Below are 56,713 nucleotides of genomic sequence, written 5' to 3'. Positions count from 1 at the left end.
TCGCCTGCACCGAGGTGATCGAGCCCTTGGTGGTCGAGGTGATGCGTTCCTGCAGGTTGCCCATGTCGGTCGACAGGGTCGGCTGGTAGCCCACCGCCGAAGGAATACGGCCGAGCAGCGCCGACACTTCCGAACCGGCTTGCGTGAAGCGGAAGATGTTGTCGACGAAGAACAGCACGTCCTGGCCTTCCTGATCGCGGAAATATTCCGCCATGGTCAGGCCCGACAGCGCGACGCGGGCACGTGCGCCCGGCGGCTCGTTCATCTGGCCGTAGACCAGCGCCACTTTCGAACCTTCAGAGGTGGCAACGCCGTTCTCGTCCTTGGCGATAACGCCGGCGTCGAGGAACTCGTGGTAGAGGTCGTTGCCCTCGCGGGTGCGTTCACCGACGCCCGCGAACACCGAGACGCCGCCGTGGCCCTTGGCGATGTTGTTGATCAGCTCCTGAATGAGCACAGTCTTGCCCACGCCGGCACCGCCGAACAGGCCGATCTTGCCGCCCTTGGCGTAAGGCGCGAGCAGGTCGATGACCTTGATGCCGGTGACCAGAATGGCCGCTTCGGTCGACTGTTCGAGGAAGGGCGGGGCTTCGGCGTGGATCGGGGCGGTCTGCTCGGCACCGATGGGTCCGAGTTCGTCGATCGGCTCGCCGACGACGTTCATGATGCGGCCGAGCGTCTTGGGTCCGACCGGCACCGAGATCTGCTTGCCGGTCGAGATCACTTCCTGACCACGGGTGAGGCCGTCGGTGCCGTCCATCGCGATGGTGCGCACGGTGTTCTCGCCGAGGTGCTGGGCGACTTCGAGGACGAGCGTGGTGTCGCCGTTCTTCGTCTCCAGCGCGGAGAGGATTGCGGGCAGCTCGCCGGGGAAGGTCACGTCGACGACAGCGCCGATGACCTGGCTGATCGAGCCATTGGTGGTCTGATTGAGGACGGGTGCGGTAGCCATTGTTTACCTCGGGTTCTTAGAGCGCTTCCGCGCCGGCAATGATTTCAACGAGTTCGGTGGTAATCGCGGCCTGACGGCTGCGGTTGTACTGGACGGTCAGCTTGTCGATCAGCTCGCCCGCGTTGCGGGTGGCGTTGTCCATCGCGGTCATCGAGGCGCCTTGCTCCGATGCCTCGCGTTCGAGCAGCGCGCCGAACAGCTGGGTCTTGATGTAGCGCGGCAGCAGCTCTTCGAGGATTTCCTCTTCGCTCGGCTCGTACTCGACGACGGCACCAGTGTCGGTGACCGTCTCGGGTACGGGGACGGGCAGGATCTGCACGGTGGTGGGGTCTTGCGCCAGCGCGCTCTTGAACACCGGGTAGACGAGGTGAGCGACATCGAACTCGCCCTTCTCGAACCGGGCGACGAGATCGTCGGCAATCGCTTCGGCCTCGGGGAAGCCCACGTTGCGCACTTCGCTGGTGTCGAAGCCGTCGCCGATCTGGCTGGCATAGTCGCGCTTGAGCGGCGCGCGGCCCTTCTTGCCGACGAGGTAGAAGGTGACCTTTTTGCCCGCCGCTTCCAGCGCCTTGGCCTGCCGCTTGGCTTCCTTGACGATGTTGGCGTTAAGACCGCCGCACAGGCCCTTGTCGGTGTTGACCACCACCAGCAGGTGCCGGTCGGTCTTGCCGGTGCCCGAGAGCAGCAGCGGCGCATCCGAGCCGCTCACCTTGCTGGCAAGCGAGCCCATGACGCCAGCGAGACGCTCGGCATAGGGACGCGCGGCCTCGGCTGCGGCCTGAGCCTTGCGCAGCTTCGCCGCGGCGACCATCTGCTTCGCCTTGGTGATCTTCTGCGTCGACTTGACCGACTTGATGCGGTCCTTGAGTTCCTTGAGACTTGCCATGTTCTAGTCCCCTGATCCGTTCGCCCTGAGCTTGTCGAAGGGCTGCACTTACTTGGTCACGGTGCGCTTGAAGAAGAACGGCGCTTCGACAGGCTCAGCACGAGCGGAATGAGGGGTTAGCTCCTCTATCTCTTAGGCGAACTGCTTGGCGAAGGCGTCGAGGCCTGCGACCACGGCATCCTTGTCCGCGCCTTCGAACTTGCCGCTCGAACGGATCGAGGACAGCGTGTCGGCGTGGTGCTGGCGCATGTAGCTGAGCATCGCGGCTTCGTATTCGTTCACGCGGTTCACCGGAATGCTGTCGAGATAGCCGTTGGTGCCCGCGAAGATCGACACCACCTGCTCTTCCACCGGCATCGGCGAGAACTGGGCCTGCTTCAGCAGCTCGGTCAGGCGCGCGCCGCGGTTGAGCAGCTTCTGCGTCGCCGGGTCGAGGTCCGAACCGAACTGCGCGAAGGCCGCCATTTCGCGGTACTGCGCCAGCTCCAGCTTGATCGAACCGGCGACCTTCTTCATCGCCTTGGTCTGCGCCGAACCGCCCACGCGGCTCACCGACAGACCCACGTTGATGGCCGGACGGATACCCTGATAGAACAGGTCGGTTTCGAGGAAGATCTGGCCGTCGGTGATCGAGATCACGTTGGTCGGGATGTAGGCCGACACGTCGCCAGCCTGGGTCTCGATGATCGGCAGCGCGGTGAGCGAGCCGCCGCCGTTTTCGTCGTTCATCTTGGCCGCACGCTCGAGCAGGCGGCTGTGGAGATAGAACACGTCGCCCGGATAGGCTTCGCGGCCCGGCGGGCGGCGCAGCAGCAGCGACATCTGACGGTAGGCGACAGCCTGCTTCGACAGATCGTCATAAACGATCAGGCCGTGCATGCCGTTGTCGCGGAAGAATTCGCCCATCGCAGCGCCGGTGTAGGGCGCGAGGTACTGCAGCGGAGCCGGCTCCGAAGCGGTGGCGGCCACGACGATGGAATATTCCATCGCGCCGTTCTCTTCGAGCTGCTTGACGATCTGCGCCACGGTCGAGCGCTTCTGGCCCACGGCGACGTAGATGCAGTAAAGCTTCTTGCTGTCGTCGTCGCCGTTGTTCCAGCCCTTCTGGTTAATGAAGGTGTCGATGGCGACGGCGGACTTGCCGGTCTGACGGTCACCGATGATCAGCTCGCGCTGGCCGCGGCCGACGGGAACGAGCGCGTCGATCGCCTTGAGGCCGGTCTGCACGGGTTCGTGCACCGACTTGCGCGGGATGATGCCGGGGGCCTTCTTCTCGACGCGCTCGCGGGTCACGTCGGTGAGCGGGCCCTTGCCGTCGATCGGGTTGCCGAGCGCGTCGACCACGCGGCCGAGCAGGCCCTTGCCGACGGGAACGTCCACAATCGTGCCGGTGCGCTTGACGCTGTCGCCTTCCTTGATCTCGGCGTCCGAGCCGAAGATCACGACGCCGACGTTGTCCGCTTCGAGGTTCAGGGCCATGCCCTGGATGCCGTTGGCGAAGGCGACCATTTCGCCTGCCTGCACATTGTCGAGCCCGTGGATGCGGGCGATGCCGTCACCAACCGACAGCACGGTACCGACTTCGCTGACTTCGGCTTCGGTGCCGAAGTTGGCGATCTGGTCCTTGATGACCTTGGAGATTTCTGCGGCGCGGATTTCCATCATTGAGCCTTTCGGTAATCGGCGTTTCAGGCGCTCTTCATGGCCTGGGCAAGCGAGTTGAGACGGGTGCGGATCGAGCTATCGATGCGCTTGGAACCAATGGTGACGACGAGCCCGCCGAGAAGGTCGGGGTCGACGCGGGATTTCAGCTTCACCGTGCGGCCTTCGCGGGCACGCAGGCGGCTTTCCAGCTCACCCAGCTGGCTGTCGCTGAGCGGGTGCGCCGAGGCGACTTCGGCCTGCACTTCGCCGCGCTGGGCCGCCGCGATGGCGGCGAAGGCGCGAATCATGCCGGGCAGATCGGCCACGCGGCGGTTGCTCGCCAGCACGCCGAGGAAATTCTTGGTGAGGGGCGAGAGCGCAAGGTGATCGGCGATGCCCGCCATCACGTTTGCGATCTGCGACCGTTTGATCTCAGGATTGCGGATCAGGGCACGCAGCTCACCCGATTCGCGCAGTGCGGCATCGAGTTTGTCGAGGTCGGATTCGACCGACGACACGGTGCCCGCCTCGCTGGCGAGATCGAACAGGGCCGAGGCGTAACGCCCTGCCAGGCTGGCCTGAATACCGGCGGAAAGCTCCACGCGCGAAATATCCTTCAAACTGTCCGAGTAGACGATGTGTGTTTCGCCGGAGAATTAGGGCACTTAGAGCGCCCCCCGGCAAACTCGGCGCGCGCCTAGCATCGGGTGGATTTGGATGCAAGGCCGGGGGGCAAGGCTTTGGGGCGGAAAGTGTGTCCGCCGTCAGTCCGCACCGGCTTTGGCCAGCGTGCAGGTGTAGACGAGCCGCTCGTTCGGGCGGTCGGGCAGGGCCGAAACCACGGTGCTCTGATCGATTCCCAGCTGCGTTGCGGCCTGATCGCCAGCGCCGCACTGCGGGGCCTCGTATTTGCCGCGCCGTTCGCGCGCTTCGCTCATCGCATCACGGTCGAGCAGATAGCGCTCGACCACATATTCCCGCGCTTCGGGATCGAACCGGTTGACCGACACGGCGGCCTCGGACGACGGGACGAGCACGCGGGTCCAGTCGCCGGCGTTGAGGCCATACTGGGTGCGCCCGTTGACGCAGCCCTGCGCGGTCCAGCCGATTTCGACGTCCTGCTCGGGCGCGCTGGTCACGCGGCTGCGCTGCTGGTCGAGCACGCAGGAATAGGTTGCCTGCGAGAGAATCGCGCCGCTCGGCTTGTCGCCGGGATCGGCGCCGGCCTCACCGTCGGCCTGTTCGGCATTGAGAGCGGCCTCCAGCTCGTTCTCGATATCGGCGAAGGCGGGGCGGGTGAGCCAGGCGACGAGTGCTGCGACCAGGGCCACAATCGCCACGCTGCCGGAAATGGCGCGCATCCGCATATCGGCGCGCAGATGCATAAGGTAGGCAGTGCCGCCCGCCGCCAGCGCGATGATGAACAGCAGCAGCGCGAGCGCCATCTGGTTCGTGCGGGCATCGATGGTGCGATAGGTGATGTCGCGGCGCAGCTCGTCGCGGCGCATGGCGAGCGCAGCCTCGGCGGCGGCGGTGCGACGCTGCTCGGCGGCGAGGGTCTGCTGGCGGCGTGCCTCGTCCTCGGCGTCGAGCTCGGCGAGCGAGCGGCAGGGCAGGGCGTTGAGCTGCGGCTGAATATCGTTGGCGCGCAGGAACGGCAGCAGTTCGCGCGTGCTCACCGCGAAGAAAAATTCGGCCTCGGTGCCTTCGCTTTCGGCGCCGAACGAGTTGACCCCGATCACGCGCCCGCAGTTATCCACCAGCGGACCGCCCGAGTTGCCGCGCGCGATGGGCGCGGTGTGCAGCAGGGTGTCCATCTCGCGGCTCGGGCGGCGGCCCGAAAGGAAGCCGGTGCTGAGCACGGGCGGGGTGGCGCGGAACAGGTCGTTCTGGTCGAGCCCCTGCGCGCGGTCGACGTTCATGGGGTAGCCGATGGCGGTGACGGCGCTCTGCCCGCTGGCCGGATTGCCCGCGATGGTGAGCACCGGCAGGTTCATCGGCTTGGTGGTGGCGAGAATCGCCAGATCGTTGCGCGGGCTGACCGAAATGGGGCGGGCATAGACCGCGTCGCCACCCTCTGGCGGGACGATCCCGATGGCGAGGCGCTTGTCCTCGATGGCGGGATTGATGACATGGGCATTGGTCACGATCCGCTCGCCTGCGACCACGAAGCCGGTGCCGTGGGCGATGGGGAAGATCTCGTCGCCATCGCGTCCGATGATGACCACGCGCACCACGCCGCGCGCGGCGGCGGCGATATCGGCCTCGTCGGCCTGGGCCGGTGCGGAGGGAACCATGGCGGCGAACAGGAGGCTCAGCGCCAGCGCGAGGATGCGGGTGGTGTGCAGGATCATGGCGCTCCTTTCGCCTCTTCACGCTTCGAGCGCAAGATTCGGGAAGCATAGCTCCCAATCTCTGCTTAGATAGCGGGCATGGATCTTTCGCATACCCAGATGGCCGAAGCCTTCGCCCGGCGCGACCGCGCTTTCGACGGGCGCTTCGTGGTGGGTGTGGTGTCGACCGGGATCTATTGCCGCCCCTCGTGCCCGGCGCGCCGTCCGCGTCCTGAGAACTGCCGCTTCTTCACACGGGCCGACGAGGCGGAGGGCGAGGGCTTTCGGGCCTGCAAACGTTGCTGCCCCGGCGATGTCGCGCGCGATGAGGCGGCGGTGAACAGGGCGCTGGCGATGCTGCGAGAACAGGCGCGGCCCGTCGCGCTGGCCGAACTGGCCAAGGCTTGCGGCTATTCGCCCACCCATTTGCAGCGTGTGTTCGCCCGTGCGACCGGGCTGTCACCGGCCGCCTATGGCCGGGCCTTGCGGCAGGAGGCCGCGCGCGCCAGCCTGAGCGAAGAGGGCAAGGTCACCGAGGCGATCTATGCGGCAGGCTTCGAAGGGCCGAGCACGTTCTATGCGGATATGGAAGGAACACTGGGCATGACACCATCGGCATGGGCGCGCGGCGGCGCGGGTGTGGCGATCAGCTGGGCGGTGGTGGAGACGAGCCTCGGCCCGATGCTGCTGGCCGCGAGCGACAAGGGCGTGTGCCGGCTCTCGTTCAACGAGGGCGAGGAGGATCTGCGCGCCCGCTTCCCGCGCGCCGAGCTGATCGCGGGCGGAGCGGATTTTGCCGCGCTGGTGCAGCAGGTCGTGGCGGCGGTCGAGACGCCGGGGACGGGGCCGGACATTCCGCTCGACGTTGTCGGCACGGCCTTCCAGCAGCGCGTGTGGGACCAGCTGCGGGCGATTCCCCCGGGCGAGACGCGCAGCTATGGCGAGATTGCCGCCGCGCTCGGCCAGCCGGGGGCGAGCCGCGCGGTGGGCAGCGCCAATGGGGCGAACCCGGTGGCGGTGCTGGTGCCGTGCCACCGTGTGGTGCAGGCCGGCGGGGCGCTGGGCGGCTATGCCTATGGCGAGGCGATCAAGCGCGAATTGCTGCGGCGCGAGCGCAAGGCCTAGGCCAGCCGCCGGAGCGCCGCGCTTACGCGTCCGCCTGCTGCGAACCCAGAGCGCTCAGCGGAATGGTGATCGTGACCGTGGTGCCATCGCCGCCGGTCTCGACAGCGAATGTGCCGCTGATCCGGGTGGTCAGGTCGCGCACGATCCGCGCGCCGAGGTTGCCGGTGTTGGGCCAGTCGATGTCCTCGGGGATTCCGCGCCCGTTGTCGGCGACCTGCAGGCAGGCATGGTCGCCGCTGTCGTCGCGCCACAGGCGCACGGCCACTTCGCCCGCCTCATCCTGGGCAAAGCCGTGCTGGAGCGCATTGGTGAGCAGTTCCGACACCAGCAGCCCCACCTGCGAAGCGCTGTTGAGCGTGGCGCGCACCTCGTCGGTTTCGAGGTTCATGCGCACCTCGCGGTGGCCGTCGATCATGTTGAGCGCGCTGCACACGCGGCTGACATAGGCGCCCAGCGCAATCGAGCCCTTGCCCTCGCTGCCCGAGCGGCTGAACTCGTCATAGAGCATGTTGAGCGCCTCGACCCGGTTGGCGAGCACGCCGAGCGAATCCTTGGTGTCGGTGGTGCGGCGCGATTCGAGCCGGATCAGCGAGAGCAGCAGCGAGAGGTGATTTTTCACCCGGTGCTGAACTTCGCGCAACTGCTCGTCGAGCCGGGCGGCGCGTTCGGCAAAGGCGCTGTCGGTGGGATGCTCCGACTGGATGCCGAGGAAATGGGTGACGGTATCGCCATCGCGCAGGGGCGAGATCAGCAGCCGGTTTACGAACGGCTCGCCATCGGCGCGATAGTTGAGGATATCGACCGTAATCTCGCGTCCGCTTTCAAGCGCCTCGCGGATCAGTTGGCGGTCGGCGGGGTTGGTGTCGTTGCCCTGCAGGAAGCGGCAGTTCTTTCCGATCACGAACTCGCGGTTGAAGCCCGTGATGCGCTCGAACGCACGATTGACATAGACCAGCGGCAGATCGGGCAACTGCGCATCGGCGATCACCAGCGCGAAGGGGAGGAAGTCCATCGTATCGCGCGAAATGCCCTCGGGAACGGGGGGCGCATTGGTATGGTCGAAGCCGTTGGTGCTGTTTTTGCCCTGCGGAGCGTCGTCCATCTCGTTCAATTTCCGGTCGTTTGAAAAGCCTGAAATTAGCTTTCTAGGGTCATAATTGCCTAGCGCCTAGAGGGCTTTGCATGAGCGTGCACTAAACAAAGTTATAAGGGTCGATATCAATGCCAACGCGCACGCCGGGCGGATGTTGCACCTCGGAGAGCCATTTGCGGATGGTCTGTTGCAGCTGCGCGCTGCGCCGCGCGTTGACCAGCAGACGGAAGCGATAGCGGCCGCGCAGCAGGGCGAGCGGGGCTGGCGCAGGGCCGTAGATTTGCAGGTCGGGCAGGCGCGGGCGGGTGTCGCCGATGCGGTTGGCGGCCATGCGCGCTTCGGCCTCGTCCTCGGAGGAGACGATGATCGCCGCCCAGCGTCCGAACGGCGGGGCATGGGCATGGCGGCGCGCCTCGGTTTCGGCTGCGTAGAAGGCGTCGCGGTCGCCTGCGGCCAGCGCGGCGATGACGGGGGCATCGGGGTGGCGGGTCTGGATCAGCACCTCGCCCGGCTTGGCGCCGCGTCCGGCCCGGCCCGCCACCTGCGCGATCTGCTGATAGGTCCGTTCGGCGGCGCGCAGATCGCCGCCTTCGAGGCCGAGGTCGGCATCGATCACGCCGACGAGGGTGAGTTCGGGAAAGTGAAAGCCCTTGGTGACCAGCTGGGTGCCGACGATCACGTCGATCGCGCCGTGCTCGGCCTCGGCCACGAACTGGGCGGCGCGTTCGGGCGAGTTGAGCGTGTCGGATGTCGCCACGGTCACCCGCGCATCGGGCAGGATCTTGGCGACTTCATCGGCAATCCGCTCGACGCCGGGGCCGCAGGGGACAAGGCTGTCCGCCGCGCCGCATTCAGGGCACGCCTTGGGCGGCGGCATCTCGTGGCCACAATGGTGACAGGCGAGCCGCGCGGAAAAGCGGTGCTCGACCATCCACGCGCTGCAATTTGGGCACTGCAAGCGGTGTCCGCAATCGCGGCACAGCGTAAGCGGGGCATAGCCGCGCCGGTTGAGGAACAGGAGCGACTGCTCGCCCTTTTCGAGCCGCTGGAACAGCGCGCGGCGCAGCGGCGGGGCGATCCACTCGCCGCGCTCGGGCGGTTCCTCGGTGAGGTCGACCAGCTGGATATCGGGCAGCTGCGCCCCGCCGAAACGGCTCGGCAGCACCAGCCGCTCGTAAACCCCGCTGTCGGCCATGGCGAGACTTTCGAGCGCCGGGGTGGCCGAGGCGAGCACCACCGGAATACGCTCGAAGCGGGCGCGCATCACCGCCACGTCGCGCGCATTGTAGCGCACGCCATCGTCCTGCTTGAAGCTGATCTCGTGCGCCTCGTCGACCACGATCAGGCCGAGCCGCGCATAGGGCAGGAACAAGGCCGAGCGCGCGCCGACCACCACCTGCGCTGTGCCAGCGGCAATGGCGCGCCAGGCGCGGCGGCGCTCGGTCGCCTTGAGCGATGAGTGCCACTGCACGGGCGCGGCGCCGAACCGCTCCTCGAACCGGCGCAGGAAGGCCTCGGTCAGCGCGATTTCCGGGAGCAGCACCAGCACCTGCTTTCCGTGTTCCAAGGCGCTGGCGATGGCTTCGCAATAGGTCTCGGTCTTGCCCGAGCCGGTCACGCCGTCGAGCAGGAACGGGGCGAACCCGCCGCCCGAGGTCGCCGCGACCAGCCGCGCGGCGACCTCGGCCTGCTGTGGGCTGAGTTCGGGCACGGCATAGTCGGCGCGGGCCTGCGGGTAGGGCCGGTCGCAGTCGACCGCGACCGGCTCCAATGCGCCCTGGTTGACGAGCCCGCGCAGCACCGCCTCGCTTACGTCCGCCATGCCCGCAAGTTCGCGCAGCGAGGCCTGCTCGCCCTCCAGCGCGGCGAGCGCCTGTTCGCGCTTGGCGGTCATGCGTTCGGGCATTCCGCCGGTGAGTCGGTATTCGGTCATGGTCGCCGCCCCGCGCAGCGCCGCCGAGCTGGCGATCACCATCCGCGCCACCGAGGCCATCGGGGCGCAATAATAGTCGGCGCACCATTCGATCAGCCGCCGCAGTTCGGCCTTGATCGGCGGTACGTCGCAGACCCCGATCAGCGGGCGCAGGCGCGAATCGTCGATCCGTTCGGCGGGGAGGCGGTCTTCCTCCCACACGATCCCGAGCACCTGCCGCGGCCCCAGTGGAACCACCACTACCGCACCTGCGTTCACCTCCACGCCATCGGGCACCCGGTAATCCAGTGGACCCAATGCGGCGTTCATCATCAGCAGGCGGACACGTTTTGCAGGCACGCAGGCAATATGGGAGCAGCCCCACGAGGCGGGCAAGGGCGAGGAGTGCGACTATGACCGATAATGTTCTTTCCACCGGCGGGCCGGTGCTTGGCAGGCGGCTGTTTCTGGGCACTGCCGTGGGCGGCGCGGTGCTGATGCTGCCGGGCTGTGCGAGCATGGGCGAGTTCAGCCTCGAAGATGCGGTGCGTAGGCTGCTGTTCCTCTCGTCGGAACGCGCCTTTGCGCGGCTGACCGACGATGGCGGCTACTGGGACAACGCCGTCGACACCATCGGGCTGGAGCGGCTGCTGGGCACGCGCGGCAATGTGCTCGCCTCGATCCTCACCTCCAGCATCTTCAAGCAGCGGCTCAACGACAGCTTTGCCGATATCGCCATCGATGCGGCTGCCCGCGCGGCGCCGCTCGTCACCGATGCGGTGCGCACCATCGGGGTCGGCAACGCGCTGGCGCTCGTGCGCGGCGGGCCGACGGCGGCCACCTCCTATCTGCGCGGGCAGATGGGCAATGCCCTGATCGAGGCCATGGTGCCCGAACTGGGCGAGGCGATGCGTTATGCGCAGGATCCGCTGGTGGGCGAATTGCTCGCCGGGCTGACCGGGATCGACGTGCCGGGCGTGGCGCGCAATTTCTCCGCCAGCATCAACGATGCGATCTGGGGCGAGATCGGCGGCGAGGAAAGCGCGATCCGGGCCAATCCGCGCGAGACCAACGATCCGGTGCTGATCAGCGTGTTCGGCGTCGGCGCGCAGCTCTGACCGGTTCGGTCAGGGTTTCCAGGCGAGCGTGAGAATGGCCACGTTGTTGAGCGTATCCTCGCGGTTTTCCTTCACGGTGTAGATGCCGCGATAGGCGACGCTGACCGTGAATTCGTCGTCGAGATGGTGGCGTAGGCCGATCTCGCCGCGCCACTGATCGCCGCGCTGGGTGGTGTTGTCATCGTGGTTCTGCAGGATGAAAAGCGCTTCGGCGCCGACCCACAGGTCGGTGTCCGGCACGATCGGCTGCGAATACTGGACGTTCTGGCGCAGGCGAAATTCCACACGGTCGGCACCATCGAAGAAGCGTTCCTCGAAGCGGGTGCGGGCCGAGAAATGGCCCGATGACAAGACCATCTGCTGATGCGGGCGGATTTCGTGTCCTCCGGCAAAGTTAATCACTGCGCCGCCGCCGCCCAGCTTGATGCCCTTGGCCACCCGCGTTTCGAACGTGGTGCGGACCTGAAAGATGTTGGAACTCTCACGCCAGCGCGGGGAGATCTCGGTCGTGTTGCTGACCCCGTTGGCAACCGGAAAGGTGCCGGTGAGATAGAGCCAGTACTGCGTATCCTGATCCTGGGCAGAGGCAGGCGCGCTGCAAGCGGCGACCGCGCCAAGGGCGGCACTCGCGGACAGGACGACAGATCGGAACATGCGCAGGGTAACTCCTCGTAACGGCACTGATATCGAACCACGTTTGTGACGTTTTCGTGGCGCATCTGGGTCTTCGTTATGACACAGATGTGACAGCCTGTGGCCTGCGCGAAAAAAGTTCACGCTCCTGGCTCTTTTCATGGCAGGCCACGGCCTCTGCCCCGCTGTTGCACCCGGACGGGCTTGGCACTTTTGCTTCGCTGCTCATATAGGCTGGAGCAATGGCAGACGAATCCCCCCTCGATCGCTTCAAGCTCGCGCTGACGGGCGCCGCCCGCGCTATTGCGCGTGACCCGGAAACCGAGGTGAACTGGACCGCCGACGCGCCTTTCGCTGCCGGCAAGATGATGCGCGTGCCCTCGCCGGGGCGCGAAGTCCCGGCCGCGCAGGCGCGTGAGGTGCGCGGCTTTGCCGACAGCTTTGCGCTCAAGATGCGGCACCACAATGCGCGCCTGCACAAGGCGCATATGCCCGAGGATCTGGAAGCGCGCGCCTGTTACGATGCGATCGAGCGCGCCCGTTACGAGGCTTTGGGCGAGCGCGACTATGTGGGAATGCGCGCGAACCTCGCCGCCATGACCGAGCAGCGCCTGTCCAGCGACGCAATCACCCGCGCCGAGGAAGCAGGCGAAGTGCCGATGCAGACCGCGCTCGGCCTGATGCTGCGCGAACAGCTGACCGGGCAGCCCATTCCGCTTGCTGCCCGCGCTGGGGTGGAACTGGTGCGCGAACATATCGAAAGCCGCATCGGCGACGATTTCGAACGCCTCACCGACGCGCTGGAGGATCAGGCCGCGTTCCAGTCGCTGGCGCTCGACATGCTGCGCCATCTCGACATGGTGCCGGTCGAGCAGGAACCCGACGACAGCGGCGAGGAAGAGGACAACCCCGACGAATCGGGCGACCAGCAGGACGAAACCGACGAGCAGGACGGCGCCGACCCGTCCGACCAGCCCGAGGTCGCCGCCGAAGGCGCCGAGGGTGAGGAAGGCGAGGGCGAAGGGCAGGAGCAGGATTCCGGCGAACAGGAGATCGGCGAGGGCGATCCCGGCGACGACGGCGAGGAGATGATGGTCCCCCAGCGCCGCAACGCGCCGTGGCAGGACCTGCCCGAGGGCTTCGACTACAAGGCCTTCACCACCTCGTTCGACGAAGTGGTCGAGGCGACCGAACTGTGCGACTTCGACGAGCTCGACCGGCTGCGCGCCTATCTCGACAGCCAGCTGGCGGGCCTTGCGGGCGTGGTGACGCGACTGGCCAACCGGCTTCAGCGCCGCCTGATGGCGCAGCAGAACCGCAGCTGGGACTTCGATCAGGAAGAAGGCCTGCTCGATGCCGCGCGGCTCGCCCGCGTGGTGATCTCGCCGGGGCAGTCGCTCAGCTACAAGGTCGAGCAGGAGCAGGAGTTCAAGGACACCGTCGTCACGCTGCTGATCGACAATTCGGGTTCGATGCGGGGCCGTCCGATCTCCATCGCCGCGATCAGCGCCGATATCATGGCGCGCACGCTGGAGCGGTGCGGGGTGAAGGTCGAGATTCTCGGCTTCACCACCCGCGCGTGGAAGGGCGGGCAAAGCCGCGAGAAGTGGCTCGCCGATGGCAAGCCCACCACTCCGGGCCGCCTTAACGACCTCAGGCACATCATCTACAAGAAGGCCGACGAGCCGATGCGCCGCGCGCGCCGCTCGCTGGGTCTGATGATGCGCGAGGGACTGCTGAAGGAGAACATCGACGGCGAGGCGCTGCTGTGGGCGCACGAGCGCTTGCTCGCCCGCCCCGAAGACCGCCGCATCCTGATGGTGATCTCCGACGGCGCACCGGTCGACGATTCGACCCTGAGCGTGAACAGCGCGGGCTATCTCGAACAGCACCTGCGCAAGGTGATCGACTGGATCGAGAAAAGCTCGCCCGTGCAGCTGGCCGCCATCGGGATCGGCCACGATGTCACGCGCTATTACAAGAAGTCGGTGACGATCATGGATGTCGAGCAACTCGGCGGCACGATCATCGAGCAGCTGGCCGATCTGTTCGAGGTCGACTAGCGGCTCAGCCCTGCGAAAGGCAGACTTACGATGCGCAAGATTGTCCTGTTCGTGGCCTTGCTGGTGCTGGCCTTTCCCGCCTGGTATTTCGTCTCCCCATGGCTGGCGATGAAGAACGTCGCCGATGCGGCAGAGGCCCGCAACACCGCCGAGCTGGAGGCGGCGATCGACTTTCCCGCACTGCGCGAGAACACGCGCGCGCAGCTCGATCGCTCGATCCGCCCCACCGGCAACGGGCTGGTCGATGGCATCGGCGGGGCGATCCTCGGCGCGGTGGGCGATACGGCGCTGGAGGCGATGATCACGCCCGAGGGCATGGTCGCCATCATCACCACCGGCGCGGTGGCCAGCCCCTTGCTGCCGCCCGAAATGCGCGGCCGCGAGCTGAGCTGGAGCGTCGAGCATGAGGGCCTGACCCGCTTTCGCGGCGTGAGCACCTACGCTGACAGCGGCACGCCCGGCCCGGTGCTGGTGTTCGAACGGCGCGGGCTCGGCTGGCAGGTGGTGGCGATGGAGCTTTAAGGGCGAAAGCCGCGAAAGAGCCCCGCCACCCGAAAGCGGCGGGGCCAAGGCGAGAAACTGGCGCATTGGGAGCCAGCCCCTCAGGGTCGCATCGGGTTAACTCCTGATCGCGCGAAAAGGCTCCCGGCCAAAGTGAAGAAATCTGACGAGGGGGGCTGACAGGCCAGTGGCAAGCCAGCCATTGATTAGTCGCCACGCTTCGCGCATCAGGCGCGGCATATGACGCAGCTGGTCCTGTTCAATTCGCTCACCCGGCAACTCGAGCCGTTTTCTCCCGTCCACGAGGGCGAGGCGCGGGTCTATACCTGCGGCCCGACCGTCTATAACTACCCGCACATCGGCAACATGCGCGCCTATGTCTTCGCCGACATTCTGGGCCGCACCCTGAGCGCGCGCGGGCTCAAGCTCACGCACGTAATCAACATCACCGATGTGGGCCACCTCACCGACGATGCCGATGCGGGCGAGGACAAGATGGAGAAGATGGCGGCGCAACGGGCGCAGTCGATCTGGGATATCGCGCGGCACTATACTGAGGCCTATTGGGCCGATGTGAAGGCGCTCAACATCCGCGCGCCAGCGCACTGGTCGGTGGCGACCGATTACATCGACGACATGCTCGACTTCGCCAAGAGCATCGCCGCTGACCATTGCTACGAGCTGGACAGCGGGCTCTATTTCGACGTTTCGACCGTGGCCGACTATGGCCGCCTTGCCCGCGCTGTCACCGAAGAGGGCGAGGGCCGGATCGAGGCGGTGCAAGGCAAGCGCAACGCCGCCGACTTCGCGATCTGGCGCAAGACCCCGCCGGGCGAGACGCGCCAGATGGAGTGGGATTCGCCGTGGGGCCGGGGCGCTCCGGGCTGGCATCTCGAATGCTCGGTGATGAGCGGCAAGCTATTGGGCTTCCCGTTCGACATTCACACCGGCGGCATCGACCACCGCGAGATCCACCATCCCAACGAGATCGCGCAGAATCAGGCCTTCTGCGGCTGCGGCTCGCTGGCCGAGCCCGCCAACAGCGGCGCGCGCGTGTGGATGCACAACAACTTCCTCGTCGAGCGCAGCGGCAAGATGAGCAAGTCCTCGGGCGAGTTCCTGCGGCTGCAACTGCTGATCGACAAGGGTTTTCACCCGCTCGCCTACCGGATGATGTGCCTGCAGGCGCACTACCGCAGCGAGCTGGAGTTCTCGTGGGAGGGGCTGGAGGCTGCGCTCACCCGTCTGAAGCGGATGCTGATCGCGGTCGAGGTGCTGAAGGCCAAGCTCGATGCACTGCCCGAGGCTCCGCAAGGCGGCTGGACCTTTGCCGAAGCGCGCGGCGCAGTGGGCGGAACCTTCGTCCCGTTCCTCGGCCGGTTCGAAAGCGCGGTGGAGGACGATCTCAACACCCCGCAGGCGCTGACCGTGCTCGAAGAGGTGCTGGCGCAAAAGAAGCTCGATCCGGTGCACAAGGCGCAGGTGATCGCGGCGATGGATGCGGTGCTGGGGCTCGACCTGCTGACCCTCACCCGCGCCGAGCTGCGTATCAGACCGCAGGTAGCCACGATCACGGCGGCGGACATCGAAGACATGCTCGCCCGCCGCAAGGCTGCGCGCGCGGACAAGGACTTTGCCACCTCGGACGCGCTGCGCGACGAACTGATCGCGCAAGGGGTCGAGGTGATGGACGGCGATCCGCTGGGCTGGGAGTGGAAGCTTGGCTCTTAGCTCGTCATTGCGAGGAGCCAAAGGCGACGTGGCAATCCATCGCGGAGATTGTCGACCAAGCTAGTCATCGGAAGTTGGATTGCTTCCCCCGGCTCAGGGCCGGTGTTGCAATGACGGAAATTGGAGAGGGGAAAAATGACAATCGCAGTTCTTCCAGAGGTTTACCGCAAGCTGATCGCGCCGCATCTGCCGGACTGGATCGAGCCGCGCTTCTGGGAGAACGGCGAGGAACTGATCGCCCTCGCGTCCGAGGCCGAGATCGGCTGGTTCGACATGTTCGACAAGACCGATGCACTGGTGGCGCTGGAGCGGGCCGAAAAGCTCAAATGGCTGAACAGCCAGTTCGCCGGGGTCGACTGGATGCCGCTTGATGCATTGGCGGCGCGCGGGGTGCGGCTCACCAATGGCTCGGGCCTCAATGCCAATGCCGTGGCCGAATTCGCGGTGATGACGATGCTCGCCGAGGCGCGCGGCTATGCCGACCTGATCCGCGCGCACGATCGCAAGGAGTGGGCCGCCTGGCCCAGCGCCATGCGCGAGCTGAAGGGCAGCCGTGCGCTGATCATGGGCTACGGCGAAATCGGCAGCACCATCGGGCGCATTCTCGAAGGCTTGCAGGTCGAAGTCACGCCGATGCGGCGCTCGGCGCGCGATGGTGCGCTGGGGCCGGACGAATGGCGCGACCGCCTCGGCGACTTCGACTGGGTGGTGCTCGCCATGCCGGGCACGCCCGAGACCGCCGGAATGATCGGCGCTGCCGAACTCGCCGCGATGAAGCGCGAGGCAGTGCTGGTGAACTATGCCCGCGCCGACATTATCGACCAGCGCGCGCTGGCCGAGGCGCTGCATGGCGGGCGTTTGGGCGGGGCGATCCTCGACCTCACCGATCCCGAGCCACTGCCCTCCGACCATTTTCTGTGGGATTGCCCGAACATCCGCATCACCATGCACAAGGCGGGCTTGCCCACGCCGCAGATCCGCGAAGCGACCGCGCAGCGCTTCCTCGCCAATTGCCGTGCCTGGAAGGATGGCGCGCCGCTCACCGCCGAGGTCGACCTCGCGCTCGGATACTAGCGGTCCCCCCTGCGTTGGCATAGCGTGACCCGGCAAGTGACCGGAAGCCATGCAACTGCGGGGATGACCGAATGCAGCTCAAAGATACCTATCCGCTTTACCTCAACAACAAGGCCGCCCAGCCCAACACCGACCTTGCCGTAACCGACAAGTTCACCGGCGAGCTTGCCTTCCGCACCGCGCTCGCCACGCCCGATATCATCGAGCAGGCGATTGCCGGGGCGGCCAGGGCGGCTCCGGCCATGGCGAAGCTGGCGAGCTTCGAGAAGCAGGGCGTGCTCGAACACTGCGTCAGCCGTTTCCGCGAGCGGTTCGACGAGCTGGCCTATGCGCTGTGCGTGGAGGCGGGCAAGCCGATCAAGGATGCCGAGGGCGAGGTCACCCGGCTGATCGACACCTTCAAGATCGCGGCGGAGGAGGCCACCCGCAACTATGGCGAGGTCCAGCCGCTCGACATTTCGGCGCGGGCCAAGGGCTATATGGGGATATGGAAGCGGGTGCCGATCGGGCCGTGCTCGTTCATCAGCCCGTTCAACTTCCCGCTCAACCTCGCCGCGCACAAGATCGCGCCCGCCATCGCGGTCGGTTGTCCCTTTGTGATGAAGCCCGCTTCGATGACCCCGCTCGGCGCGATCATCATGGGCGAGGTTCTGGCCGAATGCGACATTCTGCCCGAGGGCGCCTTCTCGATCCTGCCCGCCAGCCGCGACGGGGCCGACCTCTTCACCACCGACGAGCGGCTCAAGTTCCTCTCGTTCACCGGCTCGCCCGAGGTGGGCTGGGCGCTGAAGGCGAAGGCGGGCAAGAAGCCGGTGGTGCTCGAACTGGGCGGCAATGCAGCGGTGGTGGTCGACAAGGACGCCGACCTCGATCACGCGCTTGAACGCATCATTTTCGGCGCCTTCTACCAGAGCGGGCAGAGCTGCATCGGCGTGCAGCGGATCATCATCCACGAAGACATCTACGATACGTTCAAGGCAATGCTGGTCGAGAAGACCCGGTCGCTGGTGGCGGGTGACCCGAAAGACCGCGATACCTTCATCGGCCCGATGATCTCGGACAAGGAGGCCCAGCGCCTCAAGGGCTGGATCGACGATGCGGTGAAGGCCGGGGCCAAGCTGCTGTGCGGCGGCGGGCTCTCGAACGGTAACATGCTGGAGGCGACCCTGCTCGAAGGCGTGCCGCATGACTGCGATGCGAGCAAGGAAGAGGCGTTCGGCCCGCTCGCCAACCTCTCGAAGTTCACCGACTTCTACGAGGCGCTCGATCAGGTGAACGACAGCCGGTTCGGCTTGCAGGCGGGCATCTTTACCAACAACTTCCAGCAGGTGCTCGATGCCTGGGACATCCTTGAGGTCGGCGGCGTGGTGGTGAACGATGTGTCCAGCTACCGGGTCGACAACATGCCCTATGGCGGGGTGAAGGATTCAGGGCTGGGCCGTGAAGGTATCCGCTTCGCGATGGAAGATATGACCGAAATCAGGAACCTCGTGATCCGGCGCGTCTAGAGAAAGCGGGGGCAGTGGGGCTGCGGACGGAGGCCTTGTCCGCAGCCGCGCTGCCCCCTTGCGCTGGGGAAGGTCAGCTTTCTTCCAACAGCAGCAATTCGCAGGTGACGGTCAGCACCGCCGGGTCGAGGCAATGGTCGACTTCGACCACCGCCGCGTCGGCCACGAGCTGGCCGGGGATGGCGAACTCGTGCTCGGGCAGGAACGCGATGAAGCACTCGCCTGCCTCGATGGCCTCGTCGCCGCGGAATTCGAGCGTCACCCGGTGGCGGGTGCCGGCAAAGGTGATGCTGGCCCAGCTGGCCTCCTGATGATGCGTAACGCGGGCCTTGCTACAGGCGAGGTCTGCGAGCGCCGCAAGCAATTTGCCCGAGGTGCCGGTGCGGCGGGAGCGGGCAGGGCGGTGCGCGACGGCGGCATCATGCATGACAAAACACTCCCGGCGCAGCTGGTACGTACATGTTCATGAAATGTTCCACGCGCCCTTCGGTTTCGGCGCGAGGGCGGCGTCCGTTGCGCAGGTCGAGCACGAAGCGCGGGTCTTGCGCTGCGAGGCGGCCAAAGGTGGTGGGCGCCATGCGATAGCGGCGCAGGAAGATCTCGATCTTGCGGATGAGCACAGCCTGATTCCCTTTTCAGTTCTTGTTTTGTTCCAGCATTGACCCGATCGCGATTCGGTGCCGCCAACGATACGGAAAATTCGGCTCTTGTCTAGGAAAAATACTTCGTGTAGGAAGGATTTTCGAATGATCGCAGGAAAACGATAATGGAAGCCAGAAGACGACTTGCCGAAGTTGCCCGAGAGCGGGGATCGAGTCTGGCTGCGCTCTCGCGCATGTTAGGGCGTAATCCCACTTATCTCCAGCAATACATTACAAAGGGCTCGCCGCGAAAGCTCGAAGAGGAAGACCGGCGCAAGCTGGCCCAGTTCCTCGGCATAGCCGAATCCGAACTTGGCGCTCCATCGGAGCTGGTATCGCAGCGGGTGGGGGACTGGGTCGAGCTTTCGCGTCTCAATATCGATGCTTCTGCAGGCCCCGGGGCTCTCCACCACACCGAGGAGTCGTTCGATGCGTTTCACTTCAGCCGCCGTTGGCTGGCCGAAAACGGACTGGAGGGGGCAAAGCTGTCTGCGATCCGGGTCATCGGCGATTCGATGGAGCCGCTGCTGCGTGAGGGTGACGAGGTGCTGGTCGACATGCGCGATCAGCCGTTCCGCGACGGCATTTATGTGGTGCGTCTCGACGATACGCTGCTGGTGAAGCGCGTGGCGAGCCAGGGCGGGGGGCGGTTCTCGCTGTTGTCGCAGAACCTCGCCTATCCGCCGATCTCGGTCGATGCCGAGGACTTCGCGATCATTGGCCGCGTGGTGTGGAAGAGCGGGCGCGTCTAGCGCGGGGCTTGCCTATGGCCCGCCGAGGCCGCACATCGGGGGCATGACCAAGGAAGCCCCGCTACGCGCCGCCATCGTTCCCGTTACCCCGTTCGAGCAGAACTGTTCGCTGGTCTGGTGTTCGCAGACCATGAAGGGCGCGCTGATCGATCCCGGCGGCGATCTCGACAAGCTGAAGGACGCGGTTGCCCGCGCCGGCGTCACGCTGGAAAAAATCCTGATTACCCATGGCCATGCCGATCATTGCGGTCAGGCCGGAATGCTGGCCGAGGAACTGGGCCTGCCCATCGAAGGCCCGCACGAGGCCGACCGGTTCTGGATTGCGCGGCTCGACGAGGATGGCCCGCGCTTCGGCATGGAAACCCGTGTGTTCGAGCCGACCCGCTGGTTGAAGGATGGTGACACGGTCAGCGTGGGCGAGATCACCTTCGAGGTGATTCACTGCCCCGGCCACACTCCCGGCCATGTAGTGTTTTTCCACCGCGACACCAGCTTCGCCTTTGTCGGTGATGTGCTGTTTGCGGGCTCGATCGGGCGCACCGATTTTCCGATGGGCAACCATCAGGACCTGCTCGATGCGATTACCGGCAAGCTGTGGCCCTTGGGCGACAATGTCACCTTCGTGCCCGGCCACGGCCCGCACTCGACCTTCGGGGCCGAACGCCAGAGCAACCCTTATGTGGGCGACGCGGCGATCAGATAAGCCCGAAGGCGGCCAGCAGCGCAGCGATCGCCAGTCCCAGCAGCGGCAGGAAGGTCAGCGCCATTCCTGCCTGGCGCAAGGGGTTGGCGACCTCCGAATCCATTCCCAGCGCGTGACTTATCCGCGCCAGCAGGAAGACGGCGGCGGCAAGGGCAAGAGGCCATCCGCCATGGCCTGAAAGCTCAAGTCCAAGCACGAGGAGCAGTGCAAGTGGCGTATATTCCACGAAATTCGCCTGCGCGCGCATCCGCCTCATCAGCAGGGGATTGCCGCCATCGCCGTGAAGGACCGCATCTGAGAGACGCAGCCGGATGCAGCGCGACGCGAGCCACATGTTGATAAGGACGGCCAGACCGATTGCAGCGAGCGAGACGTGCAGTTGTGCCATTCTTGTGAATCCCCCGAGGTGAGCTGGCAATAATCCGCGCAAGCCGTGCTTGCAACATCGCCAGAAACCGGTATAGCGCGCGCCTTCGCCGCACTGCCAGGCATCTTCATTTCTCTCACGCTTGCGTGGGATGAATGCTTGGCCTAGTGCGCTGGCAACATTATTGATGATTTAAGGAACAGGTGCCGCCATGGCTGTCCCTAAGAGAAAAGTTTCGCCGCATCGCCGTGGCAATCGGCGCGCTCATGATTCGCTGAAGGTCGAGGCCTTCCACGAGTGCAACAACTGTGGCGAGCTCAAGCGCCCGCACAACCTTTGCCCGCACTGCGGCTTCTACAACGGTCGCGAGATCGTTTCGGTCGGGCTGTAAAGCCACCCACGAGTAACAGGGGTTTTCGGCATGAGTCTTCCGCGTATCGCGATTGATGCGATGGGCGGGGACGAGGGCGTGCGCGTGATGGTCTCAGGCGCGGCGCTTGCGCGTCGCCGTCATGAGCAGTTCAAGTTCTTGCTGGTCGGCGATGAAGCCCGCATCAGCAAGGCTCTTGAGGCGCACCCCAACATGCGGGAAGCGTCCGAAATCCTCCATTGCGAGGATGTCGTCGCTGGCGATGAAAAGCCCAGCCGTGCGCTCCGCCGGGCCAAGACCACGTCGATGGGGCTGGCGATTCAGGCGGTGAAGGACGGCAAGTGCGGCGCAGCTGTCAGCGGCGGGAACACCGGCGCGCTGATGGCGATGAGCAAGCTTGCCCTGCGCACCATGCCCGGCATCGACCGGCCGGCACTCGCGGCCCTCATGCCTACGCTTGAAGAGCACGACGTGATCATGCTCGACCTCGGTGCCAACACCGAGTGCGATGCGCGCAATCTCGTCCAGTTCGCGGTGATGGGTGCCGCCTATTCCCGCATTGTCTGTGCCAACGATGCGCCGCGCGTGCGGTTGCTGAACATCGGCACCGAAGACACCAAGGGCACCGAAAAGCTGCAGGATGCCAGTCACTTCCTGCGTGAAGCTACGGGCCTTGCCATGCGCTTCGAAGGCTATGTCGAGGCCGACAAGATCAACCGCGGCGATGTCGATGTGGTGGTGACCGACGGTTTCTCGGGCAACATCGCCCTGAAGGCGATCGAGGGCTCGGCCCGCTTCGTGACCGATCTGCTGAAGACGGCGTTCCGCTCGTCGATTCGCTCGAAGATCGGCTTCCTGATCTCGCGCCCGGCCACCGAGCTGCTGCGCCACCATCTCGATCCCAACAACCACAATGGCGGCGTCTTCCTCGGGCTTAACGGCGTGATCGTGAAATCGCACGGCAGCGCGAACGCGCAGGGCGTGGCCAATGCCGTAGCCGTGGCTGCGCGTCTGCTGGAAGACGATCTCACCACACGCATCGCGGCCGATCTCGCCGCGCTGGATGACGGCGCGTTGAAGGCCAATGGCACCACAACAGCGCAGGGGCAGCAATGATCCGTTCGGTTCTGATTGGCACCGGTTCGGCTTTGCCGGAACGGTGTGTCACCAACGACGAGCTGGCCGCCAGGGTCGATACCAGCGACGAGTGGATTCGCGAGCGTACCGGTATCCGGCAGCGCTATCTGGCGGGTGAGGGGGAAACCACCGCGAGTCTCGCTACTGCCGCCGCGCGTGCCGCAATGGCCGATGCAGGCGTTGAGATCGACGGCATCGACCTCATCGTGCTGGCCACCTGCACGCCCGATCAGACCTTTCCTGCCACTGCCACCAAGGTTCAGCATGCGCTGGGCGGAGCGGGCTTTCCCGCTTTCGACGTCGCGGCGGTCTGCTCCGGCTTCCTCTATGCGATGAGCACCGCCGATGCGATGCTGCGCGCCGGCATGGCCCGCCGCGCGCTGGTGATCGGCGCGGAAACCATGAGTCGTGTGCTCGACTGGGAAGATCGCACCACCTGCGTTCTGTTCGGCGATGGCGCGGGCGCTTTCGTGCTGGAAGCGCGCGAGGTGGCCGAAGACGGTCCCGGCATACTCGCCAGCCGTCTCCATGCCGACGGCGCGCATAACGAATTGCTCTATGTCGATGGTGGACCTTCGACCAGCACCATGGTCGGCCATCTGCGGATGAAGGGGCGCGAGGTGTTTCGCCACGCGGTGAAGAACCTGGCGGACGTGCTCGAAGAGGTGATGGCGGAGGCCAGGATCGACGCTACTGCGCTCGATTGGGTGGTGCCGCATCAGGCCAACCTGCGCATCCTCGATGCCACTGCGCGCAAGCTCGGGCTGCCGATGGAGCAGGTGGTGGTGACCGTGGATCGCCATGCGAACACCTCGGCGGCGTCGGTTCCGCTGGCTTTCGACGTGGCCCGTCGCGATGGCCGGATCAAGCCCGGACAGCTCGTCATGGTGGAAGCGATGGGCGGCGGCTTCACCTGGGGGGCATCCCTGCTGCGGGTGTGACGGAAAAAGCGGGGGAAATTTCCTGCGCTTTTCCTTGCTATCGGTTTGCCTTTGCCCCAAGAGGCGCTCGGGGTAGTCAACTGTAGCGATAGGATTGGGCGCATGGTAAATATGCGATCCGTCGGCACCCTCACCAGGGCCGATCTGGCAGAAACGATCAACCACAAGATGGGCTTCTCGCGGGCGGAGAGCCTCGCGCTGGTTGAGGAAATCCTCGCCAAGATGTGCGATGCGATGGCTGCCGGGCAGAATGTGAAGATCTCCGGTTTCGGCAGCTTCGTGCTGCGCGACAAGAAGGAGCGCATCGGCCGCAACCCGAAAACCGGTGTCGAAGTGCCGATCACTCCTCGGCGGGTGCTGACCTTCCGGGCCAGTCAGAAGCTGAAGGACAGGATCGCCTCGAGCTGATGAACGATATGCACGGACAGGTCTTTTTCAGCGATGGCAAGGCTCCGGGCGCGATGCGAACCATCGGCGAAGTCTGCGAAGCACTGGGCCTCAAGCCGCATGTGCTGCGATATTGGGAACAGCAGTTCCCGATGCTCAACCCGCTGAAGAGAAGTGGCGGGCGCAGGCTTTACCGCGCCGCGGATATTGCGCTGGTCCGTCGTATCGACAAGCTGGTCAATGAAGAAGGCTATACCCTCAAGGGCGCGCGCAGCGTGCTTGAGGGCAAGCAGCCCGATGCAGATGACACGGGTTCACGGCGGCGCACGTCCACGCGGAAAGCTCCGGCTGGTGACGATCTTCTGGGCGAATTGCAGGCGGTTCGCGCCAAGCTCGCCCGCAGCCTCGACAACTAGGCCAGTCGCCCTCAGCCTACGCCAAGCGGCCCCAGTTCGGGGTCGAGATCACGTGGCCGCGCGAAATGCACGATGCGCCCGCAGCCCGGCGCGCAGTCGGCCCAGCTGTCGATGGCGAGATCGAGCACGGCAAAGCCTGCCGTAGGAAATTTCGCCAGCACTTCGCCAAACAGCGCATTCTCGTTATTTTCTCCGACCAGATCGAGCGCGAGTTCCTGCAGGCCCGGGTTGTGCCCGGCCAGCATCACCGCTGCCGGATCGCCTTCGATCGCGGCAAGCAGGCTCATCAGGGTGGTGCTGTCAGCGAGATAGGCGGCGTCGATGAAATCGACCGGAATCTCCAGCGCGCTCGATTCGAGCGTCAGCCGGATGCGCTTGGCGGGGCTCGCCAGCATCCGATCCCATTTCGCGCCGTATTCGGAGATATGGCGGCCCATCAGCGCGGCCCCGCGCCGGCCACGCGCATTGAGCCCGCGGTCGAAATCGCGCAGGCTCATGTCGTCCCAGTCGGACTTGGCATGGCGGAACAGACCCAGCCGCTTCACCCTGGCCACTCTCCTTGCTCTGCCGCTGGCTGCGGCATGGTTGCATCGGGCGACAAAAGACCCTCTCCGAGCCGTTGTAAAGCGTCCTCAAGCGTCAGGCGTGTGACCGGGACGCCCGGCGGGAAGGCGGTCAGCAGGCGCGAGGGGAAAGCGGGCGAGAGCATCACGAAGTGGCCGAAGTCGTCGCGGCTGCGGATCAGCCGTCCGAAGGCCTGCGCGAGGCGGGCGCGGATCACGCGGTCGTCGTAGGCGCTGCCGCCGCCTGCCGCGCGGCGGGCGCGGTGCAGGATGCTTGGCTTGGGCCAGGGCACCTGCTCCATCACCACGCAGCGCAAGGACTGACCCGGCACGTCGACCCCGTCGCGCAGGGCATCGGTGCCGAGCAAGGAGGCGTGCGGATCGTCGCGAAAGATATCGACCAGCGTCCCGGTGTCGATCGGGTCGACATGCTGGGCATAGAGCGGCAGGCCTGCCCGCGCGAGCCGGTCGGCGATGCGGCCGTGGACGCTGCGCAGACGGCGGATCGCGGTGAACAGGCCGAGCACGCCGCCGCCGGTGGTCTCGATGATCCGCGCATAGGCTCCGGCGAGCGCGGCAAGGTCGCCCTTGGGCACGTCGGTGACGATGAGGATTTCGGCCCGCGCCGCATAGTCGAACGGGCTGGTGGCAGCGATCCGCTCGGGCGCGAGGCCGAGATGGGTGGCGCCCGAGCGCGCCACGGCCTCGTCCCAGTCCGGCCCCTCGGCACCGCGGTCGCACAGGGTGGCGCTGGTGAGCATCACTCCGTGTGCGCCTTCGAGCACAGTGTGGGCGAAGGGCTGCATCGGGTCGAGGAAGTGGCGGTAAAGCCCGACATCGTATTCGCGCGCATCGCCGCGCGCCACCGCCAGCCAGTCGACGAATTGCGGGTCGGTCGGGCCGCCCAATCGCTCGAGCATGGCCTGCCACGAGGCCAGCGTGTCGATCCGCCAGACCAGCGAATGGCGCGCACCCTCGATCCGTGCGCGGCCTTGCCCGTCGAGCCAGTCGGGGCCTTCCTCCAGCAGCGCCTCCAGCCTGAGGCCGAGCTTGATCAGCGGCTGGCGAATTGCGGCCAGCGCCGCCGCGCCCTCCTGCGCCAGCTCCACCAGCGGGCCGTCGAGCTGGGCGGCCTCGGTCTCGATGCCGTAGCCCGCTTCCTGCCCGCCGCTTTCGTCGCGGGCATAGGTGACCGCGCGGATCGCGCCGAGCAGCGTCTCGATCGGGCCGGAGGGGGCATTCTCGGCCAGCCGTTCGAGCCAGCCGGACCCGGGCAGGGCCTCGGCGGCATGGCGCGCTGCCTCCACCGCGTCTCCGGCCTCGTCGTCGTAGCTGGCGACATCGGCGAGCCTTGCGGACAGCCCGCGCCGCCTGCCCTTGGAGCCGCGCTCGGGGCCGATGATCCAGCGTCGCAGCTCTATCGCCTCCATCCCGCTGAGCGCGGCGGAGAAGGTGCTGTCAGCGGCGTCGAACACGTGGTGCCCTTCGTCGAACACGATGCGCGTGGGGCGCTGGGCGGTGTCTCTTCCGCGCGCGGCGTTGATCATCACCAGCGCGTGGTTGGCGATCACCAGATCGGCTTGGGCGCTGGCCCGCGAGGCGCGCTCGATAAAGCACTTTCGGAAGTGCGGGCACCCGGCATAGATGCACTCGCCGCGCTGGTCGGTGAGCGAGCGGATCGCGCGCTGGCGGAACAATGTGCCGAGCCAGCCGGGCAAATCGCCCCCGATCATGTCACCGTCCTGACTATAGGCGGCCCAGCGCGCCACCAGTTGCGCGAGGATTGCCGGACGGCCCGAGAATCCGCCTTGCAAGGCGTCTTCGAGATTGAGCAGGCACAGGTAGTTCTCGCGGCCCTTGCGCACGACCACCGGCTGACTGCCGTCGGGGCGTCGCTCGGGCCAGGCGCGGCGGCTTTCCTCGCGCAGCTGACGCTGAAGGTTCTTGGTGTAGGTCGAGACCCAGACCGTGCCGTGGGCGCTCTCCGCCCACAGCGAGGCGGGGGCGAGATAGCCCAGCGTCTTGCCAATGCCGGTGCCCGCCTGCGCGAGCAGCAGGTGCGGCTGGCCGCGCGCGGGGCGGGGCGCGAAGACATGCGCGGCCCCTCGCGCATAGAGCCGCTGGCCCTCGCGCCGCTCGGCCTGATTTCCCGTCAGTTCCTCAAGCCGCGCTTCGACCGCGTCCTCGGCCAGCGTGACCTGCGCGGGTTGCGGACGTTCGGGGGCTTCCTCCCATTCGGGCAGGCGCGCGAACAGCCAGCGTTCGGCGCGTTCGGGCCGGGCCACGTGGGGGCCAAGCACCGGAGCCCAGGTCCAGCGCAGCCGCGCCAGCGATTGCAGCACGCTCCACGCCCCCTCGCGCTCCGCCCAGTCGGGCGCTTCGCAGCGGGCGAGCAAGGCACCTGCGGCGCGCTGGAGAAAGGCGGGGACCTCGGCATCGCTGTCCGGTTCGTCCAGTTCCAGCGCATGGGCGAGCCCGCGCGGGGTCGGCACGCAGAAGCGCGCCGGGTGGACGAAGGCGAACAGTTCGAGCAGGTCCAGCCCCGAGAGGTCCGGGTAGCCCAGCCGCGTTGCCACCAGCGGCGCGTTGAGCACGAGGTTGGGCGTGTCGGCCGCCGCCATCACCGCCTGCCCGCGCCCGATCTGCGCGGTGTCGCCATGGGCGCCGCGCTGCCAGCAGCCCGAATGGCTCGCGTGCAGCGCGGGGAGGGGAAGCGGCTCGGCCATCAGGCAGACCCTAGCGGCAATCGGAACGAATGGTAAACGCCGGTTGCGCCTTTTTCGTCAGCTCTTGCGCTGTTCGCAGGTCCAGTTGACCGGATTGTTGGTATCGCCTTCGCCCTTGTAATGCGCGACCTTGGGCCAGGCACAATGCGGGCGGGTCATCGAGCCGTCGTCCCTCGTTCCGATCAGCCGGTCGGGCGCAGTGCCGCTGCTGGCCCATTCGTCCATGGCCCCAAGATAGTCGACCACGTCCGCGCCGGGTCCGCCGCGGCAGTGCGCCACGCCGGGGAGCAGGAAGTAGCGGAACTGGCTTTTCGCCTGCGTGTTCGCGCCGATCACCTGCAAGGCATAGTCGTTCGAGCCGACCGGGCTGGGGCCGGGATCGCTCTCGCCATGCCACAGCATCAGCTTGCCGCCGCGCCCGAAGAAGGCCGAAAGATCGGGGTTCTTCGCCTCATACATCTCGGCAAAGGGGCTGGCGCGCATGGCGAGATAGCTGCTGTTGTCGAAGCTCGCGAGGGTGGGGTGTTCGCCGTGTTCGAAGAACAGCGGGAACAGATTGCCAAGCCCGCCGCCGCCGGTGGCATCCTTGCCCGAGCCATCGGTGGCCATGAACAGCGACCAGCCGGCTTCGCCGCCCCGGCTCATCGGGAACATCGACCAGCTTTCGTCGGACGCGCGCTGGCCGGCATAGGCCTGCTTGAGCGCCGCGACCTGCTCGCCGCTGAGGCAGCTTTCGTCCTTGTCGCCGGTGCATTGCAGCCTGGCGGGATCGAACGTGCAGGCGCGCGGATCGTTGATCAGGCCGTCTTCCAGCCCGTCGTCGCCATCACAGGCAGCGAGCGCGGCGGTTTGCACCAGTTGCAGATCGGCGGGGCTGAACCCGGCGGCGCCGTTGTCGGTGGCGAAGGTCTGGTTGCGGAACACCGCGCTGGTCTGCACCTGCAAGGTATAGACCGGGGCTCCGGCGATAATCGCGTCGTAGTCCTCGGGGTAGCGCTGCGCCTCCATCAGCGCCATGCGCCCACCGGTGGAGCAGCCGTTGAAGTAGGCGCTCCGGTGTTCGGTGCCATAGAGGCTGGCGGCGACCCGTTTGCCCGCCACCGTCATCTCGTGGACCGCACGGTGGCTGAAATCCTCCGCCGCGACCGGGTTCTTGGCCACCCAGCCGTTGGCCCAGACATCGGTTCCGGCATGGCCGCCATCGGTCTGCATGGTGGCGAAGTGCCTGGCGAGGCCATCGCGTGCGGCCTCGATGGTGACGTTGCCCGCCCAGCCGCCGCCACCGATGCCCAGCAGCTTGCCGTTCCATTCCGCAGGCAGGCGGTAAACCACGCCGATCGACGAGCCTTCCACCGGCGCAAGCGTGGCGCTGATTTCGCAATGGGCGGGAATGCCCTCTGCCGCTTCGACCCAGCTGGCCTTGCCCTTGCCGGTGCCGAGCGTGGCCACATCGAAATTCTCGCAGGCGTCGGCGCTGGTAGCGATCATGCCCGACCCTTGCCCATCGGGATCACCCTGCGAGCAGGCCGACAGGGCCAGGGCGGCAAGGCTGATCGATGCGGCGAGTTTCTTCATGCGGTGCTGGTCCCAATCGCTGGCTCCCCCGCCGAGGCGAGGCGCTCATCCCGTTCGCACCAGCCAAGGCGGTGCCGGCTGGCGCGGGTTTCGGCGGCAGAAATGGCACACCTTACCCGCGAGGCCAACCCGGCTGAAACGCCAGGCGCCACTTTTAATTGGCAGCCGCCAATTTGCCGCTTTCCTCGTCCTTGCGCGCGCGTTCGAGCGGCAGGACTTCGGGGAACATATTGGTGACGATGGGGAAGGGGATGTCGATTTCCGCCTCATCCAACTCGCGCTTGATCGCGTAAACCACATCGCGGTGGACGATGAAGTGGCTTTCCTTGTCGGTATCGACCCACCAGCGCACGAGGAAGTCGATCGAGCTGCCGCCGAATTCGCGGGCATAGGCATCGACCGGCTTGTCCTTGTAGATGCCCTCGACCGATTCGAGGGCGCGCAGGATCGCGGCTTCCGCCTCGGGCAGGCTGCAATCGTAGCTGACGCCGACCATCAGGTCATAACGGCGCACCGGCTGGTCGGTGTGGATCTTCACCGCGTTCTTGAAGATCATCGAGTTCGGCAGGATCGTCAGCTCGCCCGAAAACTGGCGGATATGCGTTTCGCGCAGGGTGATCTTCTCAACCGTGCCGCTCACGCCGTCGGCATCGACCCAGTCGCCGATGTTCATCTTGTCGCGCAGCATGATCAGCACGCCGGCAAGGAAGTTCTCGAAGATGTCCTGAAAGGCAAAGCCAATGGCCAGCGCGCCGACGCCAAGGCCCGCGATCATCCCCGCCGGAGTGAAGCCGGGAATAGCCACTGCTGCGGCGATCAGGATGCCGACGATCCAGATCAGCAAGCGGACTGCCGTGGCGGTGAGGTTCTTCAGATCGGTGCGCACATTCGTGTGCCCGACGATGCGATCAGCGATCCGTACGGCAAATCTGGCGACTACCCAGGTCGCCATCAGTACGATGATGGACAATACGAGATTGGGCAGGATGGCGATAAACCCCATCCACATGGCTTCTACCTGGTCCGTGATCGTCTTGACGTAATTCAACTGCAACCCCTGTGATCGGTGGTGATTTCCTGAGTCTAACGAGGCGGCCATGGGCGAGTTCCGAAAAGGCTCGCCAGCAGAGGGCAAGATGGCCTTCGCGCTTGCGAAAACGCGTGTAATCCGCAAAGGGCCTTGGCCTATGTTTAGCCCCGATCTCATCGCTGCCGCCCGTTCGTCCAAAGCCTGGCCGTTTCAGGAGGCGCAGCGGCTCGCCAAACGCTTCCCGAACGGCAAGCCGGGTGGTGAGCCCGTGCTGTTCGAGACCGGCTATGGCCCGAGCGGCCTGCCGCATATCGGCACTTTTCAGGAAGTGCTGCGCACCACGCTGGTGCGCCGCGCTTACGAGATCGTCGCCGCCAGCGAAGACGGTACGCCTGCGCCCACGCGGCTGGTTGCCTTCTCGGACGATATGGACGGGCTGCGCAAGGTGCCCGACAATCTGCCCAATCGGGCGCTGCTGGAGGAAAACCTCGGCAAGCCTTTGAGCCGTATTCCCGACCCTTTCGAGAAGTACGAGAGCTTCGCGCATCACAACAATGCGAAGCTGCGCGAATTCCTCGATCAGTTCGGCTTCGACTACGAGTTCATCGCCGCCTCCGACCGTTACAACTCCGGCGGCTTCGACGAGGCGCTGAGGCAGGTGCTGCGCAAGTATGACGCCATTCAGGCGATCATGCTGCCCACGCTGCGCGAGGAACGCCGCCAGACTTATTCGCCCGTGCTGCCGATCAGCGCCAAGAGCGGGATCGTGCTGCAGGTCCCGATCGAAGTGGTCGATGCCGAGGCCGGGATCGTGCGCTTCGAGGACGAGGGCGAAGTGATCGAGCAGTCGATCCTCGGCGGGCAGTCGAAGCTGCAATGGAAGGTCGACTGGGCGATGCGCTGGTATGCGCTCGGCGTTGATTATGAAATGTGCGGCAAGGATCTGACCGATTCTGTCACCCAGTCGGGCAAGATCGTGCAGGTGCTCGGCGGGCGCAAGCCCGAGGGCATGATCTACGAGCTGTTCCTCGATGCCAATGGCGAGAAGATTTCGAAGTCGAAGGGCAACGGCCTCACCATCGAGGAATGGCTGACCTATGGCAGCGAGGAGAGCCTCGGGCACTATCTCTATGCCAACCCAAAGAGCGCCAAGCAGCTTCACGTGGGGGTGATCCCCAAGGCGGTGGACGAATACTGGCAGTTCCGCGCCGCGATCCCCGGTCAGGCGGTGGAAAAGCAGCTCGGCAACCCGGCCTGGCACCTGCTGCGCGCGGCGAGCCCCGATCAGGTCCAGCCGCCGCACGGCGCGGGCGACGGCCTGCCGGTGACTTTCGGTCTGCTGCTCAATCTGGTGGGCGTGCTGGGGGCCGGGGCGACCGACGAGCAGGTCTGGTCGTACCTGGGCAATTATGTCGAGAACGCCAGCGCCGAGAGCCACCCGGACCTCGCGCGGCTGGTCGCGGCGGCGCTGGCCTACAACCGCGATTTCGTCGCGCCGACGCTGTCGCGGCGGGCGCCGAGCGCGAATGAGGCCGAGGCCCTGCGGGCGCTCGATGCCTACCTCGCCGAGGTCGACCCGGCCACCAGCGCCGAGGATCTGCAAACGCAGGTCTACGAGATCGGCAAGCTGGAGCAGTTCGGGTTCGAGAACCTGCGCGACTGGTTCAAGGCGCTCTACGAGACCTTGCTCGGATCGGCGCAGGGGCCGCGCATGGGCAGCTTCATCGCGCTTTACGGGGTGGAGAACTCGCGCAAGCTGATCGCCGAGGCGCTGGCGCGGGCCTGATCGGTGCCAACTTTCCGTTCGTCCTGAGGAGGGTACGAACGGGCGTGAGGCTCAGGTCCAGCGCTTGGTGCGATACCACTTGGTGATCACATACTTGCAGCCCGTGATCACCGGGCGACCCGCGTGCAGCGTATCGAGATTGGTGTGCCCGTCGGGCTTGGCGTTGTTCCAGATCAGCAGCACGCCCGGCTTGGGCTCGATTGCGATATCCAGCTCGACAAAGTCGGTGGTGCCGCCGGCCTCGACCTCGTTCAGGAACGCCATGGTGGTGAAACTGCGCTGCCCGCCGCGCGACATTTCCAGATCCCAATAGCTGGTGTGCGGATGGAACCAGTCGCAGTGCGGCTGGAACTCCTGCCCCGGCATATAGCGCTGGCCCTGGATCGTCTCGCCGAACTCGGGGTCGATCCCGAGCAGGTCGTCGATCCGTCGGCTGATCTTGCGGATAAACGGATCGTTCGGATCGACATCGCCCGAATAGCTGGTGCGATAGCCTTCGGAATAGTCGACGTCGAACACCACCGAGGGCTTGGCCACGGCGTCGATCAGGCCCCGCATCTTCGCGCATTCCTCGGCGCTCATGAAGTCGCCCACGGCGAACAGCTCGGCCTTGTCGGTGGGCACCTTGTAGACGGTGGGGTTGGCCGCCAGCCGCTCGCGCACCTGCGCGCCGATGCGGCGCAGTGCGGGCAGGTCGGCGTTTTCGGCGTAGGGGCTGTTGGTCTGGGTCATCGCGGGCAATCTATTCCCAAGTCATGCGGCGAAGGCAAGCTCCGCGCTGATGCAGACAAGCCCCCCATCCGAAGATGAGGGGCTCGCATCGCCGGTCACTCGCTCCGGCCATGTGGGATAAGTTTCACCAGAAGAAGTCGTGGATCACGTCGACCACTTCGCCGGTGTACATATCGACCAGCAGCACGTCGTCGTAATAGCGGACCCAGCGATAGGGGCCGTAGACCTCGGGCAGGCGATACTGCCACGGGTCGTTGATCCAGTAGCGGTTCGCGTAGAACGGGCTGTCGAGCCGGATACCGATGTTCAGGCGACGATAGCTGTAGTTCCGATAGGGCGAATAGTAGCGGCCCAGCCGAAACAGGCTGTGGTTGTCGCGGCGATAGCGGTTCCAGTCATAACGCCGGTCGCGGCGCCAGTTCTGGCGGTTCCACTGGCGATAGTCGCGCCGGGCTTCGCGATAACGGTTGTTGTCGCGGTAGTCCCGACGATTGGTTTCGCGCCAGCGAGGGGTATCGCGATCCCGCCGATCATTGTCCTGCCAGCGGGGGGCATCCCGGTCCCGCCGCTCGTTGTCGCGCCAGCGGGTGTCGTTGCGATCGCGGCGATCGCTATTGGGCCAGCGGGTGTTGTTGCGCTCGCGCCAGTCGTTGACGTTGGGCGGGGCGTCGCGACGCGCTTCGCGGATGGTTTCGGCCGCGCGCCGGTCGCCCTGACGCTCGATGCGGTCGGCCCGCCGCTCGGCGCGGTTTTCGATCCGGGCCGCCTGCCGCTCGGAGCTACGGTCGATGCGGCGGGCTTCCTGACGCGCATCGCGCATCGTTTGCGAGGCGGCTTCCCGCTCCTGACGCCAGCCCGATGCAGAACGATTTCCGGCATTGCCGCGGTTGGCCTCACGGCGGTTCGTGCCCGAGCGGTCGGCGTTGGTGCCGCGATTGTTCGGGCGGTTCTCCCACTGGCGATCCTGCGCGGCCACAGGTGCGCTGAGCGCAGGCAGGGCCAGCGCAATGGCGACAGCGGCAAGGCCGCTCGATCTCAGTAGTCTGGCGATAAGCATGGTATGGCTCCCGTATGGACCATGCCGCCCGAGTGCCGCGGCGAGGTGTTTCATGACTGCGTTGTACCGATTCGGCCTGTCCGTTAACTGAACCGGCTGATAACCTTAACGTTCATCTGCGCGAAGGGCGCCGCCATGGGCGTGTCGCATTGCAACACCTGCGGTCTTTTTCGCCTGCAACTGGACGTCAGGCCGCACAGATCATAGAGCGGGCCCATGCATCCATTCGTTTCGCTCGCTCGCTGGCTCGGCAAGAAAGTGCCGGACGATCTCGGGCGGGTTGACGACTGGGCCAGGCGGGTGGCGACAATCGTTTCGGCGGTGCTGATCGGGCTGGTGGCGCTGGTCTTCGCCAATGCGGGCGACCGTGCGCAAGATATGTTCCTCGAACTCACCGCGAAACACAGCTGGCTGCCGCTGGTGCTGACGCCGGTGATGTTCGTGCTGATCGCGCTGCTGACGCGCAAGCTGGCGCCAGAGGCGCGCGGCTCGGGCATTCCGCAGGTGATCGCCGCTGCGCGTCACCCCGATAGCGAGCAGACGCTGAAGCTGGTGTCGCTGCGCGCGGCGGTGGCCAAGATGGTGCTGACCGTGCTGTCGTTGTTCGGCGGGGCCTCGGTCGGGCGCGAGGGGCCGACCGTGCAATTGGGCGGGGCGGTGATGGTGGCCGTGCACCGTGCCTTGCGCGTGAAGGTGAGCGCCGGGGTGCTGATCGCGGGCGGCGCGGCGGGCGTGGCTGCGGCTTTCAACACCCCGCTGGCGGGGATCGCCTTCGCTATCGAAGAGCTGGCCGTGGCCTATGAGCAGCGGGTGGCGGTGCTGGTGATGGGTGCGGTGATGATCGCCGGCCTCACCGCGCAGGGGTTGGCGGGCAACTACATCTATTTCGGTGAGATCGAAGGCTCGCTGCCGGTGACCTCGATCCTGATCGCGGCTCCGCTGGCGGGGCTGGTGGGGGGCATTCTGGGCGGGCTGTTCTCGCGGCTGATGCTCGCCATGCGCGGCCCCGATGGGCGCTGGACTGCGCGGCTCGGCAAGCGGCCGCTGGTGACGGCCCTGATCTGCGGGATCATCGTGGGCGTGCTGGGCTTTCTCACCGCCGGGCAGGTCTCGGGCACCGGGTACGAGGCGACGCGGGCGCTGCTGGCGGGCGAGGAGGGTGACCTGTGGTTCGGCCCGGCCAAATTCGTCGCCGCGCTGGCGACCAGTGTGAGCGGCATTCCCGGCGGCATCTTCGCGCCGTCGCTGGCTGCGGGCTCGGGCTTCGGGCAGCTTTTGACCGTGCTGTTCCCGAGCGATCAGGCGGGGCTGATCGTGCTGATGGGGATGGCGGGCTATTTCACCGGGGTGGTGCGCGCGCCGCTGACCACGGTGATTATTCTCTCGGAGACCACGGGCATGAGCGGCGCGATTGTGCCGCTGTTCGCCACCGCGCTGATCGGCGACTGGGCCGGGTCTAAGGTGTGCAAGGAGCGGCTTTATCACGCTCTGGCAAAGGACTTCCTGCCGAAGGGCGAGGCTAAGGCTTTATAAGCTTCACCCCGGATCAGGTCCGGGGCGACGGATTTAACTGAGCACAACGTCATCCCGGCCTTGCGCCGGGATCGGGCTATTCTTCGATCTAACGCAGCGATAGCTTTGCCGCATGGAAAAGGGCGGCTGGGTCTACATCATGGCAAACCGCTATCGGGGCGGGATGTATGTCGGGGTTTCGGCTGATCTTATTCGGCGGGTTCACCGGCACCGGACGGGCGAAGGCTCAGCACATGTGGCTGAGCGCGATAAAACAATGCTGGTGTATGCCGAACGTCATGAGGAGATCGAACAGGCCATCGTTCGCGAAAAGCGCATCAAGCGCTGGCGGCGCGAGTGGAAGTTTGCGCTGATCGAGGAGGAAAACCCCGACTGGCGTGACCTGTGGGAGGTTTGGTTTTCGAAAGAGTAGCCCAGCCCCGGCTCAAGGCCGGGGCGACGAGATAGAGAACGTACCACTTTACGTCGCCCCGGACCTGATCCGGGGCTGGGCTTAAACTCAGCGCGTCAGCTTCTTGTACGCCACCCGGCTCGGCCGGTCGGCTGCATCACCCAGACGGCGGCGCTTGTCTTCCTCGTAGGCCTCGAAGTTGCCTTCGAACCACTCGACGTGGCTGTTGCCCTCAAAGGCCAGAATGTGCGTCGCCAGACGGTCGAGGAAGAAGCGGTCGTGGCTGATCACCACCGCGCAACCGGCGAAGTTCTCGATCGCCTCTTCCAGCGCGCCCAGCGTTTCCACGTCGAGGTCGTTGGTCGGTTCGTCGAGCAGCAGCACGTTGCCGCCCTGCTTCAGCATCTTGGCCATATGCACGCGGTTGCGCTCACCGCCCGACAGCTTGCCGACGTTCTTCTGCTGGTCCGCGCCCTTGAAGTTGAACGCGCCGACATAGGCGCGTGTGCTCATGTCCTGACCGTTGACCTTCATGTAGTCGAGACCGTCCGAAATCTCCTGCCACACGTTGTTCTTCGGATCGAGGTGATCGCGGCTCTGGTCGACATAGCCCAGCCGCACGGTCGAACCCATTTCGACTGTGCCGCTATCGGGCTCTTCCTTGCCGGTGAGGATCTTGAACAGCGTCGACTTGCCCGCGCCGTTCGGCCCGATCACACCGACGATCCCGCCCGGCGGCAGCATGAACGAAAGATCTTCGAACAACAGCTTGTCGCCATAAGCCTTCGAGATGTTGTTCACCTCGATCACCTTGCCGCCGAGCCGCTCGGGCACCTGAATGACGATCTGCGCCTTGCCGATGCCGCGGTTGTCCTGGCTGTTCTGCAGCTCCTCGAACTTGCGGATACGCGCCTTGCTCTTGGTCTGGCGGGCCGAGGGGGTCTGCCGGATCCACTCGAGTTCGCGTGCCAGCGCCTTCTGCTTGCCGCTTTCCTCGCGGCTTTCCTGCTCAAGACGCTTGGCCTTCTTTTCGAGGTAGGTCGAGTAGTTGCCCTCGTAGGGATAGTAGGAGCCCCGGTCGAGTTCGAGGATCCATTCGACCACGTTATCGAGGAAGTAGCGGTCGTGGGTGATCATCAGCACCGCGCCGGCATATTCCTTGAGGTGGTTTTCGAGCCACTTCACGCTTTCGGCGTCAAGGTGGTTGGTCGGTTCGTCGAGCAGCAGGATCGAGGGCTTCTGGATCAGCAGCCGGGTGAGCGCCACGCGGCGCTTTTCACCACCCGAAAGATCGGTGACGGGCCAGTCACCCGGCGGGCAGCGCAGCGCTTCCATCGCCACTTCGAGCTGGTTGTCGAGCGTCCAACCGTCGACCGCGTCGATCTTGGCCTGCAGGTCGCCCATTTCCTCCATCAGCGCGTCGAAATCGGTGTCGTCCTTGGGGTCGCCCATTTCGGCCGAGATGGCGTTGAAACGCTCGACCAGGTCGGCCACTTCGCGTGCGCCGTCCTTGACGTTTTCGAGCACGGTCTTGCTCTCGTCGAGTTCGGGCTCCTGTTCGAGATAGCCGACGGTGATGTTCTCACCCGGCCATGCCTCGCCGGTGAAGTCCTTGTCGATGCCGGCCATGATCTTGATCAGGGTCGACTTACCCGCGCCGTTGGGGCCGACGATGCCGATCTTGGCGCCCTGATAGAACTGGAGATTGATATTCGAGAGCACCGGCTTTTGCGCACCGGGGAAGGTCTTGGTCATGTCCTTCATGACAAATGCGTATTGGGCGGCCATCTGGGGTCCTTCGAGCTCGGTGTTATCGGGGAATGAGTTGGGGCGCGAAATAGGGGCAGATCGCCCGCTCGGCAAGGTGCTTGCGCAGGGTGGGCTGTGCGGTCTATTTGCATGTGGTGTCAAATGAAACCATATCACCTCCGCGCGACCGGACCCGCCACACTCTGCTGGAGGATGCCTATGCGCTGGTGACGGGTGCATGGCTGATCGCTTTCGGGCTGGTACTGATGAAGGCTGCGGGGCTCGTCACCGCGGGCGTGGCCGGGTTGGCTCTGCTGGCGAGCTATCACGTGCACATGGGGGTGGGGCTGCTGTTCTTCCTCATCAACATCCCGTTCTTCCTGATCGGACTGATGAAGCTGGGCCGTCCGTTCATGCTGCGCACGATCATCGCCTGCGGCCTGATCTTCATCTTTGCCGCCATTACCCGCAATTCGCTGGAAATCGCGAGCATTCACCCGGCCTTTGCGGCACTGGGAGGCGGCACCTGTGCGGGGTTCGGGCTGCTGGCGTTGTTGCGGCACAAGACGGGCGTTGGCGGGGTCAACATCATTGCCGTGTGGATGCAGAACTCGCGCGGATGGAGCGTGGGGCGGATGCACATGGCGCTCGATGCGGCGATCCTGCTGGTGGCGCTGACCTCGCTCGATCTGGCTGCCTTCGGCTGGTCGGTTCTGAGCATGGTGGCGATCAACATGATCCTCGTCGCCTGGCACCGTCCGGGCCGCTATACCGGGCATTAGGCTTGCCCTTACCGATCTGCGCCGTGTTAAAGAGGGGCAAACGGTAAAGGGAGAGTCAGTCTTGGGTAGAAGCGCGCTTGTAGCCACGGTCGCACTGTTGCTGGCGTCCTGTGCGAAGGACATTCCGGCCCCTGAGCTGCAAAGCCGGGTGGTGCCGATCATCGAGGATGACGGCATCGCCTTCCGCGATCTCGACCGCGATGGTGAACTGACGCCTTACGAGGATTGGCGCCTCACTCCTGCCGAACGCGCTGCCGATCTTGCCGGGCGCATGACGCTGGAGGAAAAGGCGGGGCTGATGATCGTCGCCACGTTGCCGGGCAATGCGCCTCCGGGAGAGCCTGCCACCGGCTACGACATCGCGGCGCTGACCGAGGCCATGGGCAAGACCCGCGCGACCCACTTCATCTCGCGCCTCGCCACCGAAAACCGGGCGCTGGCCGAGGCCAACAACGCGGTGCAGGAAGCGGCTGAGGGGCACCGGCTCGGCGTGCCTGCGCTGATCATGACCGACCCGCGCCACGGCTATACCGAGCTGGCCGGAGCGAGCGTGGCGGGTGGGCAGTTCAGCCAGTGGCCCAACGGCGTGGCCTTTGGCGCGCTCGACGATCCCGACTTTGCCCGCAGCTATGCCGAACTGGTCCGCGATGATTTGCGCGCGGTGGGCTTTGCCATGCTGCTCGGGTCCCAGATCGACCTTGCGAGCGAACCGCGCTGGCCGCGCAACTTCGATACGCTGGGGGAAGACGCGAAGGTTTCCGGGCGCGTGGCGCGGGCTCTGGTCGAAGGCTTGCAGGGCGGTGCGAGCGGCGTGCAGCCGGGCGGGGTGGCGGCGGTGATCAAGCACTTTGCCGGCTATTCCGCCTCGTCGACCGGGTTCGATGCGCACAACTATTATGGCCGGATGGCGAAGCTGAACATCACCGAGTGGCAGCAGGCGATCATCCCGTTCACTGCCGCGCTGGAGGCGAAGCCCTCGGGCGTGATGCCGGCCTATTCGATCATCGAGGAGCTGGAACTGCGCGGCCAGAAGCTGGAGCCGGTGGGCGTGGCCTACCAGAAGGTGATCGTCACCGACATCCTGCGCGACCAGCTCCATTTCGATGGCGTGGTCCTGTCCGACTGGGCCATCACCAACGATTGCAACGAACGCTGCATCGAGGGTTCGCCGGAGGGCGAGGCACCCAGCTTCGCCGATATTTCCACCGGCTGGGGCGTGCAGGAGCTGACCCGGCCCGAACGCTTCGCCAAGGCGCTCGATGCGGGGGTCGATCAGTTCGGCGGGGTCGACGATCCCGCGCCTCTGCTTGAGGCGGTGCGGCTGGGGCTGGTGAGCGAGGAGCGGATCGACGCATCGGTCCGCCGCATCCTCAAGCAGAGCTTCGAACTGGGCCTGTTCGAGAACCCCTATGTCGATGCGGCGCGTGCCGAGGCCGAGGTCGGTACGGCGGAAGAGAAGGCGCGCGGGCGCGAGGCCATGGCGCTAAGCATGGTGCCGCTCGAAAACGATGGCTCGCTGCCGGTGCAGAAGGGCGCAAAGGTGGTGCTGTTCGGGCTGTCGGATGAGGCGGCGGAAGCGGCGGGGCTGGTGCCGGTGAGCGATCCTGCCGAGGCCGACTTTGCGATCCTGCGCACCCGCAGTCCGTCGGAAATGCTGCACCCCGGCTATGTGTTCGGGGCCATGCATCAGGAGGGGAGCCTTGCCTTCCCCGAGGATCACGAGGCGCTGCAATTCATGGCCAGCCTTCCCGAAGGCTTGCCGCTGGTGGCCGATGTGCAACTGGACCGGCCCGCGATCCTCACCCCGTTCCGCCCTCGCGCGAATGTGCTGCTGGCGAGCTTCGGCGCAAGCGATGCGGCCTTGCTCGATGTGCTGACCGGTGCGGTGACCCCGCGCGGCAAGCTGCCGTTCGAACTGCCGGTGTCGATGCAGGCGGTGGAGGCGCAGCGCCCCGGTGCTCCGGCCGATAGCGCGGCACCGCTCTATGCGCTGGGCTATCGCTGGCAGGCGCCTGAGCGATAGGTCTCGCTGCCGCGCGGGAACACTACCCGCCGCGCCAGCGTGACCGGGGGCAACGCTGCCGTTACCCGAGCTTGATCGCGCCCTGATGCGAGAGCGTCTTGCGCGCCAATGCCTGCCCCGCCTCGACGCAATCGACCCAAGGTTGCCCGCCAAGCCAGCCGCCCAGGAAACCCGCATTGAAGGCATCGCCAGCGCCGCTCGAATCGATCACTTCGGCGGGCTGGGCCAGGATCAGGCGCGGGGCCTCATCGGCCGTGCCCAGCACGCAGCCACGCTCGGCCGCTTTCACCGCGACCATATCCTGACCGAACGCAAGCCATCGTCTGGCGATCTCCAGTTCGTCTTCGCTGGTCTGCCACAGCTCGCGCTCGTCGCTGTTGGTGGGTAGCCCGATTGTCGCTGCTGCCATGGCCCGCTCCGACAGGGCGCGGGCGGCGTGCTGGTCCGGCCAGAGGGCGGGGCGATAGTTGCTGTCGTAAGCGACAGCGCGGCCATCGGCCTTGCGCTTCTCCGAAAGCCCCAGCAACTGCTCTCGACCTTCCGGCGAGATGACCGCCAGCGAAATATGGCTGAAGTAAACCAGCTTCGCTGGCGCGGCCTCAGCCAATGCTGCATCGATCCCCGGCAGCTCGAACATTTTCCGCGCGGCGCTGCGATCGCGCCAGTAGAGAAAGCTGCGCTCGCCGTGGGCATCGACGTGGATTGCGTAGATGCCAGGGTTGCGCTGCGGGTGGCGCAACACGTGGCGGGTATCGATCCCTTCGGCAGCCCAGGCGGCAACGAGCGCATCACTGATGGGATCGCTGCCTATCGCCGTAACGTAAGCCACGTCGAGCCCGGCCCGTGCGAGATGGATCGCGGTGTTGAGCGTATCGCCGCCATAGCGGAGACCGGCTCCGCCATGGCTATGATACTCCAGCATCGCTTCGCCGAAGATAAAGGTTTTCATTGCAGCCTGTTGTTGCAGATCTTCGCGATCAGGAGAACGCGAGACCCCCGTTGATGTCGAGATTGACGCCGGTGAGGAACGAGGCTTCGTCGGAGGCGAGATAGGCGACGGTGTCGGCGCATTCCTCGGCCAGCCCCTCGCGCCGCAGTGCGGTGGCGTTGGCGACGTACTTGCGGGCTTCGTCCTTGGTGAAGTCGTCGTGGAACCTGGTTGCGATCATGCCGGGGCACAGCGCGTTCACGCGAATGCCCTTGGGGCCCAGTTCCTTGGCCATCGCGCGGGTCCAGGTCATCACCGCACCCTTGGAGGTGGCATAGGCGCTGGCACCCGGACCGCCGCCGTCACGCCCGGCGAGCGAAGCGAAGTTCACGATCGACGCGCCAGCGGGCATGTGCGGCACGGCGGCCTTGGTGGCGAGGAAGGTCGAGGTCATGTTGAGCTGCATGAGGAAGTTGAAGAAATCCTCGTCCATTGCGTCGAGTGTTTTGCGTGCGACCAGACCGCCAACGACATTGGCGAGGATGTGGATTTCGCCGCCGAAGGCTTCGCGCGCGGCATCGACCAGTGCCTGCGCCGAGGCACCCTTGGTCATATCGCCATGCACCTTGATCGCCTTGCCGCCGCCGGCTGCCTCGATCAGGGCCAGCGTGGCATCGGCGTCGCTCTCGTTATCGAACCAGTTGACGACGACATTGGCGCCTTCGCTGGCCAGCTTGACCGAAATAGCGCGTCCGATATCGCGACTGCCTCCGGTGACGATTGCGGTCTTGCCTGTGAGTTTCATGATCTTGTCTTTCGTTCTTTCGAGGGTTGGCCGCGTTATGCGGCTTTGGGCTTGAGGGGTTTGATTTCGGGGCACAGAACGAGCACCGAGAGCACGGTCAGAATCGCGAGGCCGGCACCGACGATGAAGGCCGGGGCGTAGGAATTCACGGTGATGACCGGGATGAGGAAGTTGAGCCCGACGACCGCCAGCTTGGCCGCCGTTCCGGCATAGCCCGACAGGGTGCCGACCGATTTGCCGCTGTAGAAGTCGCTGGGCAGGGTCTGGATATTGCCGACCGCGGTCTGGAAGCCGAACAGGATCGCCGCCATCAGCAGCACCGCGAGCAGGGGCGTGGCCGCCTGCGTGGTCGCCAGCAGCGAGACCAGCATGATCACACCGCCCAGCGCAATCACCGACTTGCGGGTGCGATTGACCGTCCAGCCGGCCTTGATCCGGTTCTGTGCCAGCAATCCGCCAAACCAGGCGCCGAACATCGCCCCGACATAGGGAATGCCTGCGTAGGTGGCGATTTCCTCAACCCCGAAACCGTAGGTTTCGAACAGGTAGAGGGGCAGCCAGCCGACGAACAGCCACCAGATCGGGTCGAGGAAGAACGAGGCCATAATGACGCCCCAGCTTTCCTTGCGCGACAGGATCTCGCCCGAGCCGGGGGCATAGTCGGCGACCTCGTCGACATCCTTGTTGCGCTGGCCGGTGAGGATGAACTGGCGCTCTTCCTCCGAGATCCATGGGTGTTTGTCCGGGCCGGACTTGTAGACGATCAGCCAGGGGATCAGCCACAGGAAGCCGAGCGCGCCGATGGCGATGAAGGTCGCCTGCCACGAGCCGAGAAACACGAACAGCAGGCCCACCACGGGCGCGGAGACGATCCCGCCGATGGCCGCGCCGGAGTTGAAAATGCCCTGCGCGAGCGCCCGCTCGTTGATCGGAAACCACTCGGCATTGGCCTTGGTCGCGCCCGGCCAGTTGCCGGCTTCGGCCACGCCCAGCAGGCCGCGAAAGATCGCAAAGCTCGCCATCTGGGTGGCCAGCGCGTGCAGGATCGTCGCCGCCGACCAGACCACGATCGAGAGCACGAAGCCCAGCCGCACGCCGATCCAGTCGAAGATCTTGCCGAAGATCGTCTGCCCGAAGGCGTAGGCGAAGGTGAAGATGTTGATGATGATCGCATAGTCGGCCTTGGTCAGACCAAGCTCCTGCGAAATCTCCGGCCAGAACACCGCGAGCGCGCCGCGGTCGATGTAGTTGATGATCGTCGCGATGGCGACGAGGCCCACGATCCAGTAGCGCAGCTTGCCCGCCTTCATCGCTCAGCCCTCCTTGCCAAGGAAGTCTTTGCGCACCGGGCTGAAGGTATCGATGAGCACGCCCGCTTCGAGGCACACGGCGCCGTGATCGAGATGCGGCGCGATGTAGAAACTGTCGCCCGCGCCCAGCTCGCGCTTTTCGCCGTCGACGAACACTTCGAAGCGGCCGCTTTCGACATAGCTCGCCTGACTGTGCGGATGCGCGTGGACCGGCCCCACCGAGCCCTCGGCGAACCACACGCGCACGATCATCAGATCGGGGCCATAGCCGAGGATCTGGCGCGAAACGCCGCCGCCAAGCTCCTCTTTCTCCACCGCATCGGCGAACACGAAGGCCTGGCTCTGGTCGGTAACTGGCGTGCCCATATCAGTCGTTCTCTCCATCGAGCGCAATGCGCGCCGCAAAGCCCGTCCAGCGCACATCGGTGCCGTCGATCTTCGCATTGTGTGTCTTGGTGGGATCGCGGTCGTAGGAGAGGGCGAGGGCGGTCCGGGTGCCGCTTGTCGTCTCCACGATTACGAAGTCGTAGCCGTCGCGCGTTTCATGCCGCAACGATGCGATCTGGCTGCGGCTGCCGACGGTCTCTTCCGCGGCCCCGTCGTAAAGGCCGTGCGATTCCAGCACGCTGACGAAGCTTGCCGCGGTGCCGCCGCTCTTGCGCTGAATGATCATCGGTTCGCGGCGCAGGTTGAAGTGGGGGTCGTTCGCCCCGCTTTCGCCGAGGATCACGCTCAGGCTGTCCTGCGGCACGAACCGGTAGGTGTAGAACCGCCCGCCGAGAATCCAGGTCATGAAGGCGTTGTCGGCAGTGGGCGTTGCCGTGCCATCGACCCAGATGTGCTGGTAGCCGTTGGCCTCGCCCAGCACGGGCCGTTCGGCAAGGTTGCGGCTGACCGGAAAGCCGGTCTCCATGATCTGCCCGGTATAGTGCAGCGGCAGGTCGTAGGTGAGCGAGCCGTTGCCCGAGGCATTGAGCAGGTCGATCACCACCGGCGCATCGAGACCGGCCACATCAAGCAGGGCCAGCGAGCGGGTCATGGTCACGCCATGTTCGGGATAGGCGCTGTCGATGGTCGCGGTGCTGATCTGGAGGTCGGCCCCCGCGTCGTAATAGAGCTGCTGCGGGGCGTGGAGATCGGCCAGCTTCTGGTCGCCGCCGAAATGGCTCTCGCCGTTGATGACGAGCGCGTTGTGGGCGATGGTCTGCTTGGCCCAGCTCTCATTCTCGGGCAGATAGCGCCCGCCTTCCTTGGCGACGATATTGAGGAAGCGCGCCGCACCATAGTCGCGCACGATCTCGTGGCCGTTGTCGTAAAGCTGCCAGCTCAGCTTGTCGAAATGGCCGTGGCCCATGCCTTGCGAGGTGTTCTTGGCGACCAGCGCCATATGCCCGTCGCCCTCGCCATGGCGCAGGATCGCCACCGCGCCCTGATCGCCTTCCGGCCCGTCGGAGAGCAGCAGCGAGCGGAACGGGAAAGGCCGCGCCTTGCCCGCGGCCAGATCGCGCGCGAGCTTCAGGCCATCGTCGGTGAGAATGGTGCGGCCTTGCGAGCGCGCGATGTCGAGCAGGCCCGAATCTTCCGTTTCCGCATAGGCGATGGCGACGCCGTGGTAGAGCTCGTCGGTGTTGAGGCTCTTGTCGCGCAGGGCATCGTTGAACGGAAAGAAATAGCCGTCGTAGGTCAGCTGGATCGTCGTTTGCAGGGCCTTCAGCAGGATGCCGTCGCGCCACTGGAAGATGTGGCGATCAGGGTCGTGTTTGGCGATGACATCGGCAAACACCATGAACGGCATCAGGGCATAACGCTGGTAGTACGGTCCCTCGGTGTAATAGCCGTCGGGCGAGAACAGCAGCTCGGTCTGACGCAGGAACCCGGTGGTGCCGCTCTTGTCCGAGCCCATCAGCGCGCGTTCGACCAGATCGTCGTCGCCGAGCAGGTAGCCGGTCATGCCCACGCCCGCCGCCGCCCAGGTGGCGTGATTGTGAATGCGGTCGAACGTCGCCTGCGAATCCACCGACAGGAACTGCGCCGCGCGGCGGAAAACCTGATCGTCGATCAGCTGGCGGTCGGCCTCGCTCAGCGTATCGCGGATATCGCCATAGCCCTGCACCGAATGGACGAGCCAGACCGCATCGTTGAGCACCTGCCAGAACAGGCGGCCGGGGTTCTGGTTGGCTCTGGCCGGATGATCGCCAAGTGTCGGATAGAGCTCGGCATAGGCGAGCAGCAGGTCGCGGACATAGTCGGCATAGGCCTGCTGGCCGGTCACGCGGTAGAGCTGGCCGCCGAGGTAGATCGCCTTGTAATTGCGCTTGTGCTGTTCGTGGGTGTAGCCGCCGCCCGGATCCCTGGGGACCGGAACGACGACGCCGCGTTCCATCATCGCGTCAACGAAGCTGCGCGCATCCTCCACCTCTGCCGCGAACAGCGGGGGCAGGTCGGCGGCTGGCAGGGCCGGGGGCAGCGAGGCAGGGGCCTGCCGGGCGTGCACCGGGGCACAGCCCGCCAGCGCCAGCGATACGATGAGCGCGCGCCTGATCATTTCGCATTCCCCTCGGCGAATGTGTTGTCACGCTCCCGCACGCGGGGCTGTCCGTTGAAAACCAGTTCGGCGTAGAGCGGCCGGGGCGTGGCGGAAAAGGTGTTGCCGATCACGGCGCTGTCGGGCGTGCCGGCGGTGTGTGCGATCATCAGCGGGGCGCTGGCGGTAAAGGTGTTGCGCGCGATCTGCGCGGTCTGCACGCCGTGCAGGCGGATGGAGGCGGCTTGCTCGCGGCTCCCGGCGCGACCCCCAGCGAGACCCACGTCGGACAGGGTATTGTCGGTGATCGCCACGGAAGGCCCGAAGGTGCTTTCATCGCGCCCGCCGCGATAGATGTCGGCAATCGGGCCGCCGACCTGCGCAAAGCTGCTCCCCGAGATTTCGAGATGCTCAACGTTGTACCAGCCGACATCGCCGGTCTCCGCTGCTGCGGAAACGACAGTGCCGGTGATCCCGGCGAAGGCGCTGTCGTGGATCGCCACGCGGTCGGCGTGGGTGCTTTCGCCCAGCGTGAGCACGTTGAACGCCTCGGCGCTGTCGAGATTGCGCACGTTCACGCGGTCCATGTCCACGCGCATGTTCGACTGGATCGGCTCGGCTGCGGTGCGGATCACGGCATTGCCCGCCGTCGCAGGCGCAAGGCTGCCGTCGATCACGAGGTCTTCCAGCTGGAGGTTGCCGCCCTCGCGCAGCTCGATCAGCGTCGGGCCGGTAAACCGGATCACGCTTTCGCCTTCATTTGCCGGTACACCCCGAATGGTCAGCACCTTGTCCAGCGCAACGGGCCGGTTGGCAAGATACTCGCCAGCCGTGAGGGTGAGGATGTCGCCGGTGCCAGCCGCATCCGCCGCATCGGCCAGGGCATCGGGTTCGCTCGTCACCGCGATCACGCGTCCCGATGAACCGAAGGCGACATCGGCGGAGGGCTTTGCGTACCAGGCAGGGCCGACCTCATCGAGCCTGACCGGCGAGAGATCGCGCGGCGCGCCGATCTGCGCCAGCGCGGGGTCGAGCGGATAGAGCAGGCCGTTTGCGGCGCGGTCGGCCTGAGGGGTGGCGCGCTGCAAATCCGGCAGTGCGGCGCCGATCTCGCCCGCGACCACGAGATTGTCCGCCATGGCGATGCCCGAGATATCCGCATCGACCGCGATGAACGCCTTGCCTTCGATCCCGCCCAGCAGGTTGCGCGCGAAGGTGCTGGCGATGGGCGGCGCAGAGCGCTCCTCGTCGGCACCCGCGCCCAGCGTGATCCGGGCGCTGTCGACGATCGTGTTGTTGGTGATGCTCGCCCGCTCGACCTGCACATAGCGGTTGATCGGGGAATCGGGCACGCCGTTCATCACCGTCAGGGCGCTCGCAAAGCCGGTTCCGCGCAGGCCTTCGAGGTAGTTGTCGCGCACGGTCTGCCCGCGATTGATGACACGGATGCCGCCGGTGTTCTCCTTGCCGCCGCCGAGGAAGATGTTGCGCTCGACCAGATTGTTGTCGCCGTGGCGGAGTGTGAGCGTGCCCTGCGATTGCAGGAACACATTGCCGCGATAGATATTGCCGCCCGATTTCGACGAGATGATCTCGACCTCGCCATCGCAGCGGTCGAAGACGTTGTTCTCCACCAGCGTGTTCGAATTGAACATCGCATAGGTGCTGGTGCCGATCCGCACAGTCTCGCCACCGTTGGAGCCCAGAGGCGGACGCGGGCCGAAGTAGTTGTGATCGATGCGGTGGCCGTTTTCGCGGCTCTCCTCGGTGTCGAGACGAACGGCGAGGGTGACGCCCTTGTTGGTCTTGCCGGCAAGAAAGGAGTGATCGAACCGGTTGTTCGATCCATAGAGGCCCACCCAGATGTCGGTGTCATCGCGGCCGGGCTTGCTGAAGCCGTCGATGACCACTTCGGTCACGCGGGAATTGCGGGCCTGATCGTCCCGGTTGCGCCGGAACGAGATGACCTCGCTGCGCGGGCTGTATCCGTCCTTGAACACAAGACCGGTCACGAGGATGTACTCCCCGCCGATCCGCAGGCTCGACTGCCCGGTGAGGACAACCTTGCCCGGCTCCTCCGAGATCAGGGTGATCGGCGCATCTTCGCGCCCCTGGCCGGTGATGACGAGATTGACATCCCGCCACTCGCCATTGGCTAGGATGATAACATCGCCAGCTTCAACGCCGCGAAGCGCCTGTGCGTACTCGCCCTGGTTGCGGACGTAGTAGTGCTCTGCCCAGGCCGGGGTGGCAGGCAATAGCGTTACGGCCGCTAGCAGGCATATCCTGAGCATAGTCCTCTCCCGGCCTTTGGCCATGTTCGCAGAGCATGGGCTAGCCGAGGGGCGATCAAAGTGTCAATCACTTTGGTATGATAATTTGAAAAACGATATAATACCAAATCAGGACATGCGGGTGGCCGCCGCAAACCGTTGCCTGCTGGCGCTTGCCTGCTGCCTGGCCTCGTCGATGGCCTTGCGTTCCGCTGCATCGAGCATGGCGTCGATCAGGCGGTGGAAGTGGTCGCGCATGGCAGCGCGTGCGCCGGCGGGATCGCGCGCCTTGATGGCATCGAACACTGCCTTGTGCTCTTCGGTCCGCGACTGCGCATCGTGTACGCAGACGGATGCATATATCTGTTTTACCTCGGGTATGTCTTCACGCATCTGCCAGAGCGCCTTCACGGTATGGACCATGGCGGCATTGTTCGATGCTTCGGCGATCCTCAGGTGAAACAGTTCGTCGGCCTCGTTGGCTTCTTTCTCGCTGCCTGACCGCATCCTGGCGACCAGATCTTCGAGATGTTCGATGCCGGCCTCGTCGATATTGAGCGCGGCGAGGGCTGCCGTTTCCGATTCGATCAGCAGGCGCGCCTCGGTCACCTCGAACGCGCTGACCTTCGGCAGAGTGTGCTTCATCGCCGGAGGTGTGTCGCTGACGTAAACACCTGATCCGGTTTTGATTTCGAGGCGGCCCATGGCCTGCAAGGCAATCTCCGCCTCGCGAATGGTCACACGGCTTACGCCCAGTTTCTCCGCAAGCTCCCGCTCGCCGGGGAGGCGCGTTCCGGCCGGATAGAGTCCCTCGTCGATGAGGTCTTCAATCTGCTTGGCAACCGTTTGGAATAGCCTCTTTGTCGACATTTGACCCATTGTGAATCCGTATCCTTGGTAAGCGAAACCATTGTTAGCACCGATGAATTGGCATGGCCATATCGCCTAGCGCAACGTCGCTGAGTTCGCTCTGGCACGCCATGTCGTCCACCGGGCTGGCGGCAAGGATCCCCACGCTGCGCACCCGTTCAAGTGCAATCCTCTTTGTATTGCCAATATACACTTTATATGCATACCTCTTGCAAATATCATAAGGGAGAGAGGAATATGCGTAAGAAATGCATCACGTTTGCCGGGGCAGTGGGGCTCAGCATGGGATTGGCGTCGCCGGCCTGGGCTGCATTCGCCTGCGATCCGGTGCAGGACACCAATGGATCGCCCTATTCCGAGGCGAAGTTCAAGAATGCGCTGGAACATGCCAAATTGCAGCTTCCGACCTCCAGCACCTGCATAACGAACAGCAATATCATCAATTACTATTACGATCCGGATAACTGGTATCTCGACAATACCAACATGCAGTTCACCATCGAGGGCGGGGGCTCTTCGCAACGCAATGAGTTGAGGGGCGATTCCTTTGCCGGAAGTCGCACTGATATGGCCATGAACCTGCGGCTGAGCCTGAGATATGGCGGGTCTTACTCCACCCGTTTCACCGTCGCGCAGATCTACGGGCAGACTGGCGGCCAGCCGATCCTGCGGGTCGAATTCCTGAGTTCGCGCAGCGGCCTGAGCAACTACCTCTGGGGTATTTACCGCACGAACGCAGGGCTTTCGCCGCAGTATCAGTACAAGCCTTTGGGGCCGGCACCCACGAGCTTCACGAAGCTCGACCTCGTCTACAACGACAATGGCACGATCACCGCGAAGCTCGGCGATAATGACGTGCAAACCTGGTCGGACAACATGAGCTACTACACCCAGTCGTCGAAGTCGGTGTATTTCAAAACGGGCTGCTACCTCCAGAATGCAGGCGATTGCAGCGTCCGCCTGTCGACCCTGAACTTCGATACCTGACCGGGATATGATTGCGCCGCCCATTTCCGGGGAATGGGCGGCGCAATTCGTTTCAGCAGGCAGATTGTGCGCGCGGTCTTGGCTGCGCGCAGGCCTTTTACGGAAGGCCGATTGTGGTGAGAAAACGATCGACCTCTCCGGCGACGCGCGCTTTCTCGGCGTCGGGGAACTTGCCGTGGCCGCCACCCGGCACGATCACCATGTCGGTGGGCACCTCGACCCGTTGCAGAGCAGCGTAAAGTTCGCGCGACTGGTCGATCGTCACCACATCGTCGCTGTCGCCGTGGACGATCATGGTCGGCGGCACGTCCGGCCCGACATAGGTGAGCGGCGACATTCGCACGTCCATGTCATGCGCGCCGGGGCCATCGCCAACCCAGCGCACGACCGAGGGGTGGCGACCCGAGGCAGCGCCGTTGTAGGGCTGGGCAAGGTTGGTCGGTCCGTAGAAGTCGAGCACGGCGGCAACCCTGGGCACGCCCTCGCAGTCGGGGGTATCAAGCCCGTCTGCCGCTTCGAGGTAGCTCGCCATCAGGGCGAGGTGGCCACCGGCGGATGTGCCGTGGGCGACAATCCGGTCGACATCGAAGCCGTAGCGGTCGGCATTTGCGCCGATCCAGTGCAGCACGCAGCGGGCATCCTGCACCGCCGCCGGAGCCTGCGCTTCGCCCGCCAGACGGTACTGCACGGTAATCACCGCGTAGCCGCGCTGGAGGAACCGCGAATAGCCGCGCCAGCTTTCCGGGCGCTGACCGCGCGCCCAGGCTCCGCCGTGGAAATAGACCAGAACGGGGGAGGGCTGCCCATTGGCGTGGGCGCTGGTGTAGAGATCGAGGTGAAGGTCGGTCCCGTCGATGGAGCGATAGACCAGATCCTTGTAGACCGCCGCCACCGGGCCGGTCGCTTCCGGCGATGGCCGTGCCGACACCGAGGCGGGGGCCTGTGTGCCGGCCGGTTGCGCCGAGGCGCAGCCTGCCAGCATCACCGTCGAGGCCATCAGCGCCGTTGCCAGCTTGCGGCAGGCGCGCCTCGTGCGCAGAGCCGGGCGCATCACAGCTTCACCCGCAGGCCGATGAAGTACTTGGAGCCATAGTAGTGATACTGGCGCGTGCTTCCGACCACCGGCATGTAGGTCACCTTCGGTTCGTTAAAGATGTTGAGCGCTTCCACCCGCAGCGACACGCCCGGCATCACGTCGAGCGATGCGCGCAGGTCGAAGGTCTGGTTGTCGCCGACATAGCGCAGCTGGCTGTTTCCGCCGACGAAGTCCTGATAATACTGCGAACGGTAGTTGTAGATGCCCTGCAGCGAGACCGGGCCGATGTCGTAATAGGCCTGCGCCGACAGCACGTGCTTCGAATAGCCCGAGAGGTTGGCGGGCGGAATGATCCCCGGCTCGACTTCCTCGGTCACCGGATCGTAGATGTCGCCGAGCAGGATATCGTGCGATTTGAAGTTCGACTTCGCATAGTTGTAGCTCACCTTCGCGCCGAGACCGTCGAGCGGTGCGGGCAGGAAGCTGAAGCGCGTCGCCGCGGTGAGTTCCAGACCATAGACGGTCGACTTGTCGTCGCTGTTGCGGGTCTGCGAGACCGGGATATTCACCTGCTGCCCGCCGAGGACGAAATCCTCGTTGATGCGGACGGGCTGGAAGCCGCCGGAGAAGCGCTTGTAATAGACCGTCGTCGACAGGATGGTGTCGCGATTGGGATACCACTCCAGCGCCAGATCGCCATTCCATGACATCAGCGGCTCCAGACGGGGGCTGCCCGCCGCCTGAATGTTGCGGATGGCATCGGCCACGTCGGTGAAGGCCGTGCCGTCATCGAGCTGGATCGAGCGGCCTGCCGAGAGCGCGCTGGGTGCCGGACGCGACATTGCGCGATAGGCAGCCGCTCTCAGCAACAGCTCGGGCTTGAGTTCGAAGATCATGTTCGCACTGGGCAAAACGCGCGTGGTGTCGTGCTTGATGGTCACCGTCTCGAAGTCGCCGGTTTCGACCAGCCGGATCGTGCCGTCGCCGTTGTTGACGATATCGAGAGCGCTGCGCAGCCCGTTCGATTCCACCTCGGTCCTGACCACGCGGACACCCACGTTGCCGCGCACGGGCAGCGAACCGATGTCGCCTTCGTAGTCGGCCATGACATAGCCTGCCCAGACCTGTTCGAGCACATCGGTGTTGGTGATGGCGCGCAGGTCGTCGTTGGGGCCCGGATCCTCGGTGCCGAGATAGGCATCGAACAGGCACAGCGGATCGAAGGTAGCCCAGCTGGAAATCTGGTCGCCGGGGGCATCCTTCAGGTAGTCGCGCTGCGGGAAGCGGGTGCGGCAGGCGAGGTTCGCATCGCGATCCACATTGCGGTCGCCCTGGGTCATCTCCACCCGGTCGGTGTAGTCGTTATAGGTCTGATGGCTGTAACGAACCCCGGCGTGCAGCGCGGATATCAGGCCGGAAAGTTCATAGCTGGCGTCGAGCCGGCCAGCCCAGATCGTGTTGCTGCGCTCGCGCTCGTCACGACGCAGGCGGGCATCGTCGCTGAACAGCGACCAGTCATTGAGGTCGAAGCGCGGATCGATCGTGAACACCGGCGCGAAGCTGTCGCGTGCGTCGTAGGTGTAGGCCACGCGCTGATTGCCGACCGGCGTGCGATTGCCGTAAATGTCGAGCGGGTCGGTGCGCAGACGGGTGCTGCGCGACCGATCGAGCCGGGTGGTATCCGAATAGGACACGTCGGCCACAAGGCGCAGGCGATCGCTGGCCTCGACCGCGATTTCGAGCCCGCCGCCAAGATACTCCTCCGAGCGCTCGGTCAGCGTCGAGTTGGACTCGAGCGAGGTCATGCCCTCGACGTATCGCAGGAACCCGGCCGGATCGACCTCGCGGTTTTTCAGGCCGAGCCGCATTTCCGAGAAGGTCAGGTCGCTGCGGTTTTCGGCGAAGGAGCGGTCCGAATACTCGACGTCGAGGTTGATCTCGACGGTGGGTGACGGTCGCCACTGGATAGCGCCGAACACCGCATCGCGCTGATCGTTTTCGCTGATCTGGCGATAGGTCATGGCGTTGGGCACGATGTAGAACGGCGTGCCGTCATTCACCTGGGCGTTCGTGACGTTGCGGCAGTTTCCGGTCAGCACATCGACGGAATCGTCGCAGGCGCTCCAGGTCGAGCTGCCGGCCAGGGTTTCTTCGGGATTGGCGGTGCGCTGCCGCTGGTAGCCGATGGAGACACCGATATCCCCCAGGCCGCCGAGCGAGAACTGGTCGATGAGACTGATCGTGCCGCGCCAGCCAAGGCCAGTGTCGCCGTAGACCCGGTCCTGATAGGGGTTGTAGTTGACCTTGCCTTCCATCTGAATGCGGCGGCGTTTGTAATCGAGCGGGCGCACTGTCCCCAGCTCGATGGTGCCCGCGACGCCGCCTTCGATGAGGTTGGCCTGTTGCGATTTGTAGATCGTGATCTTGTTGATCAGTTCCGAGGGGAACTGGTTGAAATTGACCGACCGGTCGCCGCTGCCGTTGCTGGCCTCGCGCCCGTTGAAGGTGGAATTGCTCAGGAACGGCCCGAGGCCGCGCAGGGCGATTTCCGAGGCGTCGCCCTTTTCGCGGTGGGTCGTTGCGCCGGTGATGGTCTGGATCGCCTGACCGACCGAGAGGGCAGGGATGTCGCCGATGTCATCGGCCGACAGCGAATCCACGATGGCCGTGGTTTCACGCTTGGTCTCGATTGAATCCTGAATGGTGGCGCGAATGGCGCTCACCACGATCTCGGTGGCGGGCTGCTCGCTGGAGGAGGGAGCCGTCTGGCTATCCTGCGCCATCGCCACATGCGGCCACGCGATCGCGGCCAAAGCCACGCCGCAACGCAGCCGCGCCCAGCCGTTGCCAGCCAACAAGTTGCACCCAACACCGTTATTCCGTGCCATCTGACACTCTCCCATCCGTCGTTTTTTGGGGAAATTAATTGTCTAGGCAATTTCGTCAACCAGTTTTGTCCATTCGCGGACCTTTTTTGGAAATAACTGTCATACCAATTGGTCTGGAGTCCTGATATCGTTGCGTTTAGATGTTTGATCCAGGCGCGCGTGATCAGGCCGGTTGACGGGGGATCCGGTCCACGGTGTACGATATTGTTTGGCCGTTGGCTGGGGCGGGCGCAGTGCGTCGCCGCTGCCGCGACGGCGCGTCACGGCAGGACCGTATGGCGCGCGCCAATTGGTCTGCAACATCACTCTGTTGCATCGCAGGTGCTGCGCCGCGCGCTATGAGGTTGGAAAAACAACGATTGGTCGGGGAGACAGGATTCGAACCTGCGACCCTCTGTTCCCAAAACAGATGCGCTACCAGGCTGCGCCACTCCCCGACCGGGATCGTTCGCGGCTGACAACAAGGCTGGTGGGCCCGGCAGGACTCGAACCCGCGACCTAGCCGTTATGAGCGGCCAGCTCTAACCAACTGAGCTACAGGCCCCGCCTTGTCAGCGCGAAATGGGCCGATAGCTTGTGCAAGCCCGCACGGCAAGACCTACGCGCTGTCACCTGTTCAACGCTCCACCGCCGCCAGCACATCGGCCACCGAGGAAGGCTTGACGTCGCGCAGCGCGCAATAGGCGAAGATGCGTCGCCACCAGTCGTAAAGCCGGTCGAGATCGCCCTCGGTGCGGACGTAGGGCGTGTGGCCGGGCGCCAGCGAAGGGCTGTGGAACGAAAACACCAGCACCGGCAATTGCGCGTCGAGCGCCATGTCGATGCCGCGCATGGCCTCCTCGACTCCCACGCCCTCGGGGGTGAGCGGAATGCGTTCGAGCAGCCCGAGATGCGACAGCACTCCACGCGCCTGCGGCATGCGCCACAAGCGGGGATAGATCGCGTCGCCAAGTTCGCGCAGCAGGCCCCAGAAGGTGGTGGTCAGCGGCAATTCGAGCATCGTGCGGTCCTCGTCGAGCCAGTAGGGCCCCAGCGGGTGGCGGCGATAATCAGGGCCGCCGCTTGCCGAATAGTCGAATTTCGACCGCACCGAGCTATCGATTGCAATGCCGTTGGCCTGAAGGATCTCTGCCGTGCGCGGACCGAGGCCATAGCGCCCCGCGCGATAGATCAGGGGAGCCGCGCCGAACTGCGTTTCGATCCGGTCGCGCAGGCGGGCGAACTTCTCGGCCTCGAGCACATGGGGCAGATTTCCGGCAAAGCTGTTGGTCTCGCTCACCTCCTCGGTGAACGGCGGACTGACCCATGGATGCAGTTGGACTCCCACTTCCGCCCGTCCGGCGGCGATGGGTTCGCGCAGGATCTCGCCCGCCAGCGACGAGGTGGCAATCGGCCAGTCGACGAGATAGATCGGCACCACGCCCATGCCTTCGCAGAACTGCTGAAACCGGGCGAGGCGAGGAATATGATCGAGCCCGTAGCCTTCGCGCCGGAGCGGCTTGTCCCAGTCGAACTCCTCTTCGGTATCGACGGTCAGCAGGTAGCGGGTCTTGCGATCGGAAAAGCGGGCGAGAGCGTGCGATGGTGGCGGGTCTAACAGGCTTCGTAGGGCCACCGTCGCTACTCCTGATGCTCCGGCGTCCCTCTGCGCCGGTTGCCTAACGCGTGCTATTGGCCTGCGCTTCAGGGGTCAATAACCCGCCATCGGTTAGCGGCAGGTGAAGGTTTACATGGGTTTCGGTGAAGGCGAGCGTCCCACCGGCTGCCTGAGCTTCGGCGGCGGCAAGGTCGAGCGCGAAGCGGGGGCCGAATACGCCTGAACTAAGCGCGCCCCGGCGCTTGTCGTCGAAAGCATCGAGATCGCGCAGCGATTGGGGCAGGGCGCCGGTGAGCTGCGCCGATTGCCCACGCTGCTTCAGCGTCAGGGTCAGCGTTTCGGACGGGGCGAGGGCGCCGGCCAGGGTGGCCAGCAGCCGCCAGGCGAGCAGCCGGGTCTCGTGGCGCGCGATGGCCAGCGGGTAGGGGCGATGATCCGCGACCAGCTCGATGGTGGCGTCGCGCGGTTCGAGCACCGGGCGCAGGCGGCGCAGCGTTTCGCTGAAGACCTCGGCCAGATCGCTCTCGCCGCTGTCGAGTTGCGCCGCGCCGGTCTGGAGCCGCGCCAGCCGGTCAAGCTCGTCGAACCCGGCGAGCAGGCGCGCCGCATCGACCGAGATGGCGGCGGCATGGGCGCGGTATTCGTGCGGGGCGGGGCCGAACACCTGCTGCTGGATGACCTCGGCAAAACCCTGGATTGCGCCGACCGGGGTGCGCAACTCGTGCAGGATCTGGCGCATGCGGTCTGCGGCGGCATTCTCCGGTGCCCGTGTCTCGGTGGCGGCCTCGCGCGGCGGGCGGCGCAGGCGGCAGCGATAGCCGGCGAAGTTCCCGCGCGGCTGCGCGAACATGGGCGCGGCCTCGATCAGCCAGTCGCCGCCAAGGCGGCCGGGGCCCTTGAGCGTGATGCGGCCGGCATGGACCGGCTGGTGCAGGCGGAAGGCCGGGCTCAGCCCGTCGCCGAAGCCGGTCAGCGGGCCGGGATGCGCGCTGGTTAGCAGCATGCCGAGCACCTCGGACAGCACCGGATCGCTTGCCGCCATCACGCGCCCTTCGGCATCGGTGACCGCATCGAAGGCCATCACGCTGGTGGTTTCGGGCGCATCGCCGAGCGGCAGGCGCGGCGCGAGCACCGGGGTGCGGCGGGCATTGCGATAGGTCGCAATGCGGTCGATGATGTCGCCGATAACGCGCGGCTCGGCGGCAGGCGGGGCTGGCTCGGGGAGCACTTCGGCTTTGCTGAGGGGGACCGGCGCGATTGT

General features: G+C 65.4%; 49 protein-coding genes and 2 tRNA genes (1 of these 51 cut by a window edge). 20 read left to right on the top strand and 31 right to left on the bottom strand.

All coding sequences use genetic code 11. The annotated features are described in order from the left end of the window. From atpD to D2V17_RS02865, 5 genes are all read right to left on the bottom strand, one after another. Window positions 1-952, bottom strand: partial view of a F0F1 ATP synthase subunit beta gene (gene atpD, locus D2V17_RS02885; RefSeq protein ID WP_119591632.1) — the 5' portion only. It extends 506 nt beyond the left edge of the window; only the first 952 of its 1,458 coding nucleotides appear in the window; the start codon lies at window positions 950-952; its stop codon lies off the left edge, out of view. Window positions 953-968: 16 nt separating this feature from the next. Then, the gene (locus D2V17_RS02880) at window positions 969-1,838 is read right to left on the bottom strand and encodes a F0F1 ATP synthase subunit gamma (protein WP_119591631.1); all 870 of its coding nucleotides are present in this window, start codon (window positions 1,836-1,838) and stop codon (window positions 969-971) included. A 132-nt stretch (window positions 1,839-1,970) separates the two neighbouring features. Continuing rightward, window positions 1,971-3,500: a F0F1 ATP synthase subunit alpha gene (atpA, locus tag D2V17_RS02875; RefSeq protein WP_119591660.1), complete on the bottom strand. Its 1,530-nt coding sequence runs from the start codon at window positions 3,498-3,500 to the stop codon at window positions 1,971-1,973. A 26-nt stretch (window positions 3,501-3,526) separates the two neighbouring features. Beyond that, window positions 3,527-4,084: a F0F1 ATP synthase subunit delta gene (locus D2V17_RS02870; protein WP_119591659.1), complete on the bottom strand. Its 558-nt coding sequence runs from the start codon at window positions 4,082-4,084 to the stop codon at window positions 3,527-3,529. A gap of 162 nt (window positions 4,085-4,246) precedes the next feature. Next, the gene (locus tag D2V17_RS02865; RefSeq protein WP_119591630.1) at window positions 4,247-5,836 is read right to left on the bottom strand and encodes a S1 family peptidase; all 1,590 of its coding nucleotides are present in this window, start codon (window positions 5,834-5,836) and stop codon (window positions 4,247-4,249) included. A 78-nt stretch (window positions 5,837-5,914) separates the two neighbouring features. Between D2V17_RS02865 and D2V17_RS02860 the strand changes: the two genes are divergently transcribed. Next, window positions 5,915-6,940 (top strand): bifunctional transcriptional activator/DNA repair enzyme AdaA, encoded by a 1,026-nt coding sequence (locus D2V17_RS02860; RefSeq protein ID WP_119591629.1) that lies wholly within the window; start codon window positions 5,915-5,917, stop codon window positions 6,938-6,940. A gap of 22 nt (window positions 6,941-6,962) precedes the next feature. On the opposite strand, the gene D2V17_RS02855 is transcribed toward D2V17_RS02860, so the two are convergent. Together D2V17_RS02855 and D2V17_RS02850 are read right to left on the bottom strand one after the other, a co-directional pair. Beyond that, window positions 6,963-8,042: a PAS domain-containing protein gene (locus D2V17_RS02855; protein WP_119591628.1), complete on the bottom strand. Its 1,080-nt coding sequence runs from the start codon at window positions 8,040-8,042 to the stop codon at window positions 6,963-6,965. 91 nt (window positions 8,043-8,133) lie between these two features. Beyond that, entirely contained in the window at window positions 8,134-10,305 is a 2,172-nt protein-coding gene (locus D2V17_RS02850) for a primosomal protein N' (RefSeq protein ID WP_119591658.1), read from the bottom strand. 53 nt (window positions 10,306-10,358) lie between these two features. On the opposite strand from D2V17_RS02850, the gene D2V17_RS02845 reads away from it, so the two are divergent. Further along, a complete protein-coding gene (locus tag D2V17_RS02845; protein WP_119591627.1) occupies window positions 10,359-11,063 on the top strand; it encodes a DUF4197 family protein in 705 nt (234 codons plus the stop codon). Window positions 11,064-11,072: 9 nt separating this feature from the next. Here D2V17_RS02845 and D2V17_RS02840 read toward each other — a convergent pair whose 3' ends face one another. Then, the gene (locus D2V17_RS02840; RefSeq protein WP_191229045.1) at window positions 11,073-11,717 is read right to left on the bottom strand and encodes a DUF2490 domain-containing protein; all 645 of its coding nucleotides are present in this window, start codon (window positions 11,715-11,717) and stop codon (window positions 11,073-11,075) included. 221 nt (window positions 11,718-11,938) lie between these two features. Here D2V17_RS02840 and cobT point away from each other — a divergent pair, with 221 nt between their 5' ends. The 5 genes from cobT to D2V17_RS02815 all read left to right on the top strand — a co-directional run bounded on the left by cobT (window position 11,939) and on the right by D2V17_RS02815 (window position 18,573). Further along, the gene (cobT, locus tag D2V17_RS02835; protein ID WP_119591625.1) at window positions 11,939-13,759 is read left to right on the top strand and encodes a cobaltochelatase subunit CobT; all 1,821 of its coding nucleotides are present in this window, start codon (window positions 11,939-11,941) and stop codon (window positions 13,757-13,759) included. A gap of 30 nt (window positions 13,760-13,789) precedes the next feature. Further along, on the top strand, window positions 13,790-14,281 hold the full coding sequence (locus D2V17_RS02830; protein ID WP_119591624.1) for a DUF2939 domain-containing protein: 492 nt from the start codon (window positions 13,790-13,792) through the stop codon (window positions 14,279-14,281). 219 nt (window positions 14,282-14,500) lie between these two features. After that, on the top strand, window positions 14,501-15,991 hold the full coding sequence (gene cysS, locus D2V17_RS02825; protein ID WP_119591623.1) for a cysteine--tRNA ligase: 1,491 nt from the start codon (window positions 14,501-14,503) through the stop codon (window positions 15,989-15,991). A 135-nt stretch (window positions 15,992-16,126) separates the two neighbouring features. Further along, window positions 16,127-17,065 carry a D-2-hydroxyacid dehydrogenase gene (locus tag D2V17_RS02820; RefSeq protein WP_119591622.1) on the top strand — a complete coding sequence of 313 codons (939 nt, stop codon included), beginning with the start codon at window positions 16,127-16,129 and terminating at the stop codon, window positions 17,063-17,065. Between the two features lie 71 nt (window positions 17,066-17,136). Further along, on the top strand, window positions 17,137-18,573 hold the full coding sequence (locus D2V17_RS02815; protein ID WP_119591621.1) for an aldehyde dehydrogenase family protein: 1,437 nt from the start codon (window positions 17,137-17,139) through the stop codon (window positions 18,571-18,573). A gap of 73 nt (window positions 18,574-18,646) precedes the next feature. Here D2V17_RS02815 and D2V17_RS02810 read toward each other — a convergent pair whose 3' ends face one another. Further along, window positions 18,647-19,000 carry a hypothetical protein gene (locus D2V17_RS02810; protein WP_119591620.1) on the bottom strand — a complete coding sequence of 118 codons (354 nt, stop codon included), beginning with the start codon at window positions 18,998-19,000 and terminating at the stop codon, window positions 18,647-18,649. Then, the gene (locus D2V17_RS02805; protein ID WP_119591619.1) at window positions 18,993-19,193 is read right to left on the bottom strand and encodes a hypothetical protein; all 201 of its coding nucleotides are present in this window, start codon (window positions 19,191-19,193) and stop codon (window positions 18,993-18,995) included. Before D2V17_RS02805 ends, D2V17_RS02810 begins: the two co-directional genes overlap by 8 nt. A gap of 146 nt (window positions 19,194-19,339) precedes the next feature. On the opposite strand from D2V17_RS02805, the gene D2V17_RS02800 reads away from it, so the two are divergent. Beyond that, a complete protein-coding gene (locus D2V17_RS02800; protein WP_119591618.1) occupies window positions 19,340-19,966 on the top strand; it encodes a LexA family transcriptional regulator in 627 nt (208 codons plus the stop codon). Between the two features lie 43 nt (window positions 19,967-20,009). Further along, window positions 20,010-20,669, top strand: coding sequence for an MBL fold metallo-hydrolase (locus D2V17_RS02795; protein ID WP_119591617.1), 660 nt, complete (start codon window positions 20,010-20,012; stop codon window positions 20,667-20,669). On the opposite strand, the gene D2V17_RS02790 is transcribed toward D2V17_RS02795, so the two are convergent. After that, window positions 20,662-21,057 carry an MAPEG family protein gene (locus D2V17_RS02790; protein ID WP_119591616.1) on the bottom strand — a complete coding sequence of 132 codons (396 nt, stop codon included), beginning with the start codon at window positions 21,055-21,057 and terminating at the stop codon, window positions 20,662-20,664. The genes D2V17_RS02795 and D2V17_RS02790 overlap by 8 nt on opposite strands. 190 nt (window positions 21,058-21,247) lie before the next feature. Between D2V17_RS02790 and rpmF the strand changes: the two genes are divergently transcribed. The 5 genes from rpmF to D2V17_RS02765 all read left to right on the top strand — a co-directional run bounded on the left by rpmF (window position 21,248) and on the right by D2V17_RS02765 (window position 24,287). After that, window positions 21,248-21,427: a 50S ribosomal protein L32 gene (gene rpmF / locus D2V17_RS02785; protein ID WP_119591615.1), complete on the top strand. Its 180-nt coding sequence runs from the start codon at window positions 21,248-21,250 to the stop codon at window positions 21,425-21,427. A gap of 30 nt (window positions 21,428-21,457) precedes the next feature. Next, on the top strand, window positions 21,458-22,522 hold the full coding sequence (gene plsX, locus D2V17_RS02780) for a phosphate acyltransferase PlsX (protein ID WP_119591614.1): 1,065 nt from the start codon (window positions 21,458-21,460) through the stop codon (window positions 22,520-22,522). Continuing rightward, entirely contained in the window at window positions 22,519-23,484 is a 966-nt protein-coding gene (locus D2V17_RS02775; RefSeq protein ID WP_119591613.1) for a beta-ketoacyl-ACP synthase III, read from the top strand. The genes plsX and D2V17_RS02775 overlap by 4 nt, the downstream gene beginning before the upstream one ends. A gap of 111 nt (window positions 23,485-23,595) precedes the next feature. Further along, window positions 23,596-23,892: an integration host factor subunit alpha gene (locus tag D2V17_RS02770; protein ID WP_119591657.1), complete on the top strand. Its 297-nt coding sequence runs from the start codon at window positions 23,596-23,598 to the stop codon at window positions 23,890-23,892. Beyond that, window positions 23,892-24,287: a MerR family transcriptional regulator gene (locus tag D2V17_RS02765; protein WP_119591612.1), complete on the top strand. Its 396-nt coding sequence runs from the start codon at window positions 23,892-23,894 to the stop codon at window positions 24,285-24,287. The genes D2V17_RS02770 and D2V17_RS02765 overlap by 1 nt, the downstream gene beginning before the upstream one ends. An 11-nt stretch (window positions 24,288-24,298) precedes the next feature. Here the strand turns inward: D2V17_RS02765 and D2V17_RS02760 are convergent, their stop codons facing one another. From D2V17_RS02760 to D2V17_RS02745, 4 genes are all read right to left on the bottom strand, one after another. Continuing rightward, a complete protein-coding gene (locus D2V17_RS02760) occupies window positions 24,299-24,841 on the bottom strand; it encodes a SixA phosphatase family protein (RefSeq protein WP_342767825.1) in 543 nt (180 codons plus the stop codon). Next, window positions 24,829-27,576: an ATP-dependent DNA helicase gene (locus tag D2V17_RS02755; RefSeq protein ID WP_119591610.1), complete on the bottom strand. Its 2,748-nt coding sequence runs from the start codon at window positions 27,574-27,576 to the stop codon at window positions 24,829-24,831. The genes D2V17_RS02760 and D2V17_RS02755 overlap by 13 nt, the downstream gene beginning before the upstream one ends. Before the next feature lie 57 nt (window positions 27,577-27,633). Further along, window positions 27,634-29,151, bottom strand: a complete 1,518-nt coding sequence (locus tag D2V17_RS02750) for a tannase/feruloyl esterase family alpha/beta hydrolase (protein ID WP_119591609.1) — start codon at window positions 29,149-29,151, stop codon at window positions 27,634-27,636. A 154-nt stretch (window positions 29,152-29,305) separates the two neighbouring features. Next, complete coding sequence (locus D2V17_RS02745; RefSeq protein ID WP_119591608.1) at window positions 29,306-30,199, bottom strand: mechanosensitive ion channel family protein; 894 nt, start codon at window positions 30,197-30,199, stop codon at window positions 29,306-29,308. Window positions 30,200-30,338: 139 nt separating this feature from the next. Here D2V17_RS02745 and D2V17_RS02740 point away from each other — a divergent pair, with 139 nt between their 5' ends. Continuing rightward, window positions 30,339-31,967, top strand: a complete 1,629-nt coding sequence (locus D2V17_RS02740) for a lysine--tRNA ligase (RefSeq protein ID WP_119591607.1) — start codon at window positions 30,339-30,341, stop codon at window positions 31,965-31,967. A gap of 51 nt (window positions 31,968-32,018) precedes the next feature. On the opposite strand, the gene D2V17_RS02735 is transcribed toward D2V17_RS02740, so the two are convergent. Both D2V17_RS02735 and D2V17_RS02730 read right to left on the bottom strand, forming a co-directional pair. Next, on the bottom strand, window positions 32,019-32,699 hold the full coding sequence (locus D2V17_RS02735; protein WP_119591606.1) for a prolyl hydroxylase family protein: 681 nt from the start codon (window positions 32,697-32,699) through the stop codon (window positions 32,019-32,021). 124 nt (window positions 32,700-32,823) lie between these two features. Then, window positions 32,824-33,756: an RcnB family protein gene (locus D2V17_RS02730; protein WP_119591605.1), complete on the bottom strand. Its 933-nt coding sequence runs from the start codon at window positions 33,754-33,756 to the stop codon at window positions 32,824-32,826. A gap of 216 nt (window positions 33,757-33,972) precedes the next feature. On the opposite strand from D2V17_RS02730, the gene D2V17_RS02725 reads away from it, so the two are divergent. Together D2V17_RS02725 and D2V17_RS02720 are read left to right on the top strand one after the other, a co-directional pair. Beyond that, complete coding sequence (locus tag D2V17_RS02725) at window positions 33,973-35,289, top strand: chloride channel protein (protein ID WP_119591604.1); 1,317 nt, start codon at window positions 33,973-33,975, stop codon at window positions 35,287-35,289. Window positions 35,290-35,401: 112 nt separating this feature from the next. Further along, on the top strand, window positions 35,402-35,701 hold the full coding sequence (locus tag D2V17_RS02720; RefSeq protein ID WP_119591603.1) for a GIY-YIG nuclease family protein: 300 nt from the start codon (window positions 35,402-35,404) through the stop codon (window positions 35,699-35,701). Window positions 35,702-35,788: 87 nt separating this feature from the next. Here the strand turns inward: D2V17_RS02720 and ettA are convergent, their stop codons facing one another. Further along, a complete protein-coding gene (ettA, locus tag D2V17_RS02715; protein WP_119591602.1) occupies window positions 35,789-37,468 on the bottom strand; it encodes an energy-dependent translational throttle protein EttA in 1,680 nt (559 codons plus the stop codon). 116 nt (window positions 37,469-37,584) lie between these two features. Between ettA and D2V17_RS02710 the strand changes: the two genes are divergently transcribed. Together D2V17_RS02710 and D2V17_RS02705 are read left to right on the top strand one after the other, a co-directional pair. Next, complete coding sequence (locus tag D2V17_RS02710) at window positions 37,585-38,211, top strand: YitT family protein (RefSeq protein WP_147367202.1); 627 nt, start codon at window positions 37,585-37,587, stop codon at window positions 38,209-38,211. A 61-nt stretch (window positions 38,212-38,272) separates the two neighbouring features. Continuing rightward, complete coding sequence (locus D2V17_RS02705) at window positions 38,273-40,234, top strand: glycoside hydrolase family 3 protein (RefSeq protein WP_191229043.1); 1,962 nt, start codon at window positions 38,273-38,275, stop codon at window positions 40,232-40,234. A gap of 61 nt (window positions 40,235-40,295) precedes the next feature. Here D2V17_RS02705 and D2V17_RS02700 read toward each other — a convergent pair whose 3' ends face one another. The 7 genes from D2V17_RS02700 to D2V17_RS02670 all read right to left on the bottom strand — a co-directional run bounded on the left by D2V17_RS02700 (window position 40,296) and on the right by D2V17_RS02670 (window position 48,944). Then, on the bottom strand, window positions 40,296-41,183 hold the full coding sequence (locus D2V17_RS02700; RefSeq protein ID WP_245978475.1) for a sugar kinase: 888 nt from the start codon (window positions 41,181-41,183) through the stop codon (window positions 40,296-40,298). Between the two features lie 28 nt (window positions 41,184-41,211). Beyond that, window positions 41,212-41,967 (bottom strand): SDR family NAD(P)-dependent oxidoreductase, encoded by a 756-nt coding sequence (locus D2V17_RS02695; protein WP_119591600.1) that lies wholly within the window; start codon window positions 41,965-41,967, stop codon window positions 41,212-41,214. 35 nt (window positions 41,968-42,002) lie between these two features. Beyond that, complete coding sequence (locus D2V17_RS02690) at window positions 42,003-43,277, bottom strand: MFS transporter (protein WP_119591599.1); 1,275 nt, start codon at window positions 43,275-43,277, stop codon at window positions 42,003-42,005. 3 nt (window positions 43,278-43,280) lie between these two features. Then, window positions 43,281-43,661 carry a cupin domain-containing protein gene (locus tag D2V17_RS02685; RefSeq protein WP_220474053.1) on the bottom strand — a complete coding sequence of 127 codons (381 nt, stop codon included), beginning with the start codon at window positions 43,659-43,661 and terminating at the stop codon, window positions 43,281-43,283. Next, entirely contained in the window at window positions 43,645-45,822 is a 2,178-nt protein-coding gene (locus D2V17_RS02680) for an alginate lyase family protein (protein ID WP_119591597.1), read from the bottom strand. Before D2V17_RS02680 ends, D2V17_RS02685 begins: the two co-directional genes overlap by 17 nt. After that, a complete protein-coding gene (locus tag D2V17_RS02675; protein ID WP_119591596.1) occupies window positions 45,819-48,095 on the bottom strand; it encodes a polysaccharide lyase 6 family protein in 2,277 nt (758 codons plus the stop codon). Before D2V17_RS02675 ends, D2V17_RS02680 begins: the two co-directional genes overlap by 4 nt. 108 nt (window positions 48,096-48,203) lie before the next feature. Beyond that, window positions 48,204-48,944, bottom strand: a complete 741-nt coding sequence (locus tag D2V17_RS02670) for a FadR/GntR family transcriptional regulator (RefSeq protein WP_119591595.1) — start codon at window positions 48,942-48,944, stop codon at window positions 48,204-48,206. Between the two features lie 237 nt (window positions 48,945-49,181). On the opposite strand from D2V17_RS02670, the gene D2V17_RS02665 reads away from it, so the two are divergent. Continuing rightward, window positions 49,182-49,931 (top strand): polysaccharide lyase family 7 protein, encoded by a 750-nt coding sequence (locus tag D2V17_RS02665; RefSeq protein WP_191229042.1) that lies wholly within the window; start codon window positions 49,182-49,184, stop codon window positions 49,929-49,931. A gap of 97 nt (window positions 49,932-50,028) precedes the next feature. Here D2V17_RS02665 and D2V17_RS02660 read toward each other — a convergent pair whose 3' ends face one another. The 6 genes from D2V17_RS02660 to D2V17_RS02635 all read right to left on the bottom strand — a co-directional run. Then, window positions 50,029-50,982: an alpha/beta hydrolase fold domain-containing protein gene (locus tag D2V17_RS02660; protein WP_119591593.1), complete on the bottom strand. Its 954-nt coding sequence runs from the start codon at window positions 50,980-50,982 to the stop codon at window positions 50,029-50,031. Continuing rightward, on the bottom strand, window positions 50,982-53,786 hold the full coding sequence (locus D2V17_RS02655) for a TonB-dependent receptor (protein ID WP_245978473.1): 2,805 nt from the start codon (window positions 53,784-53,786) through the stop codon (window positions 50,982-50,984). Before D2V17_RS02655 ends, D2V17_RS02660 begins: the two co-directional genes overlap by 1 nt. A gap of 429 nt (window positions 53,787-54,215) precedes the next feature. Continuing rightward, window positions 54,216-54,292 (bottom strand) — tRNA-Pro (locus D2V17_RS02650). Between the two features lie 30 nt (window positions 54,293-54,322). Further along, window positions 54,323-54,399: transfer RNA gene (locus tag D2V17_RS02645), tRNA-Ile, on the bottom strand. Between the two features lie 72 nt (window positions 54,400-54,471). After that, a complete protein-coding gene (locus D2V17_RS02640) occupies window positions 54,472-55,470 on the bottom strand; it encodes a polysaccharide deacetylase family protein (RefSeq protein WP_119591592.1) in 999 nt (332 codons plus the stop codon). Between the two features lie 43 nt (window positions 55,471-55,513). Further along, the coding region (locus D2V17_RS02635) for a histidine kinase dimerization/phospho-acceptor domain-containing protein (RefSeq protein WP_147367200.1) at window positions 55,514-56,713 on the bottom strand (1,200 nt) is incomplete at its 5' end.

Origin of the sequence: Aurantiacibacter xanthus (assembly GCF_003584015.1) — a bacterium.
GTDB lineage: Bacteria > Pseudomonadota > Alphaproteobacteria > Sphingomonadales > Sphingomonadaceae > Alteraurantiacibacter > Alteraurantiacibacter xanthus.
Note: the sequence above shows the minus strand (reverse complement) of the source record. Positions and strands in the feature narration are given on the sequence as shown.

Excerpts from the sequence above, each read along its gene's own strand:
- D2V17_RS02880 (WP_119591631.1), bottom strand. The coding sequence starts at position 1,838 with ATGGCAAGTCTCAAGGAACTCAAGGACCGCATCAAGTCGGTCAAGTCG.
- atpA (WP_119591660.1), bottom strand. The coding sequence starts at position 3,500 with ATGGAAATCCGCGCCGCAGAAATCTCCAAGGTCATCAAGGACCAGATC.
- D2V17_RS02865 (WP_119591630.1), bottom strand. The coding sequence starts at position 5,836 with ATGATCCTGCACACCACCCGCATCCTCGCGCTGGCGCTGAGCCTCCTG.
- D2V17_RS02860 (WP_119591629.1), top strand. The coding sequence starts at position 5,915 with ATGGATCTTTCGCATACCCAGATGGCCGAAGCCTTCGCCCGGCGCGAC.
- D2V17_RS02855 (WP_119591628.1), bottom strand. The coding sequence starts at position 8,042 with ATGGACGACGCTCCGCAGGGCAAAAACAGCACCAACGGCTTCGACCAT.
- D2V17_RS02845 (WP_119591627.1), top strand. The coding sequence starts at position 10,359 with ATGACCGATAATGTTCTTTCCACCGGCGGGCCGGTGCTTGGCAGGCGG.
- D2V17_RS02840 (WP_191229045.1), bottom strand. The coding sequence starts at position 11,717 with ATGTTCCGATCTGTCGTCCTGTCCGCGAGTGCCGCCCTTGGCGCGGTC.
- cobT (WP_119591625.1), top strand. The coding sequence starts at position 11,939 with ATGGCAGACGAATCCCCCCTCGATCGCTTCAAGCTCGCGCTGACGGGC.
- D2V17_RS02830 (WP_119591624.1), top strand. The coding sequence starts at position 13,790 with ATGCGCAAGATTGTCCTGTTCGTGGCCTTGCTGGTGCTGGCCTTTCCC.
- cysS (WP_119591623.1), top strand. The coding sequence starts at position 14,501 with ATGACGCAGCTGGTCCTGTTCAATTCGCTCACCCGGCAACTCGAGCCG.
- D2V17_RS02820 (WP_119591622.1), top strand. The coding sequence starts at position 16,127 with ATGACAATCGCAGTTCTTCCAGAGGTTTACCGCAAGCTGATCGCGCCG.
- D2V17_RS02815 (WP_119591621.1), top strand. The coding sequence starts at position 17,137 with ATGCAGCTCAAAGATACCTATCCGCTTTACCTCAACAACAAGGCCGCC.
- D2V17_RS02810 (WP_119591620.1), bottom strand. The coding sequence starts at position 19,000 with ATGCATGATGCCGCCGTCGCGCACCGCCCTGCCCGCTCCCGCCGCACC.
- D2V17_RS02800 (WP_119591618.1), top strand. The coding sequence starts at position 19,340 with ATGGAAGCCAGAAGACGACTTGCCGAAGTTGCCCGAGAGCGGGGATCG.
- D2V17_RS02795 (WP_119591617.1), top strand. The coding sequence starts at position 20,010 with ATGACCAAGGAAGCCCCGCTACGCGCCGCCATCGTTCCCGTTACCCCG.
- D2V17_RS02790 (WP_119591616.1), bottom strand. The coding sequence starts at position 21,057 with ATGGCACAACTGCACGTCTCGCTCGCTGCAATCGGTCTGGCCGTCCTT.
- rpmF (WP_119591615.1), top strand. The coding sequence starts at position 21,248 with ATGGCTGTCCCTAAGAGAAAAGTTTCGCCGCATCGCCGTGGCAATCGG.
- plsX (WP_119591614.1), top strand. The coding sequence starts at position 21,458 with ATGAGTCTTCCGCGTATCGCGATTGATGCGATGGGCGGGGACGAGGGC.
- D2V17_RS02775 (WP_119591613.1), top strand. The coding sequence starts at position 22,519 with ATGATCCGTTCGGTTCTGATTGGCACCGGTTCGGCTTTGCCGGAACGG.
- D2V17_RS02770 (WP_119591657.1), top strand. The coding sequence starts at position 23,596 with ATGCGATCCGTCGGCACCCTCACCAGGGCCGATCTGGCAGAAACGATC.
- D2V17_RS02765 (WP_119591612.1), top strand. The coding sequence starts at position 23,892 with ATGAACGATATGCACGGACAGGTCTTTTTCAGCGATGGCAAGGCTCCG.
- D2V17_RS02755 (WP_119591610.1), bottom strand. The coding sequence starts at position 27,576 with ATGGCCGAGCCGCTTCCCCTCCCCGCGCTGCACGCGAGCCATTCGGGC.
- D2V17_RS02750 (WP_119591609.1), bottom strand. The coding sequence starts at position 29,151 with ATGAAGAAACTCGCCGCATCGATCAGCCTTGCCGCCCTGGCCCTGTCG.
- D2V17_RS02740 (WP_119591607.1), top strand. The coding sequence starts at position 30,339 with ATGTTTAGCCCCGATCTCATCGCTGCCGCCCGTTCGTCCAAAGCCTGG.
- D2V17_RS02735 (WP_119591606.1), bottom strand. The coding sequence starts at position 32,699 with ATGACCCAGACCAACAGCCCCTACGCCGAAAACGCCGACCTGCCCGCA.
- D2V17_RS02730 (WP_119591605.1), bottom strand. The coding sequence starts at position 33,756 with ATGCTTATCGCCAGACTACTGAGATCGAGCGGCCTTGCCGCTGTCGCC.
- D2V17_RS02725 (WP_119591604.1), top strand. The coding sequence starts at position 33,973 with ATGCATCCATTCGTTTCGCTCGCTCGCTGGCTCGGCAAGAAAGTGCCG.
- D2V17_RS02720 (WP_119591603.1), top strand. The coding sequence starts at position 35,402 with ATGGAAAAGGGCGGCTGGGTCTACATCATGGCAAACCGCTATCGGGGC.
- ettA (WP_119591602.1), bottom strand. The coding sequence starts at position 37,468 with ATGGCCGCCCAATACGCATTTGTCATGAAGGACATGACCAAGACCTTC.
- D2V17_RS02700 (WP_245978475.1), bottom strand. The coding sequence starts at position 41,183 with ATGAAAACCTTTATCTTCGGCGAAGCGATGCTGGAGTATCATAGCCAT.
- D2V17_RS02695 (WP_119591600.1), bottom strand. The coding sequence starts at position 41,967 with ATGAAACTCACAGGCAAGACCGCAATCGTCACCGGAGGCAGTCGCGAT.
- D2V17_RS02690 (WP_119591599.1), bottom strand. The coding sequence starts at position 43,277 with ATGAAGGCGGGCAAGCTGCGCTACTGGATCGTGGGCCTCGTCGCCATC.
- D2V17_RS02685 (WP_220474053.1), bottom strand. The coding sequence starts at position 43,661 with ATGGAGAGAACGACTGATATGGGCACGCCAGTTACCGACCAGAGCCAG.
- D2V17_RS02680 (WP_119591597.1), bottom strand. The coding sequence starts at position 45,822 with ATGATCAGGCGCGCGCTCATCGTATCGCTGGCGCTGGCGGGCTGTGCC.
- D2V17_RS02675 (WP_119591596.1), bottom strand. The coding sequence starts at position 48,095 with ATGCTCAGGATATGCCTGCTAGCGGCCGTAACGCTATTGCCTGCCACC.
- D2V17_RS02670 (WP_119591595.1), bottom strand. The coding sequence starts at position 48,944 with ATGTCGACAAAGAGGCTATTCCAAACGGTTGCCAAGCAGATTGAAGAC.
- D2V17_RS02665 (WP_191229042.1), top strand. The coding sequence starts at position 49,182 with ATGCGTAAGAAATGCATCACGTTTGCCGGGGCAGTGGGGCTCAGCATG.
- D2V17_RS02660 (WP_119591593.1), bottom strand. The coding sequence starts at position 50,982 with ATGCGCCCGGCTCTGCGCACGAGGCGCGCCTGCCGCAAGCTGGCAACG.